Origin of the sequence: Legionella beliardensis, assembly GCF_900452395.1 — a bacterium.
Classification (GTDB): domain Bacteria; phylum Pseudomonadota; class Gammaproteobacteria; order Legionellales; family Legionellaceae; genus Legionella_C; species Legionella_C beliardensis.
The window spans coordinates 628,185-685,855 of sequence record NZ_UGNV01000001.1; the positions used below are offsets into that span (position 1 = coordinate 628,185).

The following is a 57,671-nucleotide window of genomic DNA, read 5'->3' on the forward strand; positions in this document are numbered from 1 at the left end:
CTAAGCTCGGAAGCTTTTCTAGTGCTGCTGCTTTTTTCTCTCTTTCTAAGGCATCGATTTCTTCTTGACGCTGGCGTCTAAACTGTTCAGCGCGTAGCTCTCGTTCTGTTTCCGCTTTTTGCTTACGCTCTTGCGATGCAATTTCAGCAGCAGCTAACCGCTCAGCTCGCCAGGCCTGTATGCGTTCTTCGTTGAATTTTTTTTTCTCAAGAAGGCGCTTTTCTTCACTATCATCCATCATAATTGTTTATATCCATGTAAGGGCTTATTTATCCTTCATACTAGGCTTATATCTTGTGCAAAAATATAACTGGCTTCTTCATGTGATTCATACATAATAATTTTTCCATCCCGTAATAAGCCATGTTTAGTGCAAATGTTTTGAGTAAGCTTAGGATTTCGCGAAAAAAAGATTAGCCCTGAATGTTTTAATCTTAACTCTAAAGCCACTTCACACTTTATTCTGAAATCATCATCGCCTACACTTAATTTTTCCTCAGCCAAAAAGAAATCACAAGGAATAGCCAGACTTAGTGCAAAACCTAATTTTGCGCGCATATTAGCAGAGTAAGCCCCCATTTTTGCATTAAGTTCCGTATCAGATAATTCAATAAAATCTTGGCAAAATACTCTTAAATCAAACGGATCAAGGTAATTTAATTGCGCAATAATTTTTATATTTTCATTTGCCGTTAAAAAAGGGTGAAAGGCACCAGCATAACCTAAAGGCCAGGCTGTGTGTTTTTTAATTAAAAATCCGCTATTAAGCTTTTGCGTGCCTGCAAGAATTTTTATAATCGTACTTTTACCGGCACCAATGCCACTTAATATGCCAATTTTCTGATGCTCTTCAGCTAAGAAAGTTGCATTATTAAGCACAACTTGTATGCCGTTAATCGTTTTAAAATATTTAGTGCCGTTTATAAAGCCTAGCAAGGTCTCACCTGGTTTCAAAATTAGTTTATCTTAGTAAATAGCTGTGGAAAGCTAACTATTTACCCTTAAACAACTAAACACTTTGGTATAATTTTTGCCGATTCATTCTCATAATGAAGGTAATACTAATTATCAACGCAATAAATAGGATAGGTTGGTAATAGATAGCCATTCTAGAATGATAACTTAGAAATGTACCATCGCGAATAATTTCAATTGACTGAAACAAAGGATTTATAGATCCTATTTCAGCTATCCATTCAGGCAATTCGTTCGCTGTATAAAATACGCCAGAAATCCAAAAAACAGGCCTTAATATAATAGGTAATATTTTTTCGACCATAGGGTATAGGCTTGATAGTTCAGCAGCGAAACTTCCTACAGCGATACCCGTTCCCCAGGCACACAGGTAACCGTAAATCATGACTAATGGATCATGACATTCTATTTTATCAAAAAGGAAAAAATTTAAGGTAATTAATATTAAAAAAACGATAATACCATTTAATAATTCAATTAATGCCGCAGCAGCTATTACAGTGATAGGTGTTATGCTTGGAATGTGGAGAAGCGATCTACTCGTTTTTTTAGTCCTCATAATGGAATTAATCGTATACCTAAATAGGATATAAGACAGCATACCGGGTATAAGAAAGCTGATAATGTCGGTATAGATAGGTACTTGTTTTCCTAATATCGAAAAGAAAATAATTAAGGCGCCTATCCAGGCTAGGGGGTTTATAAATGCCCAAATATAAGCTAAGGTGTCGCCAGAAAACCTAGATTTTATATCTTTAATAATGAGAGTATTTATAATTTCATTCATGGTTCATATTTTTAAAAATTTCTTCTTAATCCTATTCCCTTAAAGTTAGAATGTTCTTCCAAGTCCTATAGCAGGACTTAAGCTAGATAAGATTTTTCTAATATTAGTATAAGGCGCATCCGTGGTAATAATTAGATCACCGTCTCTTATTTTAAATTGTTGGGCAGCAAAGACTGCGTGTGTTTGTTTCATGTTTAATTTGTAGATGACTTGCGAAGGCCCAGCAAATATTCTCCTGCGCGAAGGTGATAGTAGATTTAAAATAGTAGCCTTTTCACGTCTTAATAGAAAAACGCCTGCCGGATTAGCGAGATCATCACTTAGGCCGCTAGATAATCCAATAGCCTCAATTAATGATAATTCACTCTTAGGGAATTTAATTAATTTCTGCGTTCCTGTTGCCCCAAGAACGGTAAATGAGCGATTTATTTCGCTTAGAACTAGATTATCACCTGGGCGTAAATCAATATTTTTATGAGGTGATTGAAATATATTTATAAGGGTTGTTTTCATTTTTTTGCCATGCCTTTCTAACCAAACTTCCGTTAACTCAGGTATGACCGTTGAGCCTCCGGCTTCTGCAAGTACGGAAATGAAATCATGTCGCCCTGGCGTTATTTCAAAGGTGCCAGGCTTTGCAACAATACCTTGAATCGTTATTCGCTTACTTAAACCTTCTGCTTTTTTAACGATGACTTGTGGATTAATGGCTTTATTTTTTAATATTTTTGCAATCTTCTGCTGTAATTGCTCAATGGTATTTCCTGCTGCGTGTACGGTGCCTACATAAGGCATGTAAATGGTTCCTGTGCCGGAAACGACAGCTTGGCCTAAGTTAGCAGCGCCTTTCTGGTCACCTGTATACAATCCTTCTGAGGCATTTTCCCAAATAGTGATGTCTAATTTATCACCAATATCTAATGTCTCATAGGTGCTAAGATCTGTCTTATTAGAATAAGGCCAAGTAGTTAATGTATTGATATTTGTTAGGTTCGCTACATTTTGGGTTATGGGAATAATAGGCGTCTGGCCATAACTGCTTCTGTATATGTCATAGGTGGTTGGGCCACTTCGCGGTAATATCGTACAGCTTAATAATAAAAAGTAAACTATTAGCAATAAAGTTTGTTGAACAATAAGTCTTACATCAATTCTTCGCACACTGCCTGCTCCGTTGGTAGTTGAGAGGTTATCTTTGTTAAGGTTTTAATTGTGGTTTCAATCATACCTGCAATAGAAAAATTTGTGCTGGCATAATTTAGCGCTTTCTTTTTTAATTCGGGATTTGCTTTAAACATGGCAATAATGTTAGCTGCTTTTTCGCATGCTTCAAATAAATCGGGCTCTTGCGCATCATTTAAAATAAAACCTGTTTCACCGTGAATAAAGCATTCCTCGGCGCCACCAGCTGGGGTAGAAATGACTGGAATTCCCATGTATTGGGCTTCGATAAGAACATTAGGTAAACCCTCATAAAGAGACATCAAGATCATGGCATCCATTTTTAACATCCAATAACCTACCGCTCTGCTTATACCAACAAATAAAATCCTATTAGAAATTCCTAGCTCCTCTGCTAAGGCAATACATTGGCTGCGCAAGCGTCCTTCGCCAACTAAGATGAAGCGCGTATGACTATGCTTCTGAAGATAGCGCTTAATGAAGCGAATGACTAGTATAGGACGCTTGTCAGTTTCGAATCTAAACACGCCACCAATTGTCTCAGTGGCATCAGATGTTTGAGCTGCAAAATTAGCCCAAAGCACCTCTTCTTCCGGCTGTGGTTGAATAACAGGCGGGGCAATACCATTATAAATGACTGAGAATCGTTCAAAGGGGATAGCTAACCAGTCAGCGTAAGCTCGAGCTGTAGCTGCCGTATTAGTGACAAAAGAAACGTTAGGAATTTCGGCTAAACATCGATAGAGCGTATCATATTCGGGTTTAAATAGATGTGGTCGCACACTTGGAGGAAAGCCACGAAAATTTAATACAATCCTAGGTACGCCAGCAACCAATGCTGCCACAGCAGAAAACAAAATTGCGCCATCTTGCCATATAAACGCTATCTCTGTTTTAGCATTGCGAAAATAGTTAACTAAGTGATTTAAACCATAACGAATTTGACTAGGGGTTTCATTAAGTAAACTTAAAAGGGGAGGAGAGTTAAGGGCAAGCTCTTCTAGCGGTGTGGGAGTTAAACTTTTAATTTGATATAAGTTAACCTGATGCTCTTTTAAAAAATTTAAGAAAAAGCTTTTTTCTTCTTCTAAATCATAGGCATTAATCAAAACATCAACTTCAGAATTAATCTGTATACCTGCAATTAATTCACCGCGCTTTTGTTTTTCATTGATATGAATAGCAGTTAAACAAACTTGCCGCTCAGCGCCGCCTGGGCCTAAACTGCCAGTAATTAAAGTAATTTTTCCAACTTGATTGGGTGCTTTTGCTTTTTCGACGCTGTTTTTAAAATGCAAGATAGCATGTTTCATGGATAAAATACCAAAGTCATCACTAGTTTGTAATGCTCTGCCTTCTTTCATTTCGACGAGATTAATTAGGTTTATGATGTCATCATAAACTTTACGTTGTTTTTTATCTAACGTATTACTGTCTAGTGGTTTGATAGTCTCATAGGCTTTAATTATCTTTCTTCTTTTCTTTAAAGTCTGAGCATAGGTCATGCGTAATAATTGATTTTCGGAAAACTTTAGAACCAGTTCATCAAACATGACATCTGATTCATCATATCTTTTCATTTTATATAGTAAATGAGCATAAACTAATTGCGCTTGAACACCATCATCCTTCATTAAGGGCGAGTTGTTAATGAGTGTTTCTGCTAGGTTTAAGTGATTATGCTTGATTAATAATTGGGCATATTTATCGAATAGCTGTAAATTGGCTGTATCTAGCTCATAAGCATTTTTTGCTTCTAATAGAATTTTATCCGTTATATTTAAAAGAGCAGTGGAATTATCACCTGCTTCTGTGATCATAGCCATTTTTCCCTTAAGTTTGATAGCATTTCATAGAAAAATCTCCTCTAGAGGAGATTTTTACTAGTTTATAATTTGCAAATCATAGTTATAAATGATGTGTCAGGCATTGATAATATTAGCTTTTTTAAATTTTCTAAAAGCCCCACGCGTATCAATAATTAATTTTGCATTTTCAGCAATCAACTCATAGTCGAAAGCCTGATGTGCTGTAGCTAACACAATGCAATCATAGCTGCTAATTGCAGAAGCAGTTAATTCCACACTCGCTAAATCAAAGTTGTGCTCACGCATCTGTGGGAAAACGGGGACATGTGGATCGGAATAACTAATCAATGCTCCTCGTTCTTGCAGCAATTCCATTATTTCTATTGAAGGCGATTCCCGAACATCATCAACATCTTTTTTATAAGCAAGGCCAAGTACAAGAATGCGACTATTTTTTATAGGCTGTTCTTGTTGATTCATAGCATGAGCAACTTTATTGACAACCCAATGTGGCATGTGGCTATTAATTTCTCCTGCGAGCTCAATAAAGCGTGTGTGTATGCCATATTCACGAGCCTTCCAAGTTAAATAAAACGGATCTATTGGAATGCAGTGTCCTCCTATACCTGGTCCTGGGTTATAGGCGACAAATCCAAAAGGTTTAGTGGATGCTGCTTCTATTACTTCGTGAATATCAATATTCATTTTATCAGCTAATATTTTAATTTCATTGACTAAGCCAATATTGACTGAGCGATGAATATTTTCAAGCAGCTTAGTCATTTCAGCTACTTTAGTATTTGAAACAGAAACAACGTGATTAATAATTGAGGAATATAAAGCATGGCCTGCTGCTTGGCAATTTGCAGTATCACCGCCGCATACTTTAGGTATTGTTTCAGTAGAATAATTAGGGTTGCCTGGGTCTTCACGTTCTGGCGAATAAACAAGAAAAATATCCTGACCCACTATTAGACCGGTGCTCTCAATTCTTGGCTTTAATTCTTCTTCGGTGGTACCAGGGTAAGTTGTGCTTTCTAAGGAAAGTAGTTGTCCTTTTTGTAAATAAGGCTGTAGAGAGTCCATCGTTTGCAAGACAAAGCTTAAATCAGGTTCTCTATACTTATTTAAAGGTGTTGGAACACAAAGTATAATAGCATCTGCCTCAGCCGCTTTTGCAAAATCAGAAGTAGCATTAAAAAGATGTTTAACTCGTTTAATTCGTTCATCCGAGATATGTTTGATATATGAAACGCCTTGATTCAATAATTCGTTTTTGTTATCATCCACGTCGATGCCATAAACGCGATAGCCAACTTCTGTAAATCGCAACATCAAGGGCAGGCCAACATAACCTAGTCCAACAATAGCGATGATAGCTTCTTTGCTCTTAATCTTGTCTATTAAGTTATTTAACATACTATTTCATCCTTGATTTTATTGATTAAATGACGGGGTTTCCTACTTTGTAATAAGATTTATACCAGTTAACAAAATTGTTTATTCCCATTTGAATTGGTGTATCTGGCTTAAACCCTACCCATTGATTAAGTGCGTCCGTATTTGCAGCAGTAGCGGGTACATCACCAGGTTGCATAGGTAGGTAATTTTTTTGTGCCTCTATACCTAGGGCCTCTTCGAGCGCCGAGATATAAGTGATTAGCGGGATTGGATTATTATTACCGATATTAAAAACACGGTAAGGGGCATTGCTAGTTGCAGGGTCAGGCTTTACTGAATTAAATTTGTCATCAGGTGTAGCTGGTTTATGCGTAACCCTGACAATGCCTTCAACAATATCATCAATATAGGTAAAATCTCGTATCATCTTACCATGGTTATAAATATCTATTGGTTTGCCTTCTAATATGGCTTGTGTAAACTTAAATAAAGCCATATCAGGTCGACCCCAAGGACCATATACGGTAAAAAAGCGCAGCCCCGTAGTGGGTAGATTATATAAGTGGCTGTAAGTGTGAGCCATTAATTCATTGGCTTTTTTGGTGGCAGCATACAGGCTTATTGGGTGATCAATATTTTGAGACTCATCAAAGGGTAGGCAAGTATTGCTGCCATAAACACTGGAACTACTTGCATACGCTAAATGATTAACATCATTATACCTGCATCCTTCTAAAATATTCATAAACCCTTGAATATTAGAATCTATATAAGCATGAGGATTTATTAGAGAATAGCGAACGCCCGCTTGAGCTGCTAAATGCACTACTCTGTCTGGTTTCTCCGCAGCAAACAATTCTTCAATAGCTTGCTTATCAGCAACATCTACTTCAAAGAATTTAAAATCTGGGCTAGAAGTTAGCTGTGCTAAGCGTGCTTTTTTTAAATTTACGTCATAATAATTGTTAAGATTATCAATACCAACAACTTCGTGACCATCGAGTAAGAAACGCAATGTAGTATGCATTCCTATAAAACCCGCACATCCCGTGAGTAAAATTTTCATTTATTTCCTTAGTTGCTGGGGCGATTTCTACATAACTATGTATGTCAACCCATCGTAAATAGTGATAAAAGAATTGATTATAAACTAACCAAAACCTCCTAGGTTAAAACTAGTTTCTTTTAGTAACTATAAATTATCATAACTTGTTGATCAATAGAGAATAAATTAATTCTTGATGAATTTGTCGCTTATTAGCCCTCGAACTATTTCATAATTTAAGCTTTATATTCCAGAATTATGTGAAGCTAATGGCATAGCGATAACTAGTCTTAGAAGATAAAACAGCAAAGAAGCCGGCCGCAGGATGCGGCACAATGCGGCTTCATTTAATTTAGTGATTAGGCGATAATTGATAGAATTAAAAATAACCTTGTAGCAGAAATTATTTTATTTTTTTCTCTTTAAATATAACGTGCTTACGAACAATTGGATCGTACTTTTTAAATTCTAATTTATCAGGACAATTTCTAGGATTCTTTGTCGTAGTTACAAAATAACCTGTACCTGCGGTAGACTCCATTTTGACTTTAATAGTGACAGCTGCCATGGTCGTTCGTTCCTCTTAATTTAAACTTTTTCGCCTTTTTCGCGTAATATATCAATAACGGCTTTAATGCCTTTTTTATCAATAATGCGCATACCTTTCATGCTTACTTTTAATGTAACAAAGCGATTTTCCTCTTCAACCCAAAATCGGCGTTGTTGAATGTTAGGTAGAAAGCGTCGTTTAGTTTTATTATTGGCGTGTGATACATTATGACCAGTCATGGGCCGCTTGCCAGTAACTTGACATACTCTTGACATGCTGTTACTCCAAATTTTTCTAAATAAAACCATAACTGAAAATCCAAAACCATTAAACCTAGGAATTGGCTCAGTGTTAGGCAAAGAGCGCTTTTATAACAAAAAACGAAAAAATTTGCAATCAATAAGGGAGTTTTTTACCCTTTTTTTATTAAACCATTTGTTTAACCGCCATCTTTTACTTTATTGCTACCTTATAACTTAAGGTAAACGCCATTCCTCGAAATAGTTATCCCAGAGGTCTCTTAAAAAGCTTAACTCACTAAAAAGGTGACTAGTAATTACTATTATAGGCAATCAGCGTATAATTGTTATTTTTTGATGAGATAGTTATATTTATATGCAACAAACAATTAAAAGTTTTGTCATTAGGGCTGGGCGGGTCAGTAAACGACAGCAATTTGCACTTGATAATTTGTTAGAGCCCTATTTGTTAGCGATAGATGGTCGCACTTGGGATTTTCAGGCTATCTTTAATCGCGTATCTAACACCGTGATTGAAATTGGTTTTGGTATGGGGGCTTCTCTAATTGCCATGGCAAAGCAAAACCCGCAGACGAATTTTATTGGTATTGAAGTGCATCGAGCCGGTGTAGGGAGCTTAGTTGCTGATTTGCATGACAATGATATAAATAATGTACGTGTGGCTATGTATGATGCTGTTTTTGTTTTAGAGCAGCAGATTAAGGCAGACTCATTACAAGGTGTGCAGATTTTTTTCCCCGATCCTTGGCATAAAAAAAGGCACCACAAACGACGCTTAATTCAGCCTAACTTCGTTAAATTAGTTGCAGAGCGTCTTAAACCAGGTGGTTTTTTGCATTGTGCTACTGATTGGCAAGATTATGCTGAATCTATGCAAGAAGTCTTGTCGGCTGAATCAACCTTAGAAAATAGTCAACCTCAGGGTGGGTTCGCCCCAAGACCCAGCCAGCGGCCTATCACTAAATTCGAATTGCGCGGCAATCGCCTAGGTCATGGCGTGTGGGACTTAATCTATCTTAAAAAGAACAGTTAAGTTTTGGCTAGTTGCGCATTGAATCATAATTATGGTGAACTCATATCGTGATATGTTATTAAAAGTAATGGTTGGCTAGATTTTTTCTAGCCTGAGTTCATAGACTGTTTTTTTAACGTCTGAATATGAAGAGGTAATATATGGATATATTTAACGAGTTAGCGCAGCATTTTGAGGCCATTGATGATTTTAAGAGGTTTATTGATAGCCAATTAGCGGTTGACCCGCAATTTTTAGAGCGTACTTTTTGGCTAGATGGTCAGCAGGTAGCTATTTTAAATTATTTAATTCAACAACATGAAATTGAGAATAGAAATTTAATTGAATTTATTAACTACCTTTTTGTAAAAGGTATAGACACCTATTTGCACCAGCCAATTCACTTAACATTAAAACTTAAAAAAGTTGATTTGCTCTCACTATTGTTAACTAAAATACCGCATCTTTCTCAAGGTAGTAGGGCAAGTCAACATGCCTTAAATTCTTATGATGAAACCGGGCAAACAATGCTATCTCATGCAATTGAATCAGGCGATGTGAGTGTTTTTACTAGAATCTTTGCGCTTAATTTAAATATTCATCAGGCAAGTAGGGTGTCCGTTGCAGACGGTATGCAAGGATTTTTACAGCCATTGCAGCAAGCAGTTGCAGTAAATTTTCCTGAAGCAGTAGATAAACTGCTTAATGCTGGCGCACAAGTAGACAATCCATGCCTAGATATTAAAGAAACTCCCTTATTATTAGCAGCACATTTAGGTAAAATTGATGCTCTAAAAGTTTTATTAAATCATCCGCGCGCAAGTGCTATCGTTGAACAACAAACCAATAATAAAAATGCAGAGGGGCATACTGCTATTGAGTTATTATGTAGACGTTTACAAGAAAATAAAGAGCCAGAGCAAGCTTTAAAGGGCATTGCCATGTTATTATGTCATGGGACGCCTGCGCCTACTAACGAACTATTTCGTGATTTATTAACTACCCACAGAGTTAAGCTTGTAAAAGCGGTAAAAGAATACACGGCAGATGGCCATGCGAGTATTAAATTTTTACGAGCAAGCCATGATAAAAATAATGCCCTGCACGGTATCGTTTATTCAGGTAAAACCTGGTCGCAAATGGTAAAAAAATTCTTTGGGGTTACCGATCGCTTAGCGTTTAAGTGTGAGAAGCTATTTCTTTTAGATGTCAATCACAGTCAAGCTGATCAAGATGAGCAATTGTTTGCGAGTTTTGTAAAAAGGTATCGAGAAAGTATTAAACGATCAACTTTCTATTCTCCATGGAGTGAGATGCTCTCGAAAATTACCACAGGACAAGTTAATAATTGGACTGATGTTTGTCAATATGCAAAAGATTATCCAAGCACGCGTACGGCTCGTATTGTGGAGGAGATGACTAAGCCTGAGCCTGAAGTTTATGTTAATTTATCAAATTTATAATTGGGACTTTGCATAAATACTTAATATTCTACGGAATAACGTTTTTGGCTGCCATAAATGTTAGTTTATAATAATAATTTTTGTGGCAATTTGCTGAAAAGTTGTCACAATTCTCTTATACCCTTGCTTAAAATTTAGGTAAGCCCTAGAATTCTAGCTTTCTTTTTAAATTAAGAAGGCGGAGAGACCAATGGGATGGAATGAGCCAGAGAATGATAAAGATCCATGGACTGGCAAAAAACAGCCACCAGATTTAGACGAGGCTTTAAAGCGCTTTCAAAGTAAATTAAAAAAAGCCTTTAGAGGCGGGAATAAAGCACCAGATGATCCAGAAGAACCCAATGGTGGCGCTGTTGCAGCAAAGGGAAATGGCGGTCTAATCGCTTTAATAGTTTTATTAATTCTCTTTATTTTATGGGCCTTATCTGGGATTTTTATTGTTGATCCTGCCGAGCAAGCTGCTATTTTGCGTTTTGGCAAATACATTAAAACAGTAGGGCCTGGGCCTCATTGGATACCTCGCTTAATTGATTCTAAGATTGTGGTTAATGTTGAGCGTGTTTCTGATTACTCCTATTCAGCACAAATGCTGACTAAGGATGAAAACTTAGTTGCTGTGTCTTTAGTTGTTCAATATCGTATTGGCGATTTACAGGCTTATTTATTTAATGTCACTGATCCCGAAGAAAGTCTGCAACAAGCAACCTCAAGTGCATTACGCCATGTAGTCGGTTTAACGACACTCGATGAAATCATTACTGAGGGGCGGGAAGCTTGGGGGAATAACGTTTATGATTCCTTAGTAAAAATATTAGATACTTATAAAACAGGCATCGTCATTGTAAATGTGGCACCACAACCAGCTCGTGCGCCTGAAAATGTACAAGATGCTTTCGATGATGCAATTAAAGCGCAGGAAGATGAAAAGAGATTTAAACAACAAGCTCGCGCTTATCAGGCTCGAGTTGTGCCCATTGCTCAAGGTAATGCAAAGCGCGTCATTGAAGAAGCACAAGCTTATGCTAGACAAGTCGTGTTACGTGCCAAGGGTGAGGTCGCTGAGTTTTTAGCTCTCTTACCTTTCTATGTGCAGTCGCCTTTTGTTACATCAGAACGCATGTATTTGGATACCATGCAAAAAGTATTAACTCAAGCCAATAAAGTGATTGTAGAAGCAAAGGCTGGTAATTTAATTTATCTACCCCTAGATAAACTTACTACCGCTCTACCTACGAATGCCAATCAAAGTATTGTAGAAGGTAGCGATGCTGTCGCAGAGCAATCCCTAGGTGTTAATAATAATGACAATACAAAAGTAATTCGCAATACCATTAGACAAACTCTCCGTCCAGGAAGGAGTGAATAAATGAATGTATTAAAAACACTATTGGGGATACTTGCTTTTTTTATTTTGATGCTGTTCTTAGCAAGTGTATTTACAATACAACAAGGGCAACAGGGTATTTTACTTCGCTTAGGTCGATTAGTTAATGATTCACAGACTAAACAAGCCAAAGTGCTGCAACCAGGCTTGCATGTGAAAGTACCATTTATTGAAAGTGTTAGGGTGTTTGATACACGCTTACAAACGTTAGATATTAAATCTTCACGCATTGTTACGCGTGAGAAAAAGGACGTTATTGTTGATTATTACGTTAAGTGGCGTATTGCAAACTTAGCTCATTACTTTATATCAACTGGAGGTAATGAATTTAAAGCAGAAACGCTTCTTGAGCAGCAACTGAATACGTTTTTAAGGGCTGAATTTGGTAAGCGCACGATTTCTGACTTAGTTTCTGGCCGTGATGATGTCATGATTTTATTAAGGGAAAAAGCAGAGCAGCAGGCACGCGGTTTAGGTATTGACGTGGTTGATGTAAGAGTTAAAGGCATTGAGCTGCCACCGAATACGAGTAATGCTGTTTATCAGTTAATGCGTGCTGACATGCAAAAAATTGCTAACCGCCATCGTGCTGACGGTATCGCTGAGGCTGAAGCCATTCAAGCATCAGCTGATGCTGAGGTGACTATTTTAATTGCTCAGGCTAAAAGCCAAGGTGAAATTATAAGAGCACAAGGGCAAGCGGAGGCTGCGGCTATTTACAATAATGCTTTTAGCCAAAATCAAGATTTCTTTGCTTTTTACCGTAGTTTGAAAGCATACGAGGCTAGCCTAACTAATGATCATACGTTACTCGTGTTAGATCAAAGCAGTGCTTTTTTTGACTACTTTAAGCATTCTTTGATAAAAGGTATTGGAGTAGAAAAGAAAACCGGATTATAATTATTAGTTTTGGTCATTAAACGAACCTTATCCCGTAAAGTGCGCAAGCATTTGTACGGGATCTAGATAGAATAAACTGCCGTTAAATTACAAGTGAGTTGGTATCTGTAACAACTGCGTTAATTTATTGCTATTTAATTTTGAGTTAAGAACAGGTTAAGTGTACTTAACCTTTTTTTTTGCGGAGGCTATGTACGTGTTAATCAACTTTCTTTCAGCCTTAGCCTTAGTATTTGTTCTAGAGGGATTAATGCCATTTGGTTTTCCAAAGCGCTGGAAGCATTTATTAAGCAAAGTCATTATTCAGGATGAAAGGATATTGCGTATTATAGGTTTACTAAGTATGTTAGCAGGAGTAATACTCCTTACTATTGTTCACCAATTTGCAGAATAAGAGTTAATTATGGGTAAAAATGTCGTAATTGTGGGAACCCAATGGGGTGATGAAGGTAAGGGTAAAATTGTAGATCTCTTAACCAGAGATGTTCAGGTTGTAGTTCGCTATCAAGGTGGGCACAATGCAGGCCACACACTTAAAATTAATGGCGAGAAAACGGTTTTAAGATTAATTCCTTCGGGTATATTGCGCGCCCATGTGCAATGTTACATAGGTAATGGTGTTGTTTTATCGCCTAAGGATTTATTAAAAGAAATCAACGAACTTGAAAGCAAAGGCATTGAAGTTCGCCAGCGCCTACATATCAGTCAATCATGCCCGCTTATTTTGCCTACTCACGTCGCATTAGATAAAGCGAGAGAAACAGGTAATACAGCTATTGGTACCACAGGCCGAGGTATTGGCCCTGCTTATGAAGATAAAATTGCCAGGAGAGCGCTCAAAGTTAATGATCTTTTGAACATGGAAAAATTTACTGAGAAATTAAAGGAATTATTACATTATCATAATTTTATGTTAAAAAATTATTATGAGCAGCCTGAAGTAGAATTACAGCCCATCTTAGATGATGCTCTAATTTGGGCGCAAGAGCTACAAGCAATGGTTTGTGATGTAACTAATCGATTACATAAGCATCGTAAGCAAGGTGATTCTATTTTATTTGAAGGGGCGCAAGGCATTCATTTAGATATCGATCATGGCACATACCCTTATGTTACATCGTCTAATACTTGTGTAGGTAGTGTGGTGAATGGTGCCGGTTTTGGACCAGGTTATTTAGATTACATATTAGGTATTGCAAAAGCTTACACAACTCGAGTTGGTGGCGGGCCTTTTCCAACCGAGCTTAATGATGATGTGGGCAAGCGCTTAGCTGAGCGCGGTAATGAATTTGGTGCAGTTACCGGGCGGCCAAGACGTTGTGGATGGCTAGATATTGTCTTGTTAAGACGCTCTATTGATATTAATAGTATTTCTGGCCTCTGCTTAACTAAATTAGATGTTCTTGATGGTTTAGATACTCTGCAGATTGCAACAGGTTATCGTAATTCCCGCGGTGAATTAATTACCGATTTTCCACAAGCAGCAGATGATTTTGAAGGACTAGAGCCTGTTTATGAAGAAATGCCAGGTTGGCAAGAATCAACAGCTGATCTAACGTCTGTCGATGCGCTTCCTGCAAATGCTAAAGCCTATATCGCTAGAATTGAAGAACTTTTAGGTGTTCCTATTGATATTTTATCAACGGGCCCTGAGCGTGATTCGACAATGATATTACGTAATCCATTTGCAGATTAATAAATAACGATAGTAAACCCTGGTAAGTTTTTATGTCAGAGCAAAAAATATTGGTAGTCTGGTCTAATTACTATGAGCAGCTAGCAGAAAAACAATTAGAGAGCTGCCTTAAGCTCCTTAAAGAATCACACTATCGCTACCATGTTGAAACAGTAGAAGCCGGTACCTATGAAATTCCTGCGGTCATGCAATACTATCATCAGAACAAGCCATTTAATGGCTATATTCCGCTTAGTTTATTACTGAAAGGGCGAACCGATCATTATGAATTTATATGGGAGCACGTAAAAGAGTGCTTTATCAAATTTGCCCTTGATGGTCTTTTGCTAGGTAATGGTATTATTTCCGCGCCTAGCTTAGACATTTTACAAGAACGAGTAGCAAATGGGGAAAGAGTAAAAGAAGCTTTTCAGGCTGTGGATTACTTAATTCGTCTTAAGAACAGACAAATTTTTTCTAAAAATACGTCTGTTTAATTAAGGTATTTAGTTGCTACTACTTTATTAAGTATGATTTTCTTCTAAATTAAATTTAAATCTTAGGGTATATTTGTTGTTTATCGTAGCCTTGATGAAGCAAAGCGTAATCAAGGGCTTGAAGGGAACGTTATTACCCCTATTTATTAAATTATCCTTGCTTACCCTTATAACTATTTTCAAATGCTTGCAATTTTAGCGCAAGATTTCTTTGAAGCGTTGCCTTTTCACTACTTTTAATAAAGTTTAAGCAAGTTTTGCTGGTTAACTCTTTACAGGCTGGCACAGGCTTTAAGGTCATTGGATCAGCCCATAAGCTTTGTCCAGGTAAGAAACTGTAAGTTAAGGCGTTATGATTAATACGCTTTAATGTTTGGTAGTTAAGGTGATAATCAGTGACCGCAGTGGCGTATTCCTTCGTTAAATTAGTACGTAATATGCCTTCATCATCGGTAGATAAAACAATGGGTACTTGGTGTTTTAAGTATAAATTAAACGGATGTTTATTCTTAGCTACTTTTAAGATTTTCTTATTACTGGTTAAGTTAATTTCTACAGGGATACGCTGTGTTGCCATTTTTTTCAGAATTGTATGATTATTATTTTCATAAGGAATATCAATACCATGGCCAATTCTTTCAGCATGGCCTAAGTTAATTGCTTCTTGAATATGGAAACGTAAATCTTCCTTATGCAAAGTAGGCACGTTTGCTGTAGTTGATAGCTCGCCTGCATGCAGAGCAATGTGGACATTAGGGTAAATTTGATGCATGTAATTAAAAATCTGCATTTGCTGATGATAATCTCTTAAAGAAATTGGCCCATCTTCTGCCTGTACTAAATTTACCGCAACAACATTAGGGACTTTTGCAGCGATATTAAAATACAGTAAAGCTTGTGCAAAGACATTTGTTAATGGTTGCTCGCGTAGCACATGTAATTCAAAATTAATTTTTAATTGACATACTTCTTGCAAAGGATTGGTGTTACAGCCTAAGTAGCGTTTTGCTTCAGGTAGTAATTTCATGACATCTTTCGTAATACTTTGCATATCAGCTTTAAAAACGTCATCAGCCAGCAATTGGTGTCTTAGGCTGTTAAAGTGACTAGGCACTATAGGCTGGTTATTAATAACCGTTTGTCTCGTGTCTCTAACTGCTAACATAATTTCCATATAGAGCTCATGTTGCGAGGCGGCGCGTTGCATCACTTCTGCAAGCAAAGGAGCGGGGTGATCTAAAACGATAAGTATAAATTTATAAAAGGAGTTAAAGAAATGATCATGCCCTGTTTCTTTCTTAAGCTTAAAATCTCTAAAAGACCATGCTTTTATAATTTGTTGATAAAGAGAGCCTTGTGGTGTTACTTGGCTTAATATAATGTTTCCGTTAGTACAAGTAGGTTTGTAAGCTGCTGTTAAAGTTTGTAATTCCAAACAATAATTATTTTTTGCTGCAATGGCAAGCATGGCTTCAGGGTAGGCACCGCCGGCAAGATGGTAGTGTAGTTCGCCACCCTTAGGCATCGCTTTTAAAAATGAATACAATCTCTTAGGGTTTGCTTTAACAGACTCAAATACTTTATCTACTGTTGCAAAGCACTGCACATGAATAATTAAAAAAAGAAAAAGGGCAATAAAACGCATTACATCTAGTTTATTAAAGGCAAATAGACCGTATAGGATAGCAAATTATGCTTAATAAATGAACCGGAGTTTACAAAACTCTAATCTCTTTGTTAAAAGAGATTTACTTAAGGCTTTGATTTTTTTAAATTCTGCGAATTAAACGAATGCTATCCCATATCAGGTGAGGCATGATACGGGATAGACATATAGCCACTATTTCCTAGCGACAGCTAAACCTTTAAGAATAGTTAATGCAGTATATAATTGATAATCTTCATGTAATAAGGCTTGATCATCTTTTATTGATTCATCAACGCCAACTGCAGGCGCAGGCATAGTTTTCTGCTCTTCGGGGGTGGTGCTTGAGCCATTATCTAAGTGGCCACTCAGATCAGCTTCAGAGAAGCCTGAAAAAATTGATTTTTTATCATTATCATCATTTTTAGCAACCTCTACCTCTTCAATGACAATATCAGGCGTAATGCCTTTAGCCTGAATAGACGTGCCTGAAGGCGTATAATAAAGTGCTGTAGTTAATTTAATAGCTCGTTTATCGTCTAAGGGTAATACAGTTTGTACTGAACCTTTACCAAAGCTTTGGGTTCCAACAATAATAGCTCGTTTATTATCTTTTAAGGCTCCGGCAACAATTTCCGCGGCTGACGCTGAGCCATTATTAATTAAAACAACCATAGGCGCATTGTCTAAAATATCACCAGGGTTAGCTAAGGCAGTAAATTTTGAGCCTGGTAGCCTTCCTTGAGTATAAACAATCATTTCTTCTTCGCCTTGCTTATCATTGTTGATAAAGTCATCAGCAATTTGAATGGCTGAGTCAAGTAATCCTCCGGGGTTATTGCGTAAATCAAGGATTAAACCTTTTAATTTACCGCCTGCTTCTTGCTTAAGCTGCGCAATTGCTTTTTCCATATCTTGACTAGTCATAGATTGGAATTGTGTCAAACGAATATACCCATATTTCCCATCGAGTAATTTACTTTTCACACTTTTTATAATAATTTTTTCACGCACTAGTGAGAAAACAAGAGGTTTAGTTTCACCCTTACGTAAAATAGTCAGATCAATTGTTGAACCTTCTTTACCACGCATTGATTCAACAGCATCTTTTAGGCTAATTCCTTGTACGGATTTATTACCTAGCTTAATGATATAATCACCCGCTTTTATACCTGCTCTAAATGCTGGTGTATCAACTAAGGGTGTCACTACCTTAACCACACCTTCTTCCATAGTGACTTCAATACCAAGGCCACCAAATTCACCTGAGGTAGCTGTTTGTAAGTCCTTAAATTCTTCTTCATTTAAATAATCTGAATGTGGATCTAGGCCAGTTAACATACCACGAATTGCATTATCAAACAGTTGCTTATCATCAACCGGTTTTACGTAGTATTTTTTGATTTCATTAATCGCGTTAGAAAAACGCTGCACATCTTCCATAGGAACACGTGACGTAGTTGTATTTTGTTCAGCATTAGAAGTTACTTCTTCGGCTGCAAGAAGCGGCAGGGGAAATAAAGAAGTAGTTGACATTATCGTTGCTAAGACACTTGCATACAACCGATTTGTTAACATATCGTTTCTCCTAGGAAAGTTTGGCATACTTAGCCATCTTCCAGTTATCAAATCATTTATCTATAAAATATAGTCATTCTGCTATAAGAATTCTGTTTTTATTTATTAAATATTCCTATAACTTAGCCTATACGTTATATAAAGCAATATAGATGCCAGTCAGTCCACTTATTTCAGATAGCTTGCATAACCTGCTTCCTTTACACGCCTATTGCACGTGTTGCCTGGTGCATTCTTAAATTATAGCTAGGGTAGCTCAGTGCTCTTGCTAAGCATGATTGTTTTTGGGCTAAACAATTTAGGACAGCCAATCAAGTGGTGGAATAGCTTTACCATGTCGCCTTATTTCAAAGTATAGCCCGTTTTGTTTTATTCCACCGGTATGGCCTACAGCAGCAATTTGCTCGCCTTGGTAAACAGCAGTGCCTGTTTTTTTATATAATGATTCATTATGGGCGTAAAGCGTCATATACCCTTGACCATGGTCAATAATCACTAAAAGGCCATAGCCATTTAACCAATCACTAAACACAACTTTACCCGGATAAATGGCATAAACTGGTGCACCTTCAGAGGCAAAAAATGTTATACCTTGATTCATTTTTTGGGCCTTAGCCTTATCAGTTTGTACAGGTCGGCGCAATTTATGCCGCATTTGTACAAAAGGGTGCTTAGGTTGGATATAAAGATTAGATTGTGAAGTTAGCGTTTTTAATAAGCGAGATAAGTTTTCTTTATTGCGTTCATATTCTAATAAAACTTGCTGCTTATTTTGAATGTCACTAGTTAACGATTGCATAATAATCGCATGATTTTTTTGGTTACGTTTAAGTGTTTCTTGAGCCGCATGTACTTTTTCCCGCAGCGTGCGTTTACCTTCAATTTCTGTTTTCAGAATAGCGTGATTATCAGCTAAATATTTTTGCATAGTAGCAATTTTATTAATCATCTGTTGGCGAGAGGAAGCCAGATATTGATGATAAGTAAGTAAACGGCTCATAGAAAATAAATCATTTTGATTGATTATCCACTTAATAGGTTGATATTCGCCCATTTTATAGCGTACACGTAAGTGTTCAACAAGCAATTTTTGCTCGTTAGTAAGTTTTTGATTAAGTTCATTGATGTGTTGTTTTAACGTATTAACTTTCTGTTGTTTTATAGTTAATTCACGTTGAATGACTTGTAATTTTCCTGCTGTTGTCGCAATTTCTTTTTCATTCTTGGCTAATTCTTGCGTTAATAAGCCTTTTTTATCAGCAGCCTTTTCTAGCGTTTGTTTAAGCGTATTAATTTGCTGGTCTAATTGTTTAATTTTAGTTTGAGTTTGGGCAACCGTTTGCGGATTATCAGCCAAGCTAGTCTGGGCAAATAGAAAGATGAGAATAATGACGCGAAGAAGTCTATTAAATAATTTGCCAGCGCTCATTTATTTATCCATAAAATCTAACTGATGTAATTAAACAAGTTACCAGTGAATAGTATTCTTTACTAATAGTGGTTGACCAGTCATTTCCTGAGGTTTACCTAGCTCTAACCAAGCTAATAAAGTTGGTGCAATATCAATGAGGCTGCCTTGTGTCTCTTTAAAATGCCAGCCCTCACCAACAAATAAGAGGGGAACAGGTTGACACGTATGTGCTGTATAGGCTTGATTGTTGGCAGGATCAAACATCATTTCAGCGTTACCATGATCGGCGGTAATGAGTAGGGCCCCTTGTTTATCAGCAACTGCTTGCCCAACTTGCTGCATGCACCTATCTAAGCATTCTATCGCTTGCACTGTGGCATTAAAATCCCCGGTGTGTCCAACCATATCAGCATTGGCATAATTACAAATGATGACATCATAAGCTTCACTATGTATAGAATCGACTAGTGCTTGAGTTAATGCTGGGGCGCTCATCTCAGGTAATAAATCATAAGTAGCGATTTTTGGTGAAGGAATTAGAATTCTGTCCTCATTTGGAAAAACTTGCTCAGAGCCGCCATTGAAGAAAAAAGTAACATGCGCATACTTTTCTGTTTCAGCAATACGCAGTTGGCTTAATCCTTGATCTGCAATCACTTCGCCAAATGTATTACGCAGCGGTGCTGGCGGAAAAGCAATCTCTGTGGGGAGATTTTTGGCATAAGAGGTCATGCTAATAAAGTGAGCTAGCACGGGCTTGGCTGTACGTTGAAAAAAATGAAAGTCAGAATCTATGAATGCTTGAGTAAGTTGGCGTGCGCGGTCAGCACGGAAATTAAAAAAGAAGATGGAATCACCATTTTCAATCCTACGCCCAGCTCCAATGAGAGTCGGCGGGATAAATTCATCATATTTTTGTTCTTTATAAAAAGAGCGAATTGCGGTATTTGCGTCAGGGAATGTGCGATTAGCTTTTGCTTCTGTTAATAGTTGATATACTGGCGCAAGCCGCTCCCAGCGCTTATCTCTATCCATAGCAAAATAACGGCCTGTAATAGAGGCAATCGTGGCAACAGGATAGTTAGCTAAACAAGCATTGAGGGCAAGTATACTATTTAAAGCACTCTGGGGAGGTGTATCCCGGCCATCAAGGAATAAATGTAAATAAACTTGATTAAAATTTAGCTCATGGCATAAAGCTAAGAAAGCAAAGAGATGATTTTCATGGCTATGAACACCGCCTGGTGATAGTAAGCCCATTACATGCAAGGCTTTATTGGCGTGCTTCATATCTAATATAGCATTGACCAACGTAGGATTAGCAGCAAACTGACCGACATCAATGGCTTCATTAATACGCGTAAAATCCTGATGAATAACTCGGCCAGCACCAATATGCATATGGCCAACTTCAGAATTACCCATTTGTAAATCTGGCAAGCCTACACTTTTTCCACAAGCATCTAAAAGTATATGCGGGTAAGTTTGCCACCATTTATCCCACTGAGGTGTTTTCGCTGCAGCAATAGCATTATATTGTTTTTCTTCCTGATAACCCCAGCCGTCAAGAATCATTAAAACGAGGGGTTTTCGCTGAAACATGATAAACTCCAATGCGAATATTAATTTCTATTAAAGAATCTAGTTATACTAACTTTATCTTATCAGTAATTAAAGTTATTGCCTAAGATTAGTGCTTAATATTTTGGTGCAAAGCGGTTAAACTAGATACATTAGTAGTTGTTGGAAGAATTTGGTTGAAAAATAGATTACCCAAGCATGTAGCTATTATCATGGATGGCAATGGGCGTTGGGCCGAAATGCGCGGATTATTACGTTTTGAAGGTCATCGTGCAGGCGTGGAAACAGTCAAAACGATTGTTCGCTGTTGTCTTGAGCACACTATTCCTGTATTAAGCTTGTTTGCATTTAGTAGTGAAAATTGGGCACGGCCAGAAACAGAAATTGAATTTTTAATGCAGCTTTTTATGCAATCCTTAAATCATGAAGTCCAAGAATTGCATGAGCACGGTATTCGTTTGCGCTTTACAGGGCTTAGAGATAATTTATCTTCATCTTTACAAGAGCAAATGCAGCAAGCTGAAGAGCTTACCGCCAGCAATAGCCGTTTAATTGTCAATGTTGTCATTAATTATGGTGGCCGTTGGGATATTATCTATGGCATAAAACAGGTGGTTAGAGAGGTTATCGCAGGCAATATTAGTGTAGATGCAATTGATGAAAATGTATTTTCTAGTTACCTTAATACCCACGATTTACCTGAACCGGATTTATTTATTAGAACAAGTGGCGAGCAGCGAATTAGTAATTTTTTTCTTTGGCAATTAGCGTATACCGAATTATATTTTACCCAAACGTATTGGCCAGATTTTACAGCTCAAGAATTTGAGAAGGCATTATTAAGTTTTAGGCAGCGCGAACGCCGATATGGTAAAACTTCTCAACAACTTAATGAGATAGAACATGTTTAAACAACGGTTGTTGACTACTCTGATATTAATACCACTGGTTCTTATTGGTATCTATTATGGTAATCATTTGCTATTAAGAACAATTATATTTTTATTAGTTCTTGGATGTAGCTTGGAGTGGTTACAATTAATTCCAGCATCTGAGATCTTTGCTAAAACTATTTTTATAATTGGCCTGGTCATTTTATTTTTTCTTATTCCTTTTATTTATTTTTATTGGCTCTGTCTAGGTTTAATAACATGGGGCTTTATTTTTGTTTTAATTCAACAGTATCCTAGACTACAAAAATTATGGGCCTATCCAAGTGTGGTCACTTTTTTTGGTCTATTGCTTTTACCTTTATTTGGTCAAAGTTTAATGTCTATTTTTGCTATGAATAAGGGGAGGTCCCTTATTGTTTATCTGCTATTTCTAGTTTGGGCGGCAGATATTGGTGCGTATTTAATGGGAAAATTTTATGGGCGTCATAAACTAATTCCACAAGTAAGCCCTGGCAAGACAATAGAAGGTTTTATAGGCGGTTTTGTACTCGCTTTATTAGTTGCAATTGTGGGGTATTATCTTTTTCAACCAGCTCACGTAGCTAACTGGTTTATAATTGCAATGGGTATTATTTTAGTGGCCCTATTTGGCGACTTATTTATAAGTATGCTTAAGCGTAGAAGGCAAATAAAGGACACAGGCTATCTCTTACCAGGTCATGGCGGCCTATTAGATAGGCTAGACAGCCTAATCGCTGCCGTGCCTTTCTTTTATTGCGGCATGCGTTTTTTTGCACCAGGAATATAACTATGTTTTTAACGATAGTTTATTTTATTATTGCCTTAGTCATACTTATCACCGTGCATGAGTATGGGCATTTTGTAGTTGCTAGGTATTGTGGCGTTAAGGTACTGCGCTTTTCCTTTGGCTTTGGTAAAGTCCTTGGTCGTTGGCGTGATAAACACGGAACAGAATTTGTATGGTCCTTATTGCCCCTAGGTGGCTATGTTAAAATGCTTGACGAAAGTGAAGAGCCGGTTCCTAATGAAGAAAAGCATTTAGCATTTAATAATAAATCAGTTTTTGCACGGATTGCCATCGTTATCGCTGGCCCTATTTTTAATTTTTTATTCGCTTTTGTCGCCTTATGGCTTGTCTTAATTATTGGAATTTATTCATTAGCGCCTGTGGTTGAAACGGTAAAATCAGGTAGTCCTGCCGCAATGGCTGGAATGGCTGCTAACGAAGAAATTATTGCTTTTAATGAAGCGCCTATAAAAAGCTGGCGTGATTTTCAGTATGCTTTAATCCCTTTAATTGGTAGCGATGAAACCGTGACTCTAACGTTAAAATCGCTTAAAACAGGGCAGCAAAAAAAGGTAGCTTTGCCTCTGGCAACTTGGGAGTTGGATGCTAAAAATCCTGACCCTTTAAAAAGCTTAGGTATTACTCCTTTTATTCCAACGATTCCGGCTGTTGTTGGCGAAACGGTAACCGACTCGCCAGCCCAAAAAGCGGGTTTACAGGCAGGCGATTACATCAAGCAAGTTAATGGCAAGCCCTTACAAGATTGGTTGGATTTAGTGAAATACGTTTCTGATAATCCCAATAAGCGCTTAAATTTAACTGTTGCTCGTGGCAAACAAATTTTGCAGTTTTCCTTTATGATTGGCAGTCAAACCAAAAATGGTCATACTACGGGTTTTATAGGCGTACGTTCGCAAAAAGTTGACTGGCCAAAGCAGTGGCTTAGGTATCAGCATGAAAACCCTTTGCAAGCCATTGGTACTGCATTGACACAAACAGTAGAACTAACAAAAGCGACATTTTCATTAATGATTCGTTTTTTTACTGGTAAGCTAGCGGTGCAAAATGTTAGTGGGCCTGTAGGCATCGCTCAAGGGGCTGGTGAATCGGCTCGCAGTGGCTTTGTCTATTATCTCTCATTTTTAGCATTAGTTAGTATTAGCTTAGGAGCGCTTAATTTATTACCTATACCTATGCTAGATGGCGGACATCTATTATACTATTTGATTGAAATTATTCGTGGCCAACCTTTATCAGATGCTGCAAAATCAATTGGTTTTTGTATAGGCTTAGTTCTTTTAATTGCATTAATGGGGTTAGGATTAAGCAACGATCTTGCAAGATTATTACACAAGTAACCTGCGCTTTTCTTGACAGAGCCAATGAGTTCCTATAAAAGGGATGCAAAATATTACCGAATGGCTAATTTTTAAATTAAGTAAATTCGAACCAATCATTTAACGATGTGCTGGACGTAAAATAATAATGAAGAAAGTCAGTAAAAAAAGAGTATTAGGCGTTTGCTGTTCAACAATGCTTGCATGGTCAATTCATGTCCAAGCGGCAGCTGGGTTTGTTGTTCGTGATATTAAGGTTGTAGGACTACAGCGGGTTACCGTTGGAACTGTTTTAAATTATTTACCCATACAAGTTGGGGAAGAAGTCGGACCTGATACAACGGGTGAAATTATTCGTGCGTTGTATGATACCGGCTTTTTTCAATCAGTATCTTTAGAAAGGCAGGGCAATACATTAATTGTCAATGTGATTGAGCGTGCTACGATTGGCTCTATCAATGTCGTGGGTAATAAAGAAATTCCTTCTGATAAAATGAAGGAGTTATTAAAACAAATGAATTTAGTGAAAGGGCGTGTGTTTCAACGCTCTGCTTTAGAACGACTAGAAAAAGAGTTAAAACAAGCTTATAACGCGCGTGGCAAATATAATGCCTTTATTGATACCAAAGTCACTTCCCTTACTGAGAATCGTGTTGCCATTACCATTACGATTTCTGAAGGACGAGTTTCTCGGATTCGCGAAATAAAATTTATTGGTAATCATGATTTTTCTACCAGTGAATTGTTATCACAAATGTCGTTATCGACGAGTAATGTATTTACCTATTTTTCTAAAAGGGATCAATATTCAAAGACGTCAATGGATGCGTCTTTAGAAGCACTACGCTCTTTTTATCTGGATAGAGGCTATTTAAAATTTAATATTATTTCCTCACAAGTCATGTTATCGCCTGATAAAAAAGATGTTTTTATTAATATTCATATTGATGAAGGCCCACAATATCGCTTCTCTGGCTATGATGTCGTTGGTAAAACTATCGTACCTAAAGAAAAAATAGCTTCTTTAGTGCAAGTGAGAAAAGGTGATATTTTTTCACGTAAAAAAGTAACTGAGAGTATTTCCGCAATTGGATTAGCGTTAGGTGATCAAGGCTTTGGTTTTCCTGCTATTAATGCTGAGCCTAAAATCGATGAAGAAAATAAAACAGTCTTTATTACCTTTATCGTTGATCCAGGTAGACATGTCTATGTTAGACGTATTAATTTTCATGGTAATACCAAAACAGCAGACTATGCTTTGCGTGACATTATTCGCCAAGATGAGGGCGCTTTATTATCGCTACATAACATTAAAGAATCTGAGCGCAGATTACGTCTTTTAGGTTATTTAAAGAATATTAATATCACGACAACACCCGTACCTGGTGCTAATAATCAAGTAGATTTAGATGTGCAGGTTGAGGAAGCCCCTTCTGCAGAAGCAAGTGCCTCGTTTGGCTATGGCACAAACGGTCCTCAATTTAACGCAGCGTTCAATCAACATAATTTTATGGGTACAGGGCGCGCGATAGGGTTAAATTTCAATGCGAGCTACTGGGGACAAGAGTATGCGTTTAATTACTATAATCCTTTTTATACCCAATCAGGGATAGGCCGAGGCTTTAATTTTTACTATCAAACGGTTGACCCTGATAAATTAGATGTAAGTTCTTATTCAGCAGACCGAGTTGGGGTTGACGTTAGCTACAGTATTCCTCTAAGCGATATAAGTAATATTCAACTAGGTTATGGTTATCAAAATTTAAATATTAAATCTGTAGGTATTGTGCAGCAGATTCAGCAATTTGTTAATCTGTACGGGCGCAACTTTAATCAAATTCGCTTAACAGGTGGCTGGAGCCGCAATACCTATGATCAGTTCCCTTATCCTACTCGCGGTTTAAATCAACAATTAACAGGGCTTGTGGCATTACCTGCTGATTCAGACTCGCTTTCTTACTACAAGACAACTTATTCAGCGCATTTATATCAGCCATTAATTCGCGGCTTTATTCTGTCTATGTTTGGTAACATAGGGTATGGTAATGGCTTTAATAAGGATGTCTTGCCCTTTTATGAAAACTTTTATGCTGGTGGTATTTCACAACCCGGTATGGTAAGAGGGTTTCAAAGTTACTCGCTAGGGCCAAAAGATTATTATGGCCGAGGTATGGGCGGTAATTTCTTAGTTAATGGTAGTCTAGGTTTAATTTTACCTTATCCCTTTAGCCGAGAAACAATAAGATCTACAGCTTTCATTGATGCGGGTAATGTATATGACCGGGGTATGCCGCCCTTATTATCGGGTACTGACTCAGGTCCCATACGTTATTCTGGTGGTTTATCAATCGAATGGCGATCTCCATTTGGCCCATTGGCGTTTAGTGTTGCTAAACCTTTAAATAGACAACCAGGCGATGAAACACAAGTATTTCAGTTTACGGTGTCATCAGCACTATAACCCATGCTGTTTAAATTTATTTTCCTGTTTACTTAAGCTTAACAGGGTATGAGGAAAGCACTGATAAACAATGTAGATTTTGTTGTCAGCATCTTCGCAATGCGTGCTAAATTATGATAGCATGGACGTCTTTCAACCTGGAGAAAAATTATGAAGCGTGTAGGTGGTTTTTTAATTGCCATATTGTTAAGTTTAGGGGCAGTAACTGCATTTGCTGACGAGGCAAAAATTGCTGTAGTTGATCTACAGAAAATTATGCAAACTTCTAGTCAAATGAAGACAATTCAACAAAAACTAGAAAAAGATTTTAAGCCCCGCCGTGATAAACTGGTGGCTATGGAAGATGATTTAAAAAAGGACATGGAAAAATTTAAGCGTGACAGCGCTATAATGAGCCAGAGCCAGAAGAAAGAATTAGAAAAGAAAATAGTCGTTACGCAACAACGATTTGAGCGCGAAGGGCAGCAATACCAACAAGAGTTAAGTACAGCTCATAATGAAGCAATGGAAGAGCTTTACACGAAAATAAGAAAAGCTATTTCTAAAGTGGCTGAAGCAGGAAAATATGATCTCGTACTGCAAAAAGACGCAGCGCCTTTTAGCACCACTAAGCTAGATATTACCGATCAAGTTATTAAAGACATTAATTAATCAATAAAGGTTTTTAATCTTGGTATCTAACATGTAGCAGCTTACTTTTAAGTAGCTGCGCATGCTCTGGCCGCAAGTTTCACTATAAAGGAAAACGTTATCCATTTAAATTTCATTAACAGCGTATGTTAATTTGATATACATGGCGGTTAGGCTAATGACGGCATAAAGCCAGACATACTGTTTTTAACGATACAGGTTAGTAATTTGATTAAGTGAGAGATAGCACATGAGTGAGCCTATAGACATAATAAGAATTCTTGAACTATTACCGCATCGCTATCCTTTTATTCTGGTTGATAGAGTAATGGAATATGAAGCGTTAAATTATCTAATAGCAATTAAAAATGTCACCATTAATGAGCCATTTTTCATGGGCCATTTTCCTGGAAATCCTATTATGCCTGGTGTAATGATGCTTGAAGCATTAGCACAGGCTAGTGCTATTTTATCGAATTTATCTCGTACGCCTAAAGAAGGACATGAGTTTTTGTATTTTTTTGCAGGAATTGATAATGCCAAATTTAAGCAGATTGTTACACCAGGTGATCAGCTTCGGCTTGAAGTGAAGTTAATTGGGCAAAAACGTGATTTTTGGCGTATGCATGGTGAAGCATTTGTTGGCGACAAACTCGCCTGTTCCGCAGATTTAATGAGTGCAGCGAAGGAAGTGAAAAGTGATAGATGAACGTGCAATGATCCATCCGTCTGCAAAATTAGCAGCAGGCGTATCAGTAGGCCCAGGTAGTTATATTGGCCCTAATGTCGAAATTGGAGAAGGCACCTGGATTGGACCACATGTAGTTATCCAAGGTCCAACAGTTATTGGTAAAAATAATAAAATTTTCCAATTTTCTTCAATTGGAGATGAGCCCCAGGATGTCACGTATAAAGGGGAGCCTACTCGTTTAGAGATTGGTGATAATAATATAATCCGTGAATATTGCATGATAAGCCGGGGGACAGTTAAAGGTGGAGGACTAACTCGTATAGGCAATCAAAATTTCTTTATGGCTTATTCTCATGTAGGTCATGATTGCTTGGTAGGCGATAATACCATCATGGTTAATTATTCGGCACTATCGGGTCATGTAATTTTAAATGATTATGCTATCATTGGCGCTTATGCCGCTATTCATCAATTCTGTCATGTAGGTGCCTATGCCTTTGTTGCGCGAGCAACGTATGTGACTAAAGATGTATTGCCCTACGTTATGATTGCTGGCCACACAACCTCTGCATGTGGCATTAATACAGTTGGATTACGACGACGTGGATTTTCATCTACTGCAATAGATTATTTACGCCGTGCTTATAAGATAATTTTTCGCAAAGGTTTAACGGTTCAACAAGCAGTGGCGGAATTAGAGCTTATGCAGCAGGACTGTCCGGAAGTTATTCCAATCATTGATGCATTAAATAATTCAACCCGTGGAATAGTTAGATAACTTATGTTCTCTATACTATCAGTTGCAGTTGGTGGGGCCCTTGGTGCGATGGCACGTTTTGGGACTGTTACGTTAGTACAAGAATTATTTGGTTTGCGCTTTCCTTTTGGAACCTTAGTTGTTAATACCATTGGCTCTTTTTTAGCCGGCTTTATTATGATTATACTTTTAGAGCGTTTCGCGGTCGGGGATGCTTGGCGGCTATTTTTAGTCGTAGGGTTTTTAGGCGCTTATACTACCTTTTCAAGCTTTGCTTGGGAAACGTGGGCACTCATTGAAAGTGGTAAGGTGTTATTTTTTTGGTTAAATATTTTACTGAATAATGTTTTTTCTTTATCATTTGCTTTTTTAGGCATACATTTGGCTCGTTGGCTTGGAGGAAACCTTTAATGCAAGTAAAGGTTGCACGTATTTACTTAAGCGAGGACTCACCCTTATTAACGCCAATCTATGATTATTTACATCAAAATAAAATCAAAGGCGCTACGATATTTCGGGGTGTTAAGGGGTTTGGCCATTCAGGTAAATTGCGTGAAGCTAAAATAATGGATATGCGTTTAAGCCTTCCTATGGTTATTGAATTTTGTGATGAGCCTGCCATTGTAGACAATGTTTTAAATCATTTTCGTGATCAATTAGAAGCTGGGCGGGTTTTACACTGGCTTGCAGATATGTATATTGGTTAAATCTAGGTAGAGGTAGAGCAGCAATGTTAGATCCGCATTTATTACGTGAAAATCCTGAATATGTAGCAAGGCAATTAGGTAGACGAGGGTTTATATTTGATGTCGATGCTTATATAAAGCTAGAAGAACAGCGGAAAGCCCTGCAAGTTGCTACCCAATCATTACAAAATGAACGAAATCAGCGCTCCAAAGCCATTGGTATTGCAAAAAGCCGAGGGGAGGATGTTTCGCCTTTATTTGAAGCTGTCAATCATTTAGGCCAAGAACTTAATCAAAAAAAGACAGAACTTGAACAAGTATTAAATCAGCTAGAAGCAATTTACTTAACCTTACCGAATATTCCACATGACTCGGTGCCAGTTGGTGATGATGAATCAGGAAATAAAGAAATAAGAAAATGGGGAGAGGTACCCAGTTTTGATTTTAATATTAAGTCACATGATGAATTAGGCGAAGCGCTAGGCCAACTTGATTTTGAATTAGCTGTAAAAATTGCTGGTAGTCGTTTTGTGGTTATGAAGCATGATTTGGCGAGACTACACCGGGCTTTAATTCAATTTATGTTAGATATTCATACAGAAGAACATGGCTATGAGGAAATTTACGTACCTTATCTAGTTAATGCGGATAGTTTATTAGGGACAGGCCAGCTTCCTAAGTTTGAAAATGACTTATTTAAAATAAGAGGGGATGAGAATTATTATCTAACTTCTACCTCTGAAATTCCGGTAACAAATACAGTACGTAACACTATTATCGCCGTTGATAAGCTGCCATTACGTTATGTCTGCCATTCGCCTTGTTTTCGTAGTGAAGCCGGTTCATACGGACGAGATACTAAAGGTATGATTAGACAGCATCAATTTGAAAAAGTTGAGCTAGTGTGGGTGACAACGCCCGAGTCCTCTTACGAGGCACTTGAGAGCCTAACTCAGCATGCCGAAGTTATTTTACAACGCTTAAATTTACCTTATCGGGTTGTTACCTTATGTACAGGTGATCTGGGGGCAAGCGCAGCTAAGACGTATGATTTAGAAGTCTGGTTGCCTAGCCAAAATACCTATCGCGAAATTTCTTCCTGCTCAAATATGGAATCCTTTCAAGCGCGCCGCATGAAAGCCCGCTATCGACTACCTGATTCTTCTATTGAATTAGTTCATACACTAAACGGCTCAGGGCTTGCAGTCGGTCGCACCTTAGTAGCAATTATGGAAAATTACCAAGATAAAGATGGCAATATCCATATCCCTACAGCCTTACAATCTTACTTAGGTGGTAAGAAAGTTATTAAAGGTAGAGTGGGCTAAACGCAGTGCAGCCCAACGATTATTTGTTGTGCGGCGCTATGCTTAGCTTAACCAGCCTCGTTAATTTTATTATCTAAATTATATGTAAGTTAGCTCAATGCTCTTCACAGCTGCTAAGAGGCTTCAATATGTCTTCTTTTTACTTAAAAATTGAACAATTTTTTTTTCTTAATTTTAGCTTAACAATTCGCATTTATAATATATATAGGTTGCAGTGTTTGTGGAGAGCAAGATGTCTACTTCAAAAAAAGAGATGAATTCACAACTTAAAGATATTAGAGAAGAAAAAAAGAAAGCTCATAACGTTTTATCATTGCTAAATGAAACAAGTCAATTACTTTTAGATTTATCTTTTAAGACAGAGGCAGTAAAGTTATGGCAAGCGCATAACCCTGCTTTTAAAAGAGAAATAGATAATTATATTAGTAATTATATAGAAGAAGATTTACATCAGAACAATGAATTACAAGAAAATTTAAGTAAGTTTTTTAGTAAAGAAATTGGTGAAGGGGAGCTTGAGCATTTTTTTAGGAGGAATCCAAATATATTAAATTTCTTGTCTGAAGCTTTACCTGGGTTAAAAGAGGCAGGAAGCTCATGGCCTCAAGCTAAAAAAAACTATGAAGATTATCTTTCTGATCAATTCAGGCTACAGTCTCTTCAAGCTCAAATTACTGAGAAAATAGCTCAAGATGATCAATTTGATTTTCAAGAGGCTTTGCGGACTGCTGAACAAAGAATTACTGACTTTAATTTTGATTCTAATCAAACACCAAAGCAGTTATTAAATCAAGCACAAAGTGAAAGGCAGTATTTAGAAAAACTTAATGAGTATATTGATGTTAAGTTTAATATTGCTAAATTTGAGGAAAGATACCACGTATTTAACGGTGATTGGAGCGCAGAGAACAGTAATTATGCTAATGTTAAGCCACGTTTATCACATGCAATAGACCAATTAAAAGAATTAGAGAGTCAAATTAAGCCTCAAGCAGATGCGCAACATTTTGTTGAACATCTAGAAAAATATATTCAAGCGCATTCTTGGCAAGTTGGGTATCAATTTAAAGACAGAAATTTACCAGGTGAATTAGGTAAAAAATTACCAACACATGTTGCTTTGCAATTTAACTTAATACAAAAAGCTAAAGCAAAAGAAATTTCTTATGAAGTCGCTGCTTCTGAAATAAAAAACATAGGGGCAGCTGCAGCTATGGAAAATGAAAGTATAAAAAATAGATTTTTCGCCGCTCGCGATGTCGGCACTAAAGAATATTACAAACTTTTTCTACCCAGTAAGGAAGATAATTTACTGCAAGAAATCGGTTTAAAGCCTATCATTCAAGGGCTTACTGAAGAAGGAGTGAAAAAATTCTACAATCAACCAAATTAATGCCTTCAAATAGAAGTAGCTCTCGTATAAAACTGAAATTGGGCTTGTGCCTTACCTAAGTACTTGTCATCAGACAAGCAAATTATAAGTTTGCTCAGCAAGTATTATCACGTAAATGTGCATCATTTATATAAGATTAAAAGCATGATGTTAGGATAATTTTTTTTCTTGCAAACAATCGTTAATAACTTGCTGAATAGCAGAATTTTTCCAAGTAAGGTGCTTAGTTAAGCCTAAAGCGATTAAGGCTGGCGCCAGCGTTTTAATCATTTTTAAAGCTTCGGCTTTTTCAGCCTCTGTGGCTGAATTGGAGTCTAAAATATCAGCATTTGCAAGTGCTGATGCGACAGTGCCTTTGCGTACGTTGATGCCATTTATATTGGCAAAATTCTTATCATCTGGCAATATTTCTTCAGGTCTAATACTCATGCTTACTTTTTTCCTAAGATAATTTATGTGTAATTTAAATATAGTCTGCTATTTTTTCAACTTTATTGATACTATTTTTAAAATAATCTAAGAGTAGGTTGGGCCACTCGGTCCAACAAATAGGTATCAATTTAACACAATTTCTATCAGTTTCTATCTTAACGGAAGGCAATAAATGTTGGGCCGGGTGGCCCAACTTACAGTTTTTATTAGATAAAACGACGTGTATTAGGTTAAAGCTTACGAATATTGGTTTATAAATATGGTCGGAGTGACAGGAATTGAACCTGCGACCCCTGCCTCCCGAAGGCAGTGCTCTACCAAGCTGAGCTACACTCCGGCTAAAATAGCCAATTAATGGGTGCGTTTAAGGGCAAATGTTGCTAACTCTTCCAAAGCTTGTTTATAAATTGAGTTTGGAACGATGTGTAAGGCAGTAAGGGCTGCATCGATTTCTTGGGCAGCAAATTGGTAAGTAAACTCAATGGCATTAGTTTCTGCTATAATGTCTAATATCTTAGGAAGATTAAGTAAATTTCCTTCTTTTAAGCTTTGCCTTATTAATAATTGTTGCTCTGCTGTGCCTTGCTGTAAGGCATGCAAAAGTGGCATAGTGGCTTTACCATCAGCTAAGTCAGTGCCAATATTTTTACCCGTTTCTTTCGTATCGGCGCAGTAATCTAGGGCATCATCGATTAATTGGAAAGCATTGCCCAAATGCAGCCCATAATTATAGAGTCCTTCTTCTATTTCCGGGCCTGCCTGTCCTAATATTGCGCCTATGGCTGCTGATGCAGCGAACAAGAGTGCTGTTTTGGCACTTATTACCTCTAAGTAATCATCTAGAGATAAAGCTGGATTATGACGGTTGGCCAGCTGTTTTACTTCGCCACAGCTAATAGCGTGTGATGTATCTGCAAACAAACGTAAGATAGACCAATTTTTTACATCCACCATTAGTTGTACAGATTGAGTAAAAAGGTAATCGCCTACAAGAATACTAGCTTTACTTCCCCATATTTCATTGGCAGTTTCTCGGCCGCGTCTTAATTTAGATTCGTCAATCACATCGTCATGCAATAAGGTAGCTGTATGAAAGAATTCCACCATGGCTGCTAAAGCGATATGGTCTTGCCCTTGGTAGTGACAAGCGTGGCTAGCTAATAAGACTAATAGTGGGCGTAAGCGCTTACCGCCACTTTCTACGATATGATGGGACAGATCGTCAATTAATCCGATTTGAGATTGTATTTTATCAATGATTAGGGCATTAACGGCCTCAAAGTCGTTAGCAACTAGCGCGCGTAAACGGTCTACCGACATTTTTTATCCTCAAGCATGTAATTCATGAATGCTAAGGGCCATGGTACGTAATGTCAAGTTAGCTATCCTAAAAAGAAAGTGGCCTTCTGATTAATTTTTTATATTAAATTCACATTAATGAAAAAAATAAAATCTTTTACAGGAAATTTTTTTTTCCTTTGACTACAATCACTTTAGATCTTAAAAATTCTGATGATTTAACTAAGTTTGATTGGAAATACTACAATTAATATAAATAATATGTGTATTAGTAACACGACATTAAAATAGTATATAGTCTATTTATTGTCCTCTGGAGCAGGCTGATGAACCAGCAAACGGTTTGGGTTATTAATAATATTAATGCTAAAAAATTATTTCCTCTGGAGATCGGTGAAGCAAGTTCTGTTATTGATCTTCCTACAGAGGCCCCTTATGCTTTAATTTTAGCAAAATCGCCTAATCAGCATTGGATTGAGTTATTAAGAGATATTCGTAAAAAGAAAGAATACCGCTTTACACCCGTCTTTTATCACGGTGATGTACCACCACGATTGCGGCATATTTTTGATGGCCCTGCTGATAGCGATACCTTAGAGAAGTGCGCTAAGCAAATCTATGATCAACTTAATACTATTACTAAAGCCTCGTTAGAGACAGAAGATAAAGAGTCAATTTTGCTGACTTATTTATATTCACGGTCAGAGTCATGTGTTCAAGGTTATAAGACTTCAGCATCGAAGTATATATACGAGTATCCTCTATTAAATATACTCTTTGATCAGGGTTCAGAGATTGATAATTGGCCATTTTTAGAAGATTTAACCTTGAGGGATTTGCTTTATCACAAAGATTTGATAGATGAAATAAAGACATGTCCCGCTTGTAATTCAGGTTTACTTAATTTAAAAAACAGCTGTCCAAATTGCCATTCTATTGATATTAAGCCACAGCGTTTTATTCATTGTTTTGCTTGTGGAAATATTGCACAAGTTCCGGAGTTTTTGCGTCAGGAGCGCTTAATATGCACGCGCTGCCACACAAAATTGGAAGAGCTTGGCGTAGACTATGAAAAGCCTTTAGAAGATAAAATATGCAATACTTGCAATCATTTTTTTGCTGAACCGACGGTTGAATTAGTTTGTTTAGTTTGCTTACGGGCTTCAGGAGCAAGTGAATTTACCTTGCGTCGCCTATATGATTATCGGTTAACAAGACGCGGTGAGTATGTGGCTCGTGGCATTGAAAAAAATATTTATACAAACTTTAGTCATTATTTTAAAGTCATTGATTACTCTGTTTTTTTATCTATTTTGGGTTGGCAGACTAAGCTTGCTGAACGCTATAGCTCTATTTATTTTAGTGTCATGATCCTTGAGATAACCAATGACGTTAGATTGATTGAATTACAAGGTGAAAAGAACTCTGAGCGCTTAATGGGCCATTTATTTACCAACTTGCGCCAAGTTTTTCGGGAAAGCGATCTCGCTGCTAGGATGGATGGCACTATGTTCTTTTTATTGCCTCTTGCCAATCAAGATGGTTGTATGATCATTATTGATCGCATTAAGCAGGCAATAGAGCAATTAATTAGCACTGAGATTGGTAAAGGTTTGTCGATGTCTATAGGCTATATGACTTCAGCAGAAATCATTAATAGTTCGCTAGAAGATGAATTAGTGATGGCTGAATTAAAAACAAGGATGCTTGAAAGTAATCTTTGTATTATTGGTAATACATAGATTATTTAGTTAAATGTTAAACTTATCTAGATAGATAAGTTTAACAAAGAAGCAATAGCGCTACACATTAAAGCGAAAATGCATGACATCGCCATCGCAAACAATATAATCTTTCCCTTCTAAGCGCAGCTTTCCTGCTTCCTTAGCGCCTTGTTCACCGCCATGGGTTATAAAGGCATCATAAGCAATAACTTCCGCTCGAATAAATCCTTTTTCAAAATCAGTATGAATAACACCGGCAGCCTGAGGCGCTGTAGCACCTTTACGAACAGTCCAAGCTCTTACCTCTTTGACGCCTGCCGTAAAATAAGTCTGTAAGCCTAATAAATCATAGCCAGCTCGTATAACCCGATTTAAGCCAGGCTCGCTCAAGCCTAAATCATTCATTAATTCTAAGCGGTCTTTTTCATCTAATTCTACTAATTCTGCTTCAGTAGCAGCACATAAAGAAACGACTTTAGCATGCTCTTTCTCTGCAAGTTGAATGACCTTATCAAGTAGCGGATTGTGCGCATGGCCCTCATCATCTACGTTAGCAATGTAAAGTACAGGCTTTGCTGTTAAAAGAAAAAACCGTCGAGTAATTGCTTCTTCTTCATTACTAAGCGCTAAGGTACGGGCAGGAAAACCTGCGTCTAAATGTGCTTTGACTTTTTCAAGTGTTTGTTTCTCAAACAATGCTTCTTTATTACCACTTTTGCTGTTTTTATTAATTTTAATCAACGCCTTATCTATTGTTTCCATATCCGCTAAGGCTAATTCAGTATTAATATCTTCGATATCACTAAGGGGGTCCACACGGCCTTCTACATGAATGACATCAGATTTCTCAATACCAAAACAGCGCACCACATGCGCAATAGCATCGGTTTCTCTAATATTGGCTAAAAATTGGTTACCTAAGCCTTCTCCTTTAGACGCTCCTTTAACAATACCAGCGATATCAACAAATTGCATTGTAGTAGGTATTGTTTGTTGTGGTTTAACGATATTACTTAACTCATTTAAGCGAGGATCGGGCACGGTAACCATGCCCACATTAGGCTCAATGGTGCAAAAAGGGTAGTTTGCAGCTTCGATACCAGCTTTAGTTAATGCATTAAATAAAGTTGATTTACCAACATTGGGCAAGCCAACGATACCACATTTAAATCCCATAATTAGCCTCTTTTGTATAATAGTTTGAATAATACCAGCCGCATTAATTTTTTTGTGAATCCTCGAAAGAGGGCAGTTTAATTAGTTTAGCTGCTTAGATTTAGCTATTTATCTTATTCATAGCCTGTACTAAGTCACCTTTTATAAGTAAGGGTAAAGACGTCATCGTGCGTTCCAAGGTTGCCAGAATAAGCTCTTTATCAGCGCTACTTGGTTTACCAAGGACATAATTTAAAACTAAGTCTTTGTGGCCAGGATGACCTATACCAACTCGTAGGCGGTGAAAATTAGAGCTGCCGAGTCGATTGGCAATGTCTCGCAGGCCATTATGACCCCCATGACCGCCGCCGGTTTTTAATTTAATGCGACCCGCAGGAAGATCAAGTTCGTCATGAACAACGAGAATTTCATCGGGCTCTATACGATAAAATTGACTAACTTCTTGGGTTGGTATGCCACTGTGGTTCATGAAAGTGGTCGGCAATAGAAGTCTACAAGCTTGGTTATCTTGCTCAAAAATAGCAAGTTCAGCATGTAATTTTTTTTCAGATTTGAAGGAAATCCTATAATAGCTAGCTACCAACTCCACAAACCAGCTGCCGGCATTATGTCGAGTATTAGTGTAAGCTGGGCCAGGGTTTTTTAGTCCAATAATTAATTTAATTGCCATACATACTTTATAAAGAAGAGGCGAATTAGGTTCGCCTCAAATCACTTAGCTATACATTTGATTATTGTAAGGGATAAAATCAAGCATCTGCCTCAGGCGCTTCAGGATTAGCATTGGCTTCTTCCTCAGCTGCCCCACCTTTCATAGCGTGAATAGCTGCCACAGGTAGATTATGATCAGCTTCCTTAACATTAGTAGTAAGCTGTACGCCTTTAGGAAGCTTTAAGTCAGCTAAATGAACAATTTCATTTAAGCCAACCTCACTCATATCAACTTCAATGAATTCAGGTAAATTTTTAGCTTGGCAACGCACTTCTACTTGGTTCATGTTATGATTAATGCGGCCACCTGCTTTTACGCCTTTAGACGTTTGCTCATTAGTAAAATGCAACGGTACTTGTTTAACAAGAATATCTTTTGCTGAGACTCGTTGTAAATCCATATGCAGAATAACTGGCTTGTATGGATGCCTTTGTAAAGCTTTAAGAATAACATGCTCTACTTTTCCTTCTATACTTAAATCAAAGACAGAAGAATAGATGCTTTCACTTTCAAGGGCTTTTAAAACTTTGTTATGGATAAGATTTAAAGATTGTGGCTCTTTATCTCCGCCATATAAAATAGCAGGTACTTTGTTTTCAAGACGACGTAGGCGGCGGCTCGCTCCTTTCCCTATATCGGTTCTTGCTTCTGCTTCTAAAACAATAATTGACATGAATATCTCCATCAAAAAAAACAATTGTGCTTAATTCGCGACCAATTTAAGCACCCAAAACCAAATTTTGGTGAGAGAGTATACAATAATTTAAAATCAACTTGAAGTCATAGCCGTAATTTCATAAAATATGCAACTTTGTTGAACTTATAAAAGCCATTCCGGCGAGTTGGAGAGAAGCTATGTATGCGGTAATTAAGACGGGCGGTAAACAATATCGCGTGAAAGAAGGCGATATTATTAAAATAGAATCGCTGCCTGGCGATATTGGTAGTGAAATCAGTTTCGCCGACGTGCTTATGCTTGCTGATGGTGATAACGTTACTGTAGGCACTCCCTTAATTGCAAAAGCTGCAGTAAAAGGTGAAATATTAGCACACGATCGTCATAAAAAGATTAAAATCATTAAGTTTCGTCGTCGTAAGCACCATATGAAGCGCATGGGCCATCGACAAGACTTTACGCAGATTAAAATTACTGCGATTAGTTAAGTAATTTGAGTTCTATATAAGCGCTTATCGCTTATATAGTTAAATAGATTAAGAGGGGAAAGCAATGGCTCATAAAAAAGCAGGTGGTAGTACGCGTAATGGTCGCGATTCGAATCCTAAGTACCTTGGTGTTAAACGCTTTGGTGGCCAATATGTTAATGCGGGTGAAATTTTAGTTCGTCAGCGAGGCACAAGGTTTCATGCAGGTGATGGCGTAGCTTGTGGCCGTGATCACACTTTATATGCATTAGTTGCTGGCACGGTTGCCTTTAAAGTTAAAGGTGCTAAGAATCGTAAATACGTGTTAATTGAAGCTGAGGCTGCTGCTGAAGGTAGCGCAAACTAAGTTAACGGGTTTTTATACCATAAAATCAGGACTTACGAAAAAGCTTATTATTAAAATATATTTGAGTTTTTTAGTAAGTCCTGATGAGCAGTACGCGTCAATGGTTGTTTAATTATAATCTAGCCATAGCCAGTCTTTTAGTATCCCATACGCCGTGATTGATTCGCAGCATTTATAAATGATTAAGCTAATCATTAGTCGTTATTAACATTTTAAAGAACAATTAAAAAGAACTGGCCTGTATACCAAGCTAGGGACATGAGTTTAGTCAATTTAAAATACCATCATAGCCATTTTAATTCATTGAAGTAGAGAAAATAATGAAATTTGTCGATGAAGTTATCATCAATGTTGAAGCAGGGAAGGGAGGGCATGGTTGTCTAAGTTTTAGACGTGAAAAATTTATCCCCTTTGGTGGCCCTGATGGGGGCGATGGTGGTGATGGTGGTAGTGTTTATTTAGAAGCTAACAATGATTTAAATACCTTAGTGGATTTTCGTTACCAAAAGCATTTTAAAGCTAAAAATGGCCAGCCTGGCATGGGTAGCAATTGCACTGGTAAAAAGGGTGATGACTTAATTATTCAGGTGCCAGTTGGCACACTTGTTTTTGATTATGAAACGGATGAATTATTAGGCGATATTAGAAAGGCTGGTGAGCGCTTACTGGTTGCCCAGGGCGGATTTCATGGACTTGGTAACACGCGCTACAAAAGCAGTGTCAATCGAGCACCTAGGCAAACCTCGCCTGGCACCGCAGGTCAAGCTCGTCGCTTGCGTTTAGAACTACGAGTGCTTGCTGATGTTGGCTTATTGGGTTTGCCTAATGCAGGTAAATCAACTTTAATTCGAGCAGTTTCAAGTGCTAAACCTAAAGTTGCTGACTATCCCTTTACGACACTTCATCCTGAATTAGGTGTAATTAGCACATCGCCATTTAAAAGTTTTGTTATGGCAGATATTCCTGGGCTCATTGAGGGTGCGGCTGATGGGGCAGGATTAGGCCACCGCTTTCTAAGACATTTAGCTCGAACTTGTATTTTATTACATGTTATTGATATCTTTCCCATTGATGGTAGCGATCCAATTAGCAATGCCAAAATTATTTTAAATGAATTAATTCAATACGATCCGCAATTAATTAATAAACCACGTTGGCTTGTTTTAAACAAAATAGATATGTTACCAGATGAACAAGCGCGCGAAAAAATTAAGCAAGAAATTATTCAAGGATTAAACTGGCAAGATAAAGTCTTTATGGTGTCTGCCTTGACTGGTGAAGGGACAAAAGAACTTTCTTACGCTTTAATGGAGCTGATTGATCAAATGAAGGAGACGGGAGCTGATTAATTCGGCTGCATAATAAACAACCAGCGGACTTCGGTGCGGTAAAACATGCGTTTCTTTTCCTTCAAACCGATTATGGCTATAAAAAATAGCCAGTGATGTTTGGCCCTTATTAGGCTGCTTGGACCAGTATTCATAAAGTCCACAGACATGAAAATGCAATAACGCCCGATTGAGTTCATGGAATTTAATTAATGAGTAAGTTTCTGGACGCTGAATTAATGACTGCAAAAGGCCGCCTGTCACTTCATCTAAAATAACAATCGGCTTTTGCCGCTGCTGAACGAGCTCAATCAATTCTTCCGAGGCTTTTTTACCCGAGTTAGTGAGTAAATGAGGCTTGATGATAGGTTGTAGTATTTCAGTGATTGTAGCAACTAACTGAGGTTCTGCCCAAACTTTGCATTCTACATAAGGTGTATCGAGACGGTAGCCTGTCTTACAGTTAATTCCTTGTAATGCCTCATCAATCGCTTCGGCAATTTCACTCTCAGCCACACCAAATAATGGCCATTTAAGGAGTTGATTAGTATGATGTTTTGTTTTTTGTAGGATTGGCAAGACATGCTGATTAAACATGGGTAAACATTCACGAGGGGGACCTGGTAGCATAATAAATAATTTATTATCATGCTCTACATAACAACCCATTGCAGTACCGTTTGGGTTTGGTAATAACACCGCTGTTGCTGGAAACATGGCTTGTTGCTTGTTGCCAGTATTTAAAGAAAGATTAGTTTGATTAAGTCGATTTTGAATATGGGTTAATGCTTCGGGAAATTCTTTTAATGGATTTTTTAAATAGCGACTTAGCGCATAACGTGTTCTATCGTCTGATGTAGGGCCTAAGCCACCTATGAGTATAATAACCTGATGTTGCTTGGCTAAAAACTCAATGCATTGGTATATTTCTGCTTCATCATCACTGCACGAGAGATGCAGTCCAACTCCTAAACCTTCGGAATTTAAAGCATGGGCAAGGTGATGAGAATTGGTGTCAAGGGTATCTCCTTGAACAATTTCATCACCAGTAGCTAAAAATGCGATCGTCATAATACCAAACTAAAAATCTATCATCTATCTATCATAGAGCTTTCAGCAGCAAAAATGAATGATTAAAATGTTAATCGGTTGTGCCAATAGTCACTTTAAATGTAGCCGAAGCAGCACCACAAGGGTTAGTCGCTGTGACTGTAACAGGAAATTCATCCTCTGCTTTGGCTTTAATAATAACTAACCCATTGCGCCGGTTAATAATTACTTGATTTTCACGATTGGTAACTAGGGCTGATATGGTGTAATACATTTTGGTGCCCTTAAAGGCTTCTGAGGCTGAGATTACTTTTGTTTCATCTAATTGTACACTGGTTTCAGGAATGTCTTCAGTGACGCGCGGCTTATCATCCTCAGTGCATTCTGTAGTGACCGATTCAGATGGTTTAATAATATTATCATTTGAACCGGCTGCGAAAGAAAAATGAGGAGAATAGAAAAAACCACTGATAGCCATCACATAAATAATTTTATTGAGATTTCCTTTCATATCAATGCCTTCATGGTTGTTTGTTTAATATTAGCACTGATCGTTAAAAAGCGCTTAATGCATGGAAAATCTGTGTTTTAATTTGTCATCTCCGTGTGGCATTATTGCATGGATAGAATAAATGATCAAAACGACCTTGTAGCTTGGGTGAAACGAAGTGAAACCCGGGTTTCGGCCCTATGGGCCTACGCCTGAGCTACGTTTTAATTTATCCACGCAACAATACCTTGAGAGCGAAGCGAAGCAATCCAGGTCGGGTCTTGACAAACTTACCTGACTGGCTCGCCTCACCTTTGGCTACGTAAAGGTTCGCAACGACTTAATTCTTCTAGCTTGGCTTTCTACGCAACAATGCCGGGATTAACTGACGATTTTCAACCTATAGGCCACTTATCTTTGCAAAATTGTTAAATTTTTAACAAATTCTTTACTAGCTAAATAGCTTGCAGTTCATGTTTATAGGTGTTACTCTCTGCCCTGTTTAGAAATAGACTGCTATTGGAAAGATCACAAAATACATAATTAAAACAAGTAGTTTTTTTTAAAACCTATATTATGTTAGTTACTGTTTAAATACCTAGCATTGATTAGGATCATTTTGTGAAAAAAATTACTGGGATGTTTTTAGTGATTTTAAGATTATTGTTAATAGTGAATAAAAAGTAGCTTTGTACTTCTTTTATAAAGAATGAAATATTTTTTGTTTAGAGTATAGGCCACTGTTAAATGAGCCTATATTTTTTAAGCTGCTTATCTGTTAGGCATCTTCGGGTGCTAATTTTAAACATTTTAGCTACGCATGTATCTTTCAATTTCTTAACCTTAAACCATTTAATTAATTATTTAAAATTTTATAAATCATGAAGATGTAAATGAGTGATTTATTAATGTTTACTTAAGAATTGGGCTTTATACTGGGCCTGTTTAATGAAGTAAGTTAATTAACTCTATACCTAGTCAACATAAAATGAGGTAGTTTTTATGCGTAAAAAGATAGAGGAAACAAGAGAACAGCAAGATGCTAAAACTGGTACAACTCCAATAGGAGCGCCAACAGCGCCTAGCGGAAAAAGTGCTTCTCTACCTAGAACACAAAACCAAGATAGACAATCAAGCGTATTGTATTCTCAAGTAAGGCAAAATTTTGCTTATATGATGCAAAATAATTATGCTAAAGCTCTTGTCAAAATAGGTGGAACCAGCGTTGGTGTTGCCACCATACTTTACCCACTTGAAGTCCTTCGTGATCGGGCACAGCTAGACATACAATCATCGTTTAAGCTTAAAGATATGTTTAAGTTTAAATTTAAGGATATCAATTTTAATAACTTAAAAAGCTCGTTTAAATCTCCAGTTATGTTTAATTATAAAACATTGATGCCCTTTATACAGGGATATATTAATGCTAATAGGATGAGTTTAGGTAAAAATACTGTAATAGCACAAAGGGACCCTGTTTCTCAGCATGTGGAATCTTTTATCGGTGAAAAAGGTAAAGAAAATACAGATCCTGTTGGTAATAATGGACGATTTAATTATAATAAATACGCTGTACCTTCTATTGCTGCCTTAATCATTACCACGCTTGATATGACATTTACTCAGTATTATTCTAACATGCGTGTTTTCAATACGATGGGTAAAGTTATAGAGCTTGAGTCCTTAAAACAGAAATTTGATTTTATGCGGGCGGGCGCTCCTCTTCGTTTTGTTAGGAATTATGGTAGCACTTTAGCTTGTCTTGCTACTAGCACGATATTAAGAGAGCCTATTGATGCCTACATACCGCATGATACCTCTCCTTATATTCATAATGCCGCCACATCTCTTATCGCAAGTACTGTAATTGCTCCAGGCGTAAATGCATTTGAGTGGTGGTATCGCAATCAGATGAAGCAATTCAATACTCAAACATTTAAAACACCTTCGAGTTGGCAAGTTTTAAAAGAAGCGGTGAAAACAAGTGGACTGAAAACCCCTTTACGGGGGCTTAAGTGGACTATAATTACTAACGGGCTTGCTTTTTTTGCTATCAATGGTATATCTGATCTTTTAGATACCTATGTCTTTACAGATTCTAAACCAAGGAAGCCACAGGTACCAGTACCAGAACAGCCACGAGTTCATACAGAAACCAAACGAGAACAACCGCGAGCGAGCCAATCACGTAATGCTTTTTTTGCATCTACATCTACAGATACAGAGCAAAGGAAGCAAGCGGAATTAGGCTCGAAAAATGGTGCTATAGAACAGCAGGGTAGTACAAACGAGCCACCACGCGTGTAATTTTAATATTAAGCTTAGAAAGAGAATCTAAGGAGTATCTTTCTAAGTTTTAGTCTAAAGATTAATCGCTTAAAGCATTATAGATTTAGACTGGCGTTCCTTGCTGATTCATCAATTTCATTATGCTGATCATCATTATGATCGTTGTTTGATAAATATGAGGTAAACTTAGTCAAAATAATAGCTTGAGCAGCTAAATTAGCTGCATTCCATAAATGAGGCGCTAACATACTAGCTAAACGAATTTTTGGTTGAGAAAAAAAAGTAGGAGCAAGTTTCCTTGTAGGTGTAATAAAATTCCGGACCATATGGCACCTCTATGCTGTTTAATAGAACATTTAGTGTACTTTATAAATTTAATAAATGACATAACTTATTGTATTTTAAATAGTTAGTTTTTTAGCCATTTGGTTGATTTATTTTTCGTTTTTTAGCTTTATTAACTAAATGAAATAATTGTAATTATTTTTTCTATATTTTTTTCCTTCTATTTTTTATAATTCGTTTTAAAAATTTCTAATATTAAATAGCTATTTCATGCATACTCAAACGCCAATCGATGCGGTGATTACTTGGGTCAATGGTAATGACAAAAGTCATCAGGTAAAATTATCCGAGGCATTAGCTAAATTAGGTATGCAGCAAAGGCCTATTGCTGCAGAGCCTACGCGTTTTAATGAATGTGGTGAAATTAATTATTGCTTACAGTCGTTATTTCGTTTTGCGCCCTGGCTTAGAAACATTTTTATTGTGACTGATGCCCAAATACCGCCTATTATCGAGCAGTTAGAAAATACCGAGCTTGCTGCCAAAATCAAACTAATTGATCACCGCGAGATTTTTGCAGGCTTTGAGGATGTTTTACCTACGTTTAATAGTATTGCTATTGAAACCATGTTATGGCGAATTCCTAAGCTTGCTGAGCAATTTATTTATTTAAATGATGACTGCTCAATCATTCGACCAGTAACACCAGATGATTTCTTCAAAGGCAATAAACTGGTTCTTAGAGGTGAGTGGAAAACGCAAACGAGCAAAAAATGGCAAAATTATTTCTATCGGTTAAAAGGTTTTTTATTACAAAAGCCTCCTAAATTGCTGACTTGTAGTGAGCATCGTACGTTGCAAGAAAATTCAGCTAAACTCACAGGATGGACTAAGCATTTTTTTCACTTGCCGCATGCCCCATTCCCTATGCAGCGGTCTACTTTTGCAGAATTTTTTACAGCCTTCCCGCATTTATTAGCAAATAATATAAGGCATACATTTCGCAGTCCTAAGCAATATTGGCCAATTTCCTTAGCGCATCATTTAGAAATTAAAAACAATAACGCTATCATTGATAATTCGCTTAAAGTGATTGCAGTTAATGGCGCCTGTTATTCCTTGGGCAAAATTAAGCAGAAACTTAAGCAGGCTGAAAGAAATAATGTGGCTTTTATTTGCATGCAAAGTGTTGACTTAGCGCCTAAGCAATCGCAGGTATGGATGCTTGATTGGTTAAACAATAGGATTATAACGAATTAAATTTCAGCTAGCTCACTTCTTACCTGTAGTGTTTCAGTGAATGCTATGAGTGTTTTAGTTTTTTCTGTAAAGGGCGTTAATTTATCTTTGGCTTTCTGAAAATAACTATTAATTAATTCAAAAAGCGCCTGTTGCTCATACAGTTGGGCAAAAGTGATTTTTTGGTTAGCCACATCAGAAGCACGGTTTTTGCCTAAGCGCGTCATAGGTGCATAAGCATCCAAATAATCATCCTGCATTTGAAAGACTAATCCTAAATAATGAGCATAGTCGCATAAAGCAGCTTTTAGAGAGTCATCTGGATTTCCTACAACCGTAGCCATATTAATACAAGCAGAAATAAGTTTACCCGTTTTTAAGGTATGAATAGCACACAGTTGTGCCTCAGTGATATTGATATTATTTAATTCGGATAAATCTAGGCTCTGCCCGCTTACCATACCAGATGGGCCGCTTGCATGGACTAACTCACGAGTGACAGCAATCACTTGAGAAGGTTCTAGAAATTGAGGTAATTCAGTGAGTAAAATGTCCACGGCCAAGGCTTGCATACCATCGCCAACTAAAATGGCGGTTGCTTCATCAAACTTCCGATGGCAGCTTGGTTTACCACGTCGAAAGTCATCGTTATCCATGGCGGGTAAGTCATCATGTATTAATGAATAAGCATGAGTTAACTCAATGGCTGCAGCAATGCGGTCAAGACTTGGCAGGGCCGCATCAATCACTTCTCCCGTTAGATAAACAAGCATAGGCCTTAAGCGTTTTCCCCCAGGAAATAAGGCATAATGCATGGCTTCTTGTATGCGTTTTGCAGGGATTTCTAGGTTTTGAATAACTTGCTTAAGAAATGTCTCATGATGCGTACGATAGTAAGTTAACTTGTCATTGATCATTACATAATCCCGCGGGATCTAAAGAGTTTAAACGTAGTATTTCTATTTTTTGCTCAGCCTGAGTTAAATCAGTTTGGCACTTACGCGCTAAATTAATTCCTTTTTCATAATATTTTAGGGATTCTTCTAAGGTTAAATCTCCTTGCTCAAGCTTTTTAACTATTTCGTCAAGCTCTGCGAGGGATTTCTCAAACTGAATAGCTTTAGCCATAACCATCCTATCCTACGCTTATTGAAAACATGTCAAGTATACTAAAGAAACGTGGAAATACTATGTTTTAAAGAGAATTGCCTATATTTTTATAAAAATATAGGCAATTGGTACATTGAGATTATTTATTACTAGTTGAATTAGAGTTCAGGCTAGGTAAGCTATTAACTACAGTTGCCAAACTTGACGCGGCTTCTTTTAGTTTTGTTGCAAAAAAACTTATGCCAGAACTAGCTATGCTTTGACTGCTATTATCAACGTCAACCAGCTTATTAAGCCCTAGCACCTCATTAATATCTAAATTATTTTTGATGATATTAAACCATGTAGCATGATCAAGGCCCTTAATTTTTTCAATTAATCCTGAAGCATGTAATACTTCAAATCTTTGAAAAGTAAGTATGCCATTAAATAGCAAAGGCCTTATTCTATCATGCACAAGATTAGTTAATTCCGCATCCGTCAGTAGCTTAAATCTATTAATACTCAGTTCACCATTAAGAACTAATGCGTTTATAGCCGTAACTTTAAGGTTATTAATCAAGCGGGAGGCGCTTAATTCTCTAAGTTCTTGTAAACTAATTTTATTAGAATAAACTAAGTTAAATATACTATCCTCGTAGAGATGACGGCATTCCACCTCGGTAAGTGCCTTAAGTTCCTCGAAGGTGATGCTATTGTTATATAGTAATTTAGATAGATTGAGGTTTTTGAGTCGCTTACAATTGGTATCATTCAGCGCCTTAAATTCCTGGAAAGTTATTTTATTATCGTATAATAATGCAAATATGGTTTGTTCTTTGAGCCGTTCACAGTCTTTGTCAGTAAGTTCTTTAAATTCTTGGTAGGTTATTTTATTGTTTTTAAATAGTTTATATACGCCTTTAATAGCAAGGTGTTCGCTATCTTTAGTATTAAGTGCCTTAAATTCTTGAATAGTTATTCTATCTTTCTCTAATAAATTAATTATTCTATTACTTATAAGAAACTCGAATTTCTCATCCGTAAAATCAAGAATATCTTTAATCTTTAAACCGTTTACAGCCAGAAGAGTGTTTAGATTGGGATTTATTTTTTGATTTAACTGAATCCTTTTTGATAACCTTTGCCATTGCTCGTTAGACATTTCACTAAAATGAAGGTCTCCTTTTCTAATCTGAGCAATGAATATAGCCTGGTAATCACCCATATTTGATAAAGCTAGCGCTAAACTTTTAGGAATAAAGAAAGGTTTGTCATCTTTTACTAATTGAACATACCTTTCCTGCTTTTCAAATTTGATATTATCTAAAGCGGTGGTAGGTAAATTAAAATAGCGAGCCATGAGCATGGCAACTTGTTTGGCAGGTGAGCTTTCATGCACAATAACTTGCTTATTGGCTTCAATAAAATCAATTATTTTTTTATAAAATGAAGCTTCTGGGAAAAAATTAGCGTCAATAGATAATGCCTGCCATTTTTCCTTATTTAAAACGATATCGAGCATAAGCAACCAAGTTGTCTCAATCAGGGGTGAATCGGTCAATAAACCCATAGGCCTGTCTTGTGTGAAAACCCTTGCGTTTAATAGCCTTGCAAACATAGAAGTAATGGCATCAGGTGAGGTTTGATTGCGATACGCCTGTGTTTCTGTTAAGAATTCGCCAACTTCCATATCTATGGTATCCCAAATGTCTTTTGACCACTCAATATCTGTCTGGGAGCGAATGACATCAACTGCCGCGATTAAAGCTTTATAAGCAGGGTTAGGGATAGATGATATTAGTCTTCTATGTGCTTCATCATGCATACCTGAATAAAACACACGTGCTAATATTAGATGAAATGAAATTGTATCTTCTACACCTGGATAAGAAACAGCAGCATATCTTCCATGGCTTCTTATTGAGTTTTTAATGTCATCAATTGAAAATTTTCCTAAGCTTGGAAAAATTGATTTAGCATGTTCACCATAAATAGCTTTGGTTAATGCATCTCGTGCCCCAACACTAAAAATGGTAACAGTGACAACATCTTCCTTATCTTGTGCATATTGTTCATCAGATTCTATACCTTCATAATTTGCTTGAATGACAGGCGTACGTGATTTTTTTATTATTTTAAGCTCGTGTCCTAACTCTAGAAGCCCTCGAATGCCAATACTTTGTCGTGAGATAGCCGGTATTTTAACAATATAAAAGCATTGCTCAGAACGAGGTTTATCTTTTAATAATGCTAAAAATTTATCTTTATCTTCGGAAGATAAAAAATGAGGTAATATATCGGCTGCTTTACTTGTCAGTTCATTATTTGCATCAAAAAAATCAAAGCTATTAACCGCAGTAAAAGTTGAGCCAGCCAAACCTAGTTGCATTTCTCGAAATTCCAGAATGCTACTTACTTGCTCACGATTTATTGCGCCTATCGAAAAAGCGTAAGCTGCTGACTTAGCGAGTTGATCCAAATCATCATCGAAGTGATCTCTTAATATCGTGCTATAAGAATGGCCTTCAGCAAGCATGGAAACGAGCCCTTTAGCTTTTTCCTCATCTATAGTTTCAAAAGTAGGGCGGTGAGATTTAAAGAAATCGTTAATTTCATGCTCGTTAAGAATGAATTTTGTAATTTCTTGGATTGAAGTAGACATATAGTTTTAAAAATATACAAATAAGAATATTTTATAATAAATTTATCTTATTGTAAATTATTTAATCATTTAGATTTATTTTATATCTACTAGTTTGTTTATTAAATGAACTAAAATTAATTTAAGTGTAAGGTGTTGAAGCAGAATGTGATTTTTTTATTAAGTTCATCAATAGCAGAAAGGGATATTTCTAGCCTTAACTAAGACGGTACTTAAGCCACACAGGCATCACTTCATTTAAGTAGCGCATAAATTTCCACAGGCCAACTTGCGATTCTACGATACCAAACGGATCAGCTTTTAATTCAGGATAGGCTATACCTAAGCCAAAGAGGCCGGGCGCAATGATACCTGTATGCGTGTCATAGGACATATGTTTAAAATTTTCAATGGTTATTGAATTACGGCGCTCAAAGCCAACGGCATAAATGACCTGATCACATAAAGCCAGCGGTTGATGTATGTCTTGCTCTAATAGATTAACCCGAATTAAATTTTTAGGTAGCGTACCGTCAATATGATCACGAACCCAAGTCGCGGTGTCGCCTTTTAAACCTGTGTTATCAAACAAAGTCCAATCACCCATATCAATGGCATAGCGACAAGGTGAACGGTAAAAATTAATCACCTTTTTTGCCCCTAATTCCACCAAATTGCGTATAATAATAAAGGCTGAATGAGAGGAACCAAAAACGCCATAGGTTTCATTAAGATTAATAACCTGCGCTAAACGTTGTTTATCAATGGCTATGTCGAAAGGTAAGCTCGTAACATCGGGATAAGTTAAGGTCGAAGGGACTGAGCCTGTGGCTAAAATCACCTGATTTGCTGTGTAGTGTTGCGAATCTTGGGATAATACCCACTTTTTATTAGTCATGTTTAAGTGCTGAACAGTGGTTTCTTTGCTGCGAACCTTAGTACGTAGTTCATTGGTAATCCATTGCAATGGCTCAACAATTTCCTTTAAAAGGCACGTTTGATGACTCGGTAAGGTATGGATAGTAAACTGGCGGGCGTTAGCTTCGTAATTAAACGCAGGTGATGCATAAAGAAAATCGGTAAATTTACTAACAACTGTATTACTAGAGACATTTGGCCAAAGCCTACCTAAGTCGCCTACGTTAAAATAAGGATCAAGCCATAAGATATCTTTCGGTTTAACGCTTGAATCAATTAATTTACCGACTGCTGCAATGCCTGCTGGACCTGCACCAATTACCGCCCATTTAAAAGATTGAATAGTCATTTGCAACATCAGTAAGGGTAAGTGTAGTATGCATAAATTGTAGAAGTTAAATACCTTGTTAACAAGAAATTAGCATTAATATTATGAAAACAAAAACTCGTTTTATATGTAGCCAATGTGCTTGTACGTTTTCTCAGTGGGCAGGCCACTGCAGCCAGTGTGGAGCTTGGAATTCAATTATTGAAGAAAATACCATTAAACCTGAAAAAAACGCGCGCTTTAGCAATTATGCTAATCAACGATCGGCTATCACCTCGATTGAAGATGTCCTCATTGATCATGAAGTACGCATGGATTGCGGCTTATCTGAACTTAATCGCGTGCTAGGCGGAGGGCTTGTGGAAGGCTCGGTTGTTTTAATTGGGGGCGATCCGGGTATCGGAAAGTCAACTTTGCTATTACAAACACTTGCCAATTTATCACAACATGAAAAAATTCTTTATGTGACGGGGGAAGAATCGTTACAGCAAGTAGCGATGCGGGCTAAACGCTTACAATTGCCAACAGCTAATTTACGCTTATTAGCAGAAACGCAAGTTGAAGCAATTATTAATCATGCCCAGAAAGAATTACCTAAGGTTATGGTGATTGATTCTATTCAAACCATCTATACCGAAGCGATTAGCTCAGCGCCTGGTGGGGTAGGGCAGGTAAGGGAATCAGCCGCGCAATTGGTTAGATTTGCTAAGATGACTCAGACTGCGGTGTTTTTAGTAGGACATGTCACGAAAGAAGGTGCGATTGCTGGGCCGCGGGTATTAGAGCATATGGTTGATAGTGTTTTATATTTTGAAGGCCAAAGTGATAGTCGCTTTCGAGTCATAAGAGCAATTAAAAACCGATTTGGTGCTGTTAATGAATTAGGTATTTTTGCGATGACTGATCGCGGGTTAAAAGAGGTTGCTAATCCGTCAGCTATCTTTTTATCCAAGCAACCTGAGCCCACGCCAGGAAGTGCTGTCATGGTCACTTGGGAAGGCTCAAGGCCCATGTTAGTTGAAGTACAAGCACTAGTTGACGAAGCACATGGGCAGCAACCAAAACGTGTAACGGCAGGCCTTGAGCATAATCGTTTAGCTATTTTGTTAGCTGTGTTACATAGGCACGGTGGTATAGCCACATTTGATCAAGATGTGTTTATCAATGTAGTCGGTGGCGTGAAAGTGACTGAAACAGGCAGCGATTTAGCCTTATTAGCTGCTGTGGTATCAAGTCTACGTAATCGAGTATTTGACTCAGAGACCATTATTTTTGGTGAAATTGGACTGGCTGGGGAAATACGACCGGTACAAAGTGGGCAAGAACGATTACGAGAAGCTGCAAAACATGGGTTTAAACGGGCAATTATCCCCTTTGCTAATGCACCTAAGCCTAAGCAGAATTTAATTGAAGTTGAACCTGTAAAACATTTGCAAGAGGTGCTTGTTAAGCTATAAGCAATAAGCTTCTTGCCTAATTGCTTAGGCAAGAAGTCTACTTAATGTTGATCAAAATAGTCAGGTCGAACACCATATATAGAACAAGTAAGCGTTTTATCAGATTGCTTTTCCCACGTAGGCTTATCTAGTACTTCGTTGGCGTCTCGATAGCCTTTATCCATTCGTAATTTGATCACATCTTCAATAAAATTATAATCTTTAAATGAATGGGAGTAAGGGCCAGTTTGATGAATAATGTGTACGATGCTTAAGCGTTTACGATGACCTAATTTTAAAATCTGTTGTACTTCAGGATCTTCTTTAGCTTCTTTAGACAGTTTATCACCTAAAAATTGAATGGCTGCTTGTAGGTTTTGTTTAACTGTATAAACATTTGTTAAGCGCCGGGAATGGCTGGCATAACGGATATCTTTTTGCCGTTCTTCAATTTGATCCATGGTTTGTGGTAACTGACCTTGTAAGCTAAAGCAATCCACGACAAAGCACAGTGTATCAAGTTGAGGTAAGGCATCCAACACAGTCACTAGAGGCGTATTTGCATAAATACCGCCATCCCAATAATAATCTTCGCCAATTTTTATCGCAGGAAATCCTGGGGGAAGTGCGCCACTAGCCATCACATGTTCAACCGTAATTGGGCATTTTTGATTATTAAAAAATATCATTTGGCCTGAAGTAATATTAACTGCACCAAGGCATAACGTGACTTTTTTATTATTATTGATCCTATCAAAATCAATATGCTCCTCTAAATTGCTGCGTAGTTCAGAGGTATCATAATAACTTAATTCATCAGGCATATTGTGTGTCAGTGGGCCAGGAGGCATTATGCGCGGCTTAAAAAAGCCATCTAGCCCGCAAAAAATAGAGTACATTGCGCCCATATGATTATGCAAATGGTGCGTAAAGTCGTTCGCATTAAAGTCAAAAAAATTATCTACTAATAGTTTAGGGGTTATTGACTCCCAGAAGCTCATTAATTTATCTATCTGGGTTTCAGGGGGATTGCCAGCAATAATCGCGCAATTGATTGCGCCAATGGAAACACCTGTTAGGTAATTTGGTAAATAACCTCGCTCACGAATAGCGCGGTAAGCCCCTACTTGATAGGCACCTAATGATCCTCCACCTTGGAATACGCAAGCTATCCTATCATAATGCTGTTTTGCACGTAGCGGTTTCTCAGGCTGATTAATAAGGCTAATTGCCTCTTTATGATGTTTACTCTTTTCTAATTTTGGTCGGCTCATAACCATCCTTGAAGCTGCACTTTTTATTATTATATACTCATAATTAGTAGATCGTGGCAATCCCTAAAGATTGAAGAGTACCAATAAACTAAAGTAAATGCTGTCTTGCAGTCGAGCTAGACGCTAAAATTAATGGTTTTTATGTTAAAAAATTTAGACATAAATAGCAACGGACGCCATAAGTAAGAAGCCAATGATAACGAAACTGAAATCACGCAGATTACAACAACGTTCTACCATCACACATTTCTCAAGCCCATGCAATGTGCCTAAATAAAGAAAGGTACCAGCAGAGGCTGCAATTAAAATTGGATCAAATAATGAGTGGGTCTCGATGCCGCGACCGAAATACCAGCCTATGAAAATACCTATAGGCGTCATCATAGTAAAGCTTAAAAAGAAGATTAAGCGTTTTGTTATGCTAAGGGAGCTCTTATTTAATTGAATAGCAATGGCAAAGCTCTCAGCCCATTTATGGGTAATAATAGCTAAAAAGAGCATAATGATTAAGGAATTACTTGAATTAAGGCCTAGGGCTGCACCTAGCATTAAGGAATGAATAGATAACATTGCCCAAGCAAGGATAGCAAAGGCAGGATGATTGGCGTCATGATGGTGATAAAGTTCTTTGCCTAAATGCTCAAACCATAAAAAGAAGAGAAAGATAATACCAGTAATAATGTAGGCAAATGGATAATGATAACCCATCTCATTAAATAAATGATTAGCATCAGGCAGCATATGCATGAGCCCTGCGCCTAAGAAAATACCAGTAGCAAGTGTTTCGCCAATGGGAAAATCAATATGTTCTTCGGCATGGCGATATCTTTTCTTAAAAGGATACCATCCTGCTAAAAGAATAACCGCGACTATTGCTAAGCCAAAGATTAATTTTAAACTAGTAGCAATTGTCATCTTTATCTCTCATCCAAAGCCTAAGCATTTATAAAGGCTGAATAATAGAAGGTAAGGTTAGCTATTGGCAATAAATTTATCGTCATAAAATAAATAAATCTGCATAATAAAAGGATACTTTGGTAATTGGGCTTTAAGAAAGCCGGTTAATTCATTTAATTGTTCATGTGAATAGTGATGAATTAAGTCAATCCGCATTTTACCGTCTAGATAATGCAACGTCCAATCTTGGATTCTCGGAAACTGCTGCTTGCATAAATTTAATAACGTATTTTCTAACGTTTTGCGGCTTGGCAAATGGAGCGATGGGCAATTCACTTCATCATCTTCTGGATCAACATGAACCATCACATCATTAATACGTTTAAATTGCTTCATTAGGAGATGATGAACGTGTTGGGCAATAAAATGGCCCTCTGACACCGAAATAAAAGGCGACACTAACACATGGACATCAATTAAAATATTCTCACCCATTGAGCGGCTACGTAACTGATGAATGCGTTGAACCCCATCAACTTGTTGGATAATCTTTCTGATTTCTTCAAGAAGCTCAGGCTCTATGGCGGTATCAACTAGTTCTTTAACGCTGCTCCAACCATAATTTAAGCCCATTTTAATAATCATTAAGCCCACAACAATAGCAGCCACTGCATCTAAATAAGGAAAACCCATGAAGCTGCCAATAATACCAATAGTAACAATTAACGAAGCGGCAGCATCCGAGCGATGATGCCAAGCATTAGCAATAATAAGAGACGATTGAATTTGTTGGCCGATAAAACGCGTGTAATGAAAGAGGATTTCATTTAAAAAAACAGAGAAGAGAGCGATAAATAAAGTTATCTTAGCAGGGATATTATGAAACCCTTGAATTATCTCATCAATAGCGTCCCAAGCGATACCAAAACCTGTTAGGGCCAATAGTAGTGCAAGTAATAAGGTTGCCGCGGTTTCAATTCGTTGATGGCCATAAGGGTGGGAGCTATCTGCATGTTGGCTACCGAACTTAGAAGCAAAGATCACCATGACATCGGTAATTAAATCAGAAAAAGAATGTATCCCATCAGCGGTAAGCGCATGGGAGTGGTAAACAATTCCACCAATAAGCTTAATTACCCCAAGTAAGGCATTAATAATAGCCCCAATTAAAGTCACTCGTTTAGCTTGCTGATAGCGATCTGACATTGCTTATCCTCATAAGCGTTTGTAAATTGGTAATCAAGTATTAGGCGCATATTACCTATTACCTACCTTAAATCAAGTCATTTTAATGATGTAGACTTAATAGTAGCTTCTGGATTATCTTTCCCGCCAAACTTTAGCATAATTGGCTATGCTAGTGCTAAAAAAGATGCACAGTTGCCTTTACTTAAATAAAAAGTTTTAGCCATGCATATTGCCAAAATTTTTCTAAATGCAACATTGATAATAAGTAAACCACCATGCTAAGGATCGTATTTATAAGGGTTTTAGTCTCCTATGCACAGGGTTATCCACAGTTTTTGTGGATAAAAAAATTAGTGAGATAAATAATTGAAAACCTAATAAGCTATGCTCAGTCAGGCTTTTGCTTAAAAAGTGTGTTAACAAAAGAATCGCTTAGAGAAAAAAAGCAGAGCACTTATCCACAGGATAAGAAAGCGGGCAGAAGAAAGGCTCGCTATAGTAACAGAGAAAAAAATAAAGTCTAGTCTTGACTTTTTATGTAATAAAATAAACCAATCTTTATTAAGAATTATTTTTTACATAATCAAATGCTTAACTAGAAAATATATGCAATTAACTTTGTAAAAATTGCTCGAATTCGCCTAGCCAGCGCTCTGCAATTAGGCGAGCTTTCTCTGGATCATGATTGATTAAATGATTACTGCAATTCGATACTTGAGGCAGCAATGCATGATCGCGATGAAGGTTGGCAATTTTAAATTGGCGATATCCTGTTTGTTTGGTGCCTAAAAATTCGCCGGCACCCCGCAATTGTAAATCTTTTTCAGCGATGACAAAGCCATCTGACGTAGCGCGCATAATTTGTAAGCGCTCAGCGCCAAGTTCTGATAGGGGCGATTGATAAAGGAGTAAGCAATAAGATTGATTATTGCCTCTGCCGACGCGGCCTCGTAGTTGGTGAAGTTGCGAAAGGCCTAAGCGCTCTGCATTTTCAATAATCATTAAACTTGCATTCGGCACATCCACACCAACTTCAATAACTGTGGTTGCCACTAATAAATTTAATTCCCCTTCTTTAAACGCGCCCATGACAGCTTCTTTCTCAAGGGCTTTCATTTTGCCATGGACTAAGCCTACACGTACATCAGGCAATTGCTCTTGTAGTGTTTTAGCAGTTAGGCTAGCTGCAGTACATTGCAGTTTCTCAGACTCTTCGATAAGCGTGCAGACCCAATAAGCCTGCATTCCTTTAGCAATTGCTGTTTGCAAGCGCTCTATAATTTGATCACGTTTGGCTTGATTAACGACTGCCGTATGCACGGGAACGCGGCCTGGAGGTAAGGTGTCAATGATAGAAATATCTAGGTGAGCAAATTGTGTCATTGCCAGTGTTCTTGGAATAGGTGTTGCTGTCATTAATAATTGATGAGGAATGCATTGATCGTATTGGCCTTTTTGCTGCAAGAGTAGCCGTTGTTCTACGCCAAAGCGGTGTTGCTCATCAATAATAATTAACCCTAAGCGACTAAATTCAACACCTTCTTGAAATAAGGCATGGGTACCTATTACCAGTTGACAGTCGTGGGCTACTAATTGCCCTAAGATTTCTCGCCTCTCTTTTAGCTTCATTTTTCCACTTAGGCGGGCACATTTAATGCCTAGTGGTGCAAACCATTTTTGTAAATTAAGGGCATGTTGCTCACTTAATAAATCTGTAGGCGCCATTAGGGCAACTTGATAACCTTGCCCAATCGCTTGTAAAGCAGCTAAGGCTGCGACTGTTGTTTTCCCACAACCAACATCGCCCTGAATTAACCGCAGCATCGGTTTATCTTTTACTAAATCTTGGCTAATTTCTTGGCTGACACGCAGTTGAGCTTCGGTAAGTTTAAAGGGGAGTTGGCTAATAAATTGGTTAATTAATGCTTCATCTAATAATAAAGAGGGTGCATAAAACTGACTGCGATATTGTCTGGCAAATTGCATGCTTAGGCGCTGCGCAAGTAATTCATCAAAAATCATGCGCTGTAACGCAGGATGAGTTCCTTCTTCAAGGGTATTCATTGTGGTATCGGGTGAGGGATTATGAAGAAAAGTAATGGCTTTAGCTAAAGAAGGAAAAGTATAAGCTTGCAATTGCTCATGCGACATCCATTCTAACTGTTCTAGGTCTAATTGGTATTCTGTTAAGGTTAGCTTAATTAATTGCCGCAATCGACTTTGCG

General features: G+C 37.5%; 54 protein-coding genes and 1 tRNA gene (2 of these 55 cut by a window edge). 25 read left to right on the forward strand and 30 right to left on the reverse strand.

Annotated elements, in window-relative coordinates:
* From DYE47_RS02830 to rpmB, 9 genes are all read right to left on the reverse strand, one after another.
* On the reverse strand, positions 1 to 241 hold the 5' portion of the coding sequence (locus DYE47_RS02830) for a hypothetical protein (protein ID WP_115301812.1). It extends 1,136 nt beyond the left edge of the window; only the first 241 of its 1,377 coding nucleotides appear in the window; the start codon lies at positions 239 to 241; the stop codon falls past the left edge of the window.
* A gap of 35 nt (positions 242 to 276) precedes the next feature.
* A complete protein-coding gene (locus DYE47_RS02835) occupies positions 277 to 954 on the reverse strand; it encodes a P-loop NTPase family protein (protein WP_131750101.1) in 678 nt (225 codons plus the stop codon).
* Positions 955 to 1,009: 55 nt separating this feature from the next.
* Positions 1,010 to 1,762, reverse strand: a complete 753-nt coding sequence (locus DYE47_RS02840; RefSeq protein WP_115301814.1) for an ABC transporter permease — start codon at positions 1,760 to 1,762, stop codon at positions 1,010 to 1,012.
* Between the two features lie 45 nt (positions 1,763 to 1,807).
* The gene (locus tag DYE47_RS02845; RefSeq protein WP_115301815.1) at positions 1,808 to 2,923 is read right to left on the reverse strand and encodes a polysaccharide biosynthesis/export family protein; all 1,116 of its coding nucleotides are present in this window, start codon (positions 2,921 to 2,923) and stop codon (positions 1,808 to 1,810) included.
* Positions 2,905 to 4,770: a glycosyltransferase gene (locus tag DYE47_RS02850; protein WP_115301816.1), complete on the reverse strand. Its 1,866-nt coding sequence runs from the start codon at positions 4,768 to 4,770 to the stop codon at positions 2,905 to 2,907. The genes DYE47_RS02845 and DYE47_RS02850 overlap by 19 nt, the downstream gene beginning before the upstream one ends.
* Before the next feature lie 96 nt (positions 4,771 to 4,866).
* The gene (locus DYE47_RS02855; RefSeq protein WP_115301817.1) at positions 4,867 to 6,171 is read right to left on the reverse strand and encodes a nucleotide sugar dehydrogenase; all 1,305 of its coding nucleotides are present in this window, start codon (positions 6,169 to 6,171) and stop codon (positions 4,867 to 4,869) included.
* Positions 6,172 to 6,196: 25 nt separating this feature from the next.
* Complete coding sequence (locus DYE47_RS02860) at positions 6,197 to 7,219, reverse strand: NAD-dependent epimerase (protein ID WP_115301818.1); 1,023 nt, start codon at positions 7,217 to 7,219, stop codon at positions 6,197 to 6,199.
* 382 nt (positions 7,220 to 7,601) lie between these two features.
* Positions 7,602 to 7,766, reverse strand: coding sequence for a 50S ribosomal protein L33 (gene rpmG, locus DYE47_RS02865; protein ID WP_115301819.1), 165 nt, complete (start codon positions 7,764 to 7,766; stop codon positions 7,602 to 7,604).
* 20 nt (positions 7,767 to 7,786) lie between these two features.
* Positions 7,787 to 8,023 (reverse strand): 50S ribosomal protein L28, encoded by a 237-nt coding sequence (gene rpmB / locus DYE47_RS02870; RefSeq protein WP_115301820.1) that lies wholly within the window; start codon positions 8,021 to 8,023, stop codon positions 7,787 to 7,789.
* 340 nt (positions 8,024 to 8,363) lie between these two features.
* On the opposite strand from rpmB, the gene trmB reads away from it, so the two are divergent.
* From trmB to DYE47_RS02910, 7 genes are all read left to right on the forward strand, one after another.
* Positions 8,364 to 9,041 carry a tRNA (guanosine(46)-N7)-methyltransferase TrmB gene (trmB, locus tag DYE47_RS02880; RefSeq protein ID WP_115301822.1) on the forward strand — a complete coding sequence of 226 codons (678 nt, stop codon included), beginning with the start codon at positions 8,364 to 8,366 and terminating at the stop codon, positions 9,039 to 9,041.
* 140 nt (positions 9,042 to 9,181) lie between these two features.
* Positions 9,182 to 10,483 carry an ankyrin repeat domain-containing protein gene (locus tag DYE47_RS02885; RefSeq protein ID WP_115301823.1) on the forward strand — a complete coding sequence of 434 codons (1,302 nt, stop codon included), beginning with the start codon at positions 9,182 to 9,184 and terminating at the stop codon, positions 10,481 to 10,483.
* 190 nt (positions 10,484 to 10,673) lie between these two features.
* Positions 10,674 to 11,849 carry an FtsH protease activity modulator HflK gene (gene hflK, locus DYE47_RS02890; RefSeq protein WP_115301824.1) on the forward strand — a complete coding sequence of 392 codons (1,176 nt, stop codon included), beginning with the start codon at positions 10,674 to 10,676 and terminating at the stop codon, positions 11,847 to 11,849.
* Positions 11,850 to 12,767 carry a protease modulator HflC gene (gene hflC / locus DYE47_RS02895; RefSeq protein WP_115301825.1) on the forward strand — a complete coding sequence of 306 codons (918 nt, stop codon included), beginning with the start codon at positions 11,850 to 11,852 and terminating at the stop codon, positions 12,765 to 12,767.
* A gap of 190 nt (positions 12,768 to 12,957) precedes the next feature.
* On the forward strand, positions 12,958 to 13,161 hold the full coding sequence (locus tag DYE47_RS02900; protein WP_242604252.1) for a DUF2065 domain-containing protein: 204 nt from the start codon (positions 12,958 to 12,960) through the stop codon (positions 13,159 to 13,161).
* A gap of 9 nt (positions 13,162 to 13,170) precedes the next feature.
* A complete protein-coding gene (locus DYE47_RS02905; RefSeq protein WP_115301827.1) occupies positions 13,171 to 14,463 on the forward strand; it encodes an adenylosuccinate synthase in 1,293 nt (430 codons plus the stop codon).
* A 32-nt stretch (positions 14,464 to 14,495) separates the two neighbouring features.
* Positions 14,496 to 14,939: a 6,7-dimethyl-8-ribityllumazine synthase gene (locus DYE47_RS02910; protein ID WP_115301828.1), complete on the forward strand. Its 444-nt coding sequence runs from the start codon at positions 14,496 to 14,498 to the stop codon at positions 14,937 to 14,939.
* A 151-nt stretch (positions 14,940 to 15,090) separates the two neighbouring features.
* Here the strand turns inward: DYE47_RS02910 and DYE47_RS02915 are convergent, their stop codons facing one another.
* From DYE47_RS02915 to gpmI, 4 genes are all read right to left on the reverse strand, one after another.
* Positions 15,091 to 16,584 carry an adenosine deaminase family protein gene (locus DYE47_RS02915; protein WP_115301829.1) on the reverse strand — a complete coding sequence of 498 codons (1,494 nt, stop codon included), beginning with the start codon at positions 16,582 to 16,584 and terminating at the stop codon, positions 15,091 to 15,093.
* A gap of 195 nt (positions 16,585 to 16,779) precedes the next feature.
* Complete coding sequence (locus tag DYE47_RS02920) at positions 16,780 to 18,162, reverse strand: S41 family peptidase (RefSeq protein WP_115301830.1); 1,383 nt, start codon at positions 18,160 to 18,162, stop codon at positions 16,780 to 16,782.
* Positions 18,163 to 18,460: 298 nt separating this feature from the next.
* Positions 18,461 to 19,591: a murein hydrolase activator EnvC family protein gene (locus DYE47_RS02925; RefSeq protein ID WP_115301831.1), complete on the reverse strand. Its 1,131-nt coding sequence runs from the start codon at positions 19,589 to 19,591 to the stop codon at positions 18,461 to 18,463.
* A 39-nt stretch (positions 19,592 to 19,630) separates the two neighbouring features.
* Positions 19,631 to 21,175, reverse strand: coding sequence for a 2,3-bisphosphoglycerate-independent phosphoglycerate mutase (gpmI, locus tag DYE47_RS02930; RefSeq protein WP_115301832.1), 1,545 nt, complete (start codon positions 21,173 to 21,175; stop codon positions 19,631 to 19,633).
* Between the two features lie 155 nt (positions 21,176 to 21,330).
* Between gpmI and DYE47_RS02935 the strand changes: the two genes are divergently transcribed.
* The 11 genes from DYE47_RS02935 (at position 21,331) to DYE47_RS02985 (ending at position 32,138) form a co-directional block, all read left to right on the forward strand.
* Positions 21,331 to 22,065, forward strand: a complete 735-nt coding sequence (locus DYE47_RS02935) for an undecaprenyl pyrophosphate synthase (protein ID WP_115301833.1) — start codon at positions 21,331 to 21,333, stop codon at positions 22,063 to 22,065.
* Positions 22,058 to 22,855, forward strand: coding sequence for a phosphatidate cytidylyltransferase (locus DYE47_RS02940; protein ID WP_115301834.1), 798 nt, complete (start codon positions 22,058 to 22,060; stop codon positions 22,853 to 22,855). Before DYE47_RS02935 ends, DYE47_RS02940 begins: the two co-directional genes overlap by 8 nt.
* Positions 22,856 to 22,857: 2 nt before the next feature.
* Positions 22,858 to 24,213 (forward strand): RIP metalloprotease RseP, encoded by a 1,356-nt coding sequence (gene rseP / locus DYE47_RS02945; RefSeq protein ID WP_115301835.1) that lies wholly within the window; start codon positions 22,858 to 22,860, stop codon positions 24,211 to 24,213.
* 127 nt (positions 24,214 to 24,340) lie between these two features.
* A complete protein-coding gene (gene bamA, locus DYE47_RS02950) occupies positions 24,341 to 26,653 on the forward strand; it encodes an outer membrane protein assembly factor BamA (protein ID WP_115301836.1) in 2,313 nt (770 codons plus the stop codon).
* A gap of 150 nt (positions 26,654 to 26,803) precedes the next feature.
* Positions 26,804 to 27,304, forward strand: coding sequence for an OmpH/Skp family outer membrane protein (locus tag DYE47_RS02955; protein ID WP_115301837.1), 501 nt, complete (start codon positions 26,804 to 26,806; stop codon positions 27,302 to 27,304).
* 229 nt (positions 27,305 to 27,533) lie between these two features.
* Positions 27,534 to 27,992, forward strand: a complete 459-nt coding sequence (gene fabZ, locus DYE47_RS02960) for a 3-hydroxyacyl-ACP dehydratase FabZ (protein WP_115301838.1) — start codon at positions 27,534 to 27,536, stop codon at positions 27,990 to 27,992.
* On the forward strand, positions 27,982 to 28,752 hold the full coding sequence (gene lpxA, locus DYE47_RS02965) for an acyl-ACP--UDP-N-acetylglucosamine O-acyltransferase (protein WP_115301839.1): 771 nt from the start codon (positions 27,982 to 27,984) through the stop codon (positions 28,750 to 28,752). Before fabZ ends, lpxA begins: the two co-directional genes overlap by 11 nt.
* Before the next feature lie 3 nt (positions 28,753 to 28,755).
* Complete coding sequence (gene crcB, locus DYE47_RS02970) at positions 28,756 to 29,142, forward strand: fluoride efflux transporter CrcB (RefSeq protein ID WP_165482074.1); 387 nt, start codon at positions 28,756 to 28,758, stop codon at positions 29,140 to 29,142.
* Positions 29,142 to 29,438, forward strand: a complete 297-nt coding sequence (locus tag DYE47_RS02975) for a DUF190 domain-containing protein (RefSeq protein ID WP_115301840.1) — start codon at positions 29,142 to 29,144, stop codon at positions 29,436 to 29,438. Before crcB ends, DYE47_RS02975 begins: the two co-directional genes overlap by 1 nt.
* Positions 29,439 to 29,461: 23 nt before the next feature.
* Complete coding sequence (serS, locus tag DYE47_RS02980) at positions 29,462 to 30,745, forward strand: serine--tRNA ligase (RefSeq protein ID WP_115301841.1); 1,284 nt, start codon at positions 29,462 to 29,464, stop codon at positions 30,743 to 30,745.
* Between the two features lie 232 nt (positions 30,746 to 30,977).
* On the forward strand, positions 30,978 to 32,138 hold the full coding sequence (locus DYE47_RS02985) for a hypothetical protein (RefSeq protein WP_115301842.1): 1,161 nt from the start codon (positions 30,978 to 30,980) through the stop codon (positions 32,136 to 32,138).
* A gap of 150 nt (positions 32,139 to 32,288) precedes the next feature.
* Here the strand turns inward: DYE47_RS02985 and DYE47_RS02990 are convergent, their stop codons facing one another.
* The 3 genes from DYE47_RS02990 to DYE47_RS03000 all read right to left on the reverse strand — a co-directional run bounded on the left by DYE47_RS02990 (position 32,289) and on the right by DYE47_RS03000 (position 33,890).
* Positions 32,289 to 32,567: a hypothetical protein gene (locus DYE47_RS02990; protein WP_115301843.1), complete on the reverse strand. Its 279-nt coding sequence runs from the start codon at positions 32,565 to 32,567 to the stop codon at positions 32,289 to 32,291.
* Positions 32,568 to 32,830: 263 nt separating this feature from the next.
* Positions 32,831 to 32,907, reverse strand: a tRNA-Pro gene (locus tag DYE47_RS02995).
* Positions 32,908 to 32,921: 14 nt separating this feature from the next.
* Positions 32,922 to 33,890, reverse strand: coding sequence for a polyprenyl synthetase family protein (locus DYE47_RS03000; RefSeq protein ID WP_115301844.1), 969 nt, complete (start codon positions 33,888 to 33,890; stop codon positions 32,922 to 32,924).
* A gap of 305 nt (positions 33,891 to 34,195) precedes the next feature.
* Between DYE47_RS03000 and DYE47_RS03005 the strand changes: the two genes are divergently transcribed.
* Positions 34,196 to 35,611 (forward strand): TackOD1 domain-containing metal-binding protein, encoded by a 1,416-nt coding sequence (locus tag DYE47_RS03005; protein WP_115301845.1) that lies wholly within the window; start codon positions 34,196 to 34,198, stop codon positions 35,609 to 35,611.
* Between the two features lie 60 nt (positions 35,612 to 35,671).
* On the opposite strand, the gene ychF is transcribed toward DYE47_RS03005, so the two are convergent.
* The 3 genes from ychF to DYE47_RS03020 form a co-directional block, all read right to left on the reverse strand.
* A complete protein-coding gene (gene ychF, locus DYE47_RS03010) occupies positions 35,672 to 36,769 on the reverse strand; it encodes a redox-regulated ATPase YchF (RefSeq protein WP_115301846.1) in 1,098 nt (365 codons plus the stop codon).
* A gap of 100 nt (positions 36,770 to 36,869) precedes the next feature.
* On the reverse strand, positions 36,870 to 37,439 hold the full coding sequence (gene pth, locus DYE47_RS03015) for an aminoacyl-tRNA hydrolase (protein WP_115301847.1): 570 nt from the start codon (positions 37,437 to 37,439) through the stop codon (positions 36,870 to 36,872).
* 79 nt (positions 37,440 to 37,518) lie between these two features.
* Positions 37,519 to 38,154, reverse strand: coding sequence for a 50S ribosomal protein L25/general stress protein Ctc (locus DYE47_RS03020; protein WP_115301848.1), 636 nt, complete (start codon positions 38,152 to 38,154; stop codon positions 37,519 to 37,521).
* Between the two features lie 182 nt (positions 38,155 to 38,336).
* Between DYE47_RS03020 and rplU the strand changes: the two genes are divergently transcribed.
* From rplU to cgtA, 3 genes are all read left to right on the forward strand, one after another.
* Entirely contained in the window at positions 38,337 to 38,645 is a 309-nt protein-coding gene (rplU, locus tag DYE47_RS03025) for a 50S ribosomal protein L21 (protein WP_115301849.1), read from the forward strand.
* 64 nt (positions 38,646 to 38,709) lie between these two features.
* Positions 38,710 to 38,991 carry a 50S ribosomal protein L27 gene (gene rpmA, locus DYE47_RS03030; RefSeq protein WP_115301850.1) on the forward strand — a complete coding sequence of 94 codons (282 nt, stop codon included), beginning with the start codon at positions 38,710 to 38,712 and terminating at the stop codon, positions 38,989 to 38,991.
* A gap of 320 nt (positions 38,992 to 39,311) precedes the next feature.
* Positions 39,312 to 40,340, forward strand: a complete 1,029-nt coding sequence (gene cgtA / locus DYE47_RS03035) for an Obg family GTPase CgtA (RefSeq protein ID WP_115301851.1) — start codon at positions 39,312 to 39,314, stop codon at positions 40,338 to 40,340.
* Here the strand turns inward: cgtA and DYE47_RS03040 are convergent.
* Both DYE47_RS03040 and DYE47_RS03045 read right to left on the reverse strand, forming a co-directional pair.
* The gene (locus DYE47_RS03040) at positions 40,296 to 41,390 is read right to left on the reverse strand and encodes a competence/damage-inducible protein A (RefSeq protein WP_115301852.1); all 1,095 of its coding nucleotides are present in this window, start codon (positions 41,388 to 41,390) and stop codon (positions 40,296 to 40,298) included. The genes cgtA and DYE47_RS03040 overlap by 45 nt on opposite strands.
* 70 nt (positions 41,391 to 41,460) lie before the next feature.
* Positions 41,461 to 41,880: a hypothetical protein gene (locus tag DYE47_RS03045; RefSeq protein WP_115301853.1), complete on the reverse strand. Its 420-nt coding sequence runs from the start codon at positions 41,878 to 41,880 to the stop codon at positions 41,461 to 41,463.
* A gap of 981 nt (positions 41,881 to 42,861) precedes the next feature.
* Between DYE47_RS03045 and DYE47_RS03050 the strand changes: the two genes are divergently transcribed.
* Positions 42,862 to 44,166, forward strand: coding sequence for a hypothetical protein (locus tag DYE47_RS03050; protein WP_115301854.1), 1,305 nt, complete (start codon positions 42,862 to 42,864; stop codon positions 44,164 to 44,166).
* A 77-nt stretch (positions 44,167 to 44,243) separates the two neighbouring features.
* On the opposite strand, the gene DYE47_RS03055 is transcribed toward DYE47_RS03050, so the two are convergent.
* Positions 44,244 to 44,474, reverse strand: coding sequence for a hypothetical protein (locus tag DYE47_RS03055; protein ID WP_115301855.1), 231 nt, complete (start codon positions 44,472 to 44,474; stop codon positions 44,244 to 44,246).
* 229 nt (positions 44,475 to 44,703) lie between these two features.
* Between DYE47_RS03055 and DYE47_RS03060 the strand changes: the two genes are divergently transcribed.
* Entirely contained in the window at positions 44,704 to 45,693 is a 990-nt protein-coding gene (locus DYE47_RS03060) for a Stealth CR1 domain-containing protein (protein WP_115303995.1), read from the forward strand.
* On the opposite strand, the gene DYE47_RS03065 is transcribed toward DYE47_RS03060, so the two are convergent.
* From DYE47_RS03065 to DYE47_RS03080, 4 genes are all read right to left on the reverse strand, one after another.
* Entirely contained in the window at positions 45,690 to 46,589 is a 900-nt protein-coding gene (locus DYE47_RS03065) for a polyprenyl synthetase family protein (RefSeq protein WP_115301856.1), read from the reverse strand. The two genes, DYE47_RS03060 and DYE47_RS03065, sit on opposite strands and share 4 nt — an antisense overlap.
* Positions 46,579 to 46,800, reverse strand: a complete 222-nt coding sequence (locus DYE47_RS03070) for an exodeoxyribonuclease VII small subunit (protein WP_165482076.1) — start codon at positions 46,798 to 46,800, stop codon at positions 46,579 to 46,581. Before DYE47_RS03070 ends, DYE47_RS03065 begins: the two co-directional genes overlap by 11 nt.
* Before the next feature lie 121 nt (positions 46,801 to 46,921).
* The gene (locus tag DYE47_RS03075; protein ID WP_115301858.1) at positions 46,922 to 49,426 is read right to left on the reverse strand and encodes a hypothetical protein; all 2,505 of its coding nucleotides are present in this window, start codon (positions 49,424 to 49,426) and stop codon (positions 46,922 to 46,924) included.
* Between the two features lie 196 nt (positions 49,427 to 49,622).
* Positions 49,623 to 50,672 (reverse strand): FAD-dependent oxidoreductase, encoded by a 1,050-nt coding sequence (locus tag DYE47_RS03080; protein ID WP_115303996.1) that lies wholly within the window; start codon positions 50,670 to 50,672, stop codon positions 49,623 to 49,625.
* A gap of 83 nt (positions 50,673 to 50,755) precedes the next feature.
* Between DYE47_RS03080 and radA the strand changes: the two genes are divergently transcribed.
* Positions 50,756 to 52,108, forward strand: a complete 1,353-nt coding sequence (gene radA, locus DYE47_RS03085; protein ID WP_115301859.1) for a DNA repair protein RadA — start codon at positions 50,756 to 50,758, stop codon at positions 52,106 to 52,108.
* A 41-nt stretch (positions 52,109 to 52,149) separates the two neighbouring features.
* On the opposite strand, the gene DYE47_RS03090 is transcribed toward radA, so the two are convergent.
* From DYE47_RS03090 to recG, 4 genes are all read right to left on the reverse strand, one after another.
* On the reverse strand, positions 52,150 to 53,361 hold the full coding sequence (locus DYE47_RS03090; RefSeq protein WP_115301860.1) for a patatin-like phospholipase family protein: 1,212 nt from the start codon (positions 53,359 to 53,361) through the stop codon (positions 52,150 to 52,152).
* A gap of 153 nt (positions 53,362 to 53,514) precedes the next feature.
* Positions 53,515 to 54,276, reverse strand: a complete 762-nt coding sequence (locus DYE47_RS03095) for a ZIP family metal transporter (protein ID WP_115301861.1) — start codon at positions 54,274 to 54,276, stop codon at positions 53,515 to 53,517.
* Positions 54,277 to 54,333: 57 nt separating this feature from the next.
* Positions 54,334 to 55,464 (reverse strand): cation diffusion facilitator family transporter, encoded by a 1,131-nt coding sequence (locus tag DYE47_RS03100; RefSeq protein ID WP_115301862.1) that lies wholly within the window; start codon positions 55,462 to 55,464, stop codon positions 54,334 to 54,336.
* Between the two features lie 594 nt (positions 55,465 to 56,058).
* On the reverse strand, positions 56,059 to 57,671 hold the 3' portion of the coding sequence (recG, locus tag DYE47_RS03105; protein ID WP_115301863.1) for an ATP-dependent DNA helicase RecG. The gene runs 463 nt beyond the window's last position; the window shows 1,613 of its 2,076 coding nt (coding positions 464–2,076); its start codon lies beyond the right edge, outside the window; the stop codon is at positions 56,059 to 56,061.

Bases quoted from the DNA above. Each gene is read 5' to 3' on its own strand.
- DYE47_RS03065 (WP_115301856.1), bottom strand. From the start codon at position 46,589: ATGATCAATGACAAGTTAACTTACTATCGTACGCATCATGAGACATTT.
- DYE47_RS02915 (WP_115301829.1), bottom strand. From the start codon at position 16,584: ATGCGTTTTATTGCCCTTTTTCTTTTTTTAATTATTCATGTGCAGTGC.
- DYE47_RS02840 (WP_115301814.1), bottom strand. From the start codon at position 1,762: ATGAATGAAATTATAAATACTCTCATTATTAAAGATATAAAATCTAGG.
- DYE47_RS03075 (WP_115301858.1), bottom strand. From the start codon at position 49,426: ATGTCTACTTCAATCCAAGAAATTACAAAATTCATTCTTAACGAGCAT.
- DYE47_RS03005 (WP_115301845.1), top strand. From the start codon at position 34,196: ATGAACCAGCAAACGGTTTGGGTTATTAATAATATTAATGCTAAAAAA.
- DYE47_RS02955 (WP_115301837.1), top strand. From the start codon at position 26,804: ATGAAGCGTGTAGGTGGTTTTTTAATTGCCATATTGTTAAGTTTAGGG.
- DYE47_RS03060 (WP_115303995.1), top strand. From the start codon at position 44,704: ATGCATACTCAAACGCCAATCGATGCGGTGATTACTTGGGTCAATGGT.
- ychF (WP_115301846.1), bottom strand. From the start codon at position 36,769: ATGGGATTTAAATGTGGTATCGTTGGCTTGCCCAATGTTGGTAAATCA.
- rpmA (WP_115301850.1), top strand. From the start codon at position 38,710: ATGGCTCATAAAAAAGCAGGTGGTAGTACGCGTAATGGTCGCGATTCG.
- DYE47_RS02940 (WP_115301834.1), top strand. From the start codon at position 22,058: ATGTTTAAACAACGGTTGTTGACTACTCTGATATTAATACCACTGGTT.
- DYE47_RS02860 (WP_115301818.1), bottom strand. From the start codon at position 7,219: ATGAAAATTTTACTCACGGGATGTGCGGGTTTTATAGGAATGCATACT.
- pth (WP_115301847.1), bottom strand. From the start codon at position 37,439: ATGGCAATTAAATTAATTATTGGACTAAAAAACCCTGGCCCAGCTTAC.
- DYE47_RS02975 (WP_115301840.1), top strand. From the start codon at position 29,142: ATGCAAGTAAAGGTTGCACGTATTTACTTAAGCGAGGACTCACCCTTA.
- DYE47_RS02910 (WP_115301828.1), top strand. From the start codon at position 14,496: ATGTCAGAGCAAAAAATATTGGTAGTCTGGTCTAATTACTATGAGCAG.
- cgtA (WP_115301851.1), top strand. From the start codon at position 39,312: ATGAAATTTGTCGATGAAGTTATCATCAATGTTGAAGCAGGGAAGGGA.
- DYE47_RS03000 (WP_115301844.1), bottom strand. From the start codon at position 33,890: ATGTCGGTAGACCGTTTACGCGCGCTAGTTGCTAACGACTTTGAGGCC.
- bamA (WP_115301836.1), top strand. From the start codon at position 24,341: ATGAAGAAAGTCAGTAAAAAAAGAGTATTAGGCGTTTGCTGTTCAACA.
- DYE47_RS03050 (WP_115301854.1), top strand. From the start codon at position 42,862: ATGCGTAAAAAGATAGAGGAAACAAGAGAACAGCAAGATGCTAAAACT.
- DYE47_RS03080 (WP_115303996.1), bottom strand. From the start codon at position 50,672: ATGACTATTCAATCTTTTAAATGGGCGGTAATTGGTGCAGGTCCAGCA.
- trmB (WP_115301822.1), top strand. From the start codon at position 8,364: ATGCAACAAACAATTAAAAGTTTTGTCATTAGGGCTGGGCGGGTCAGT.
- crcB (WP_165482074.1), top strand. From the start codon at position 28,756: ATGTTCTCTATACTATCAGTTGCAGTTGGTGGGGCCCTTGGTGCGATG.
- DYE47_RS03100 (WP_115301862.1), bottom strand. From the start codon at position 55,464: ATGTCAGATCGCTATCAGCAAGCTAAACGAGTGACTTTAATTGGGGCT.
- DYE47_RS02990 (WP_115301843.1), bottom strand. From the start codon at position 32,567: ATGAGTATTAGACCTGAAGAAATATTGCCAGATGATAAGAATTTTGCC.
- gpmI (WP_115301832.1), bottom strand. From the start codon at position 21,175: ATGTTTCAGCGAAAACCCCTCGTTTTAATGATTCTTGACGGCTGGGGT.
- DYE47_RS03045 (WP_115301853.1), bottom strand. From the start codon at position 41,880: ATGAAAGGAAATCTCAATAAAATTATTTATGTGATGGCTATCAGTGGT.
- DYE47_RS03040 (WP_115301852.1), bottom strand. From the start codon at position 41,390: ATGACGATCGCATTTTTAGCTACTGGTGATGAAATTGTTCAAGGAGAT.
- DYE47_RS02885 (WP_115301823.1), top strand. From the start codon at position 9,182: ATGGATATATTTAACGAGTTAGCGCAGCATTTTGAGGCCATTGATGAT.
- DYE47_RS02905 (WP_115301827.1), top strand. From the start codon at position 13,171: ATGGGTAAAAATGTCGTAATTGTGGGAACCCAATGGGGTGATGAAGGT.
- rplU (WP_115301849.1), top strand. From the start codon at position 38,337: ATGTATGCGGTAATTAAGACGGGCGGTAAACAATATCGCGTGAAAGAA.
- DYE47_RS02985 (WP_115301842.1), top strand. From the start codon at position 30,978: ATGTCTACTTCAAAAAAAGAGATGAATTCACAACTTAAAGATATTAGA.
- DYE47_RS02900 (WP_242604252.1), top strand. From the start codon at position 12,958: ATGTACGTGTTAATCAACTTTCTTTCAGCCTTAGCCTTAGTATTTGTT.
- DYE47_RS03095 (WP_115301861.1), bottom strand. From the start codon at position 54,276: ATGACAATTGCTACTAGTTTAAAATTAATCTTTGGCTTAGCAATAGTC.
- DYE47_RS03055 (WP_115301855.1), bottom strand. From the start codon at position 44,474: ATGGTCCGGAATTTTATTACACCTACAAGGAAACTTGCTCCTACTTTT.
- rseP (WP_115301835.1), top strand. From the start codon at position 22,858: ATGTTTTTAACGATAGTTTATTTTATTATTGCCTTAGTCATACTTATC.
- DYE47_RS03070 (WP_165482076.1), bottom strand. From the start codon at position 46,800: ATGGCTAAAGCTATTCAGTTTGAGAAATCCCTCGCAGAGCTTGACGAA.
- rpmG (WP_115301819.1), bottom strand. From the start codon at position 7,766: ATGGCAGCTGTCACTATTAAAGTCAAAATGGAGTCTACCGCAGGTACA.
- serS (WP_115301841.1), top strand. From the start codon at position 29,462: ATGTTAGATCCGCATTTATTACGTGAAAATCCTGAATATGTAGCAAGG.
- DYE47_RS02920 (WP_115301830.1), bottom strand. From the start codon at position 18,162: ATGTTAACAAATCGGTTGTATGCAAGTGTCTTAGCAACGATAATGTCA.
- DYE47_RS02850 (WP_115301816.1), bottom strand. From the start codon at position 4,770: ATGGCTATGATCACAGAAGCAGGTGATAATTCCACTGCTCTTTTAAAT.
- DYE47_RS02855 (WP_115301817.1), bottom strand. From the start codon at position 6,171: ATGTTAAATAACTTAATAGACAAGATTAAGAGCAAAGAAGCTATCATC.
- DYE47_RS02925 (WP_115301831.1), bottom strand. From the start codon at position 19,591: ATGAGCGCTGGCAAATTATTTAATAGACTTCTTCGCGTCATTATTCTC.
- DYE47_RS03090 (WP_115301860.1), bottom strand. From the start codon at position 53,361: ATGAGCCGACCAAAATTAGAAAAGAGTAAACATCATAAAGAGGCAATT.
- fabZ (WP_115301838.1), top strand. From the start codon at position 27,534: ATGAGTGAGCCTATAGACATAATAAGAATTCTTGAACTATTACCGCAT.
- rpmB (WP_115301820.1), bottom strand. From the start codon at position 8,023: ATGTCAAGAGTATGTCAAGTTACTGGCAAGCGGCCCATGACTGGTCAT.
- hflK (WP_115301824.1), top strand. From the start codon at position 10,674: ATGGGATGGAATGAGCCAGAGAATGATAAAGATCCATGGACTGGCAAA.
- hflC (WP_115301825.1), top strand. From the start codon at position 11,850: ATGAATGTATTAAAAACACTATTGGGGATACTTGCTTTTTTTATTTTG.
- DYE47_RS03020 (WP_115301848.1), bottom strand. From the start codon at position 38,154: ATGTCAATTATTGTTTTAGAAGCAGAAGCAAGAACCGATATAGGGAAA.
- radA (WP_115301859.1), top strand. From the start codon at position 50,756: ATGAAAACAAAAACTCGTTTTATATGTAGCCAATGTGCTTGTACGTTT.